Genomic DNA, 54,570 nt, shown 5'->3' with positions numbered 1-54,570 from the left:
GCACGCCCCAGGTCCGGCCCTCGTCGCAGGGACTGCCGGACAGCTGGCGGACCAGGCGGGCATTGCGCCAACCGACCGGGCAGCTGCGTTCGCGGTTGTTCTGGCTCTCGCAGCGGATCGTTTCGCCGGGCCGGCCGTTGTTGCCGCCCCAGCCACCGCCGTTGCCGCCACCCCAGCCGCCGCGGGCCTCGACGAATTCGGCACGGCAGCCATTGCTGACCCAGATGCTGCCATTGCGGCTGCCCCAGGAGCGGCCTTCCTCGCAGGGGCTGCCGGACAGCTGGCGGACCAGCTGTGCGCCGCGCCATCCGGTGTTGCAGACCCGTTCGCGGTTGCTCTGGCTCTCGCAGCGGATCACCCCGTCCTGCGCATGGGCCGAAGGGAGGGGCAGGGCGAGGGTGCCCAGTGCACCCAGGCTGAGGGTCACGGCCAGGCTGGCCAGGGACAGCGGGTTCATGGCGGCATCCCATACGGTGGCAGGTGCCTGACTATAGGGAAGGGGGCGATCAAGCCGGCGTGACTGGCGGGATTTGCCCCGGCCGGGGCCTCGGCCGCAGAATACGAGGCTTTCCGGCCCCCATCCGGCGCCGGCGTTCTCCAGCGGAGCTTTCCCCCAATGCGTACCCACTTCTGCGGCCTGGTCGACGAGACCCTGATTGGCCAGACTGTCACCCTCGCCGGCTGGACCGACGTGGCCCGTAACCAGGGCGGCGTCTGCTTCATCGATCTCCGGGATCATGAAGGCATCGTGCAGGTGACCGTGGAGGTCGACAACGCCGAAGTGTTCGCCGTGGCCGCTTCGCTGGGCTACGAGGACGTGCTGCAGGTGGAAGGCGTCGTGCGCGCCCGCCACGCGGTGAATGACAAGATGCGCACCGGCAAGGTGGAAGTGATCGCCACCGCCATCACCGTGCTGAACAAGGCCGCGCCGCTGCCGTTCCATGCCCATGAGAACCCGGGCGAGGAAACCCGCCTGAAGTACCGCTACCTGGACCTGCGCCGCCCGGAAATGCAGCGCATGCAGCGCACCCGCATCAAGCTGGTGCAGGCGCTGCGCCGCCACCTGGACGAGAAGGGCTTCCAGGACATCGAAACCCCGATCCTGACCAAGGCCACCCCGGAAGGCGCGCGCGACTTCCTGGTGCCGGCGCGCATGCATCCGGGCGAGTTCTACGCCCTGCCGCAGAGCCCGCAGCTGTTCAAGCAGATCCTGATGGTGGCCGGCTTCGACCGCTACTACCAGATCGCCCGCTGCTTCCGCGACGAGGCCCTGCGTGCCGACCGCCAGCTGGAATTCACCCAGCTGGACATGGAGTTCGCCTTCGTCCGCGAGCGTGACGTGCAGGACTTCGTCGAGGACATGATCCGCGCCATCTTCAAGGAAGTGGTCGAGGTCGAGCTGGATGCCAGCTTCCCGCGCATGACCTGGGCCGAAGCAATGCGCCGCTACGGTTCGGACAAGCCGGACCTGCGCATCGCGCTGGAACTGGTGGACGTGGCCGAACTGGTCAAGGACAGCGAGTTCCCGGTGTTCACCGGCCCGGCCAATGATGCCGATGGCCGCGTCGCCGCACTGCGCATTCCGGGCGGTGCAGCGCTGAGCCGCAAGCAGATCGACGAGTACGCCGCGCACGCCGCCAAGTACGGTGCCAAGGGCCTGGCCTACATCAAGATCGCCGACAACGGCGAGGTCAGCTCGCCGATCCAGAAGTTCTTCAGCGAGCAATCCTTTGCCGCCCTGGTCGCCCATGTCGGCGCCGGCAACGGCGACATCGTGTTCTTCGGTGCCGGTGGCTACAACAAGGTCTCCGACTTCATGGGCGCACTGCGCCTGAAGGCCGGCAAGGACTTCGGCCTGGTCGCCGACGGTTGGGCACCGCTGTGGGTCACCGACTTCCCGATGTTCGAGTGGGACGAGGAAGAACAGCGCTACGTGGCCCTGCATCACCCCTTCACCGCACCGGCCGTGGACGATATCGCCGACCTGCGCGCCAATGCCCGTACCGCGGTCTCGCGCGGCTACGACATGGTGCTCAACGGCAATGAAATCGGCGGCGGTTCGATCCGTATCCACCGTCCGGACATGCAGAGCGCGGTGTTCGAGCTGCTCGGCATCGGTGCCGAAGAGGCGCGTGCCAAGTTCGGCTTCCTGCTCGACGCGCTGAACTACGGCGCGCCGCCGCACGGTGGTATCGCCTTCGGCATCGACCGCATCGCCGCGCTGATGGCCGGCACCGAATCGATCCGCGACGTCATCCCGTTCCCGAAGACCACCGGTGCACAGGACCTGATGACCGACGCGCCGTCGCCGATCATCGACGCGCAGCTGGCCGAAGTGCACATCCAGGTTCGCCCCAAGACCAACTGATCAGGAGATCCAGGCAATGACCGAGTTTGCGTTTTCGCTGGAGTGGGAAAAGCTGGGCAATGAAGGCTCCGAGGCCAACCTGGTCACCGAGCGTGCACGCGTGTTCGGTGGTTGGCTGGTCCGCGTCGGGACCAACCCGGCGGCGATGGCCCTGACCTTCGTCGCTGACGGCGAAGGCCGTTGGGATGGTGAAGACTTCGGCGTCGAGGATTACGAGGACGACGAAGAGGAAGAGTACGACGAGGACGAGGAAGGCGAAGAAGAGGAAGACGGCGAGGAAGAAGAGGACGACGAGGAATACGAAGAGGAAGAGGAAGAAGACGAGAAGGCGCCGGCGGAACGGGCTTGACCCGAACCGTTGTCCTGACGTCAACTCGACCCATGTATTCGATCCGCCGCGCCACCGTGGACGACGCGCCGACCCTGTCGGCGCTGGCCGCTCGCACGTTCACCGAAACCTTCGGCCATCTGTATCCGCCGCAGGACCTGCAGGCCTTCCTCGAGGAGGCCTACACGGTCGAACGCCAGCGCGTGATCCTGGCCCACCCGGAGTACGCGGTGTGGCTGCTGGAACTGGACGGGGAGGCGGTCGGCCATGCCGCCGCCGGCCCCTGTGGCCTGCCGCATCCGGACGTGCAGCCGGGCGACGGCGAACTCAAGCGCCTGTACCTGGTCAAGACGCAGCAGAGCTGCGGCTGGGGCAGCCGCCTGCTGGAAACCGCACTGGCCTGGCTGGAACACGAAGGCCCACGCACGCTGTGGCTGGGCGTATGGTCGGAGAACTTCGGCGCGCAGCGCTTCTATGCCCGCTATGGCTTCGAAAAGGCCGGCGAGTACCTGTTCCCGGTCGGTGATACCCAGGATCTCGAATTCATCCTGCGCCGCGCGCCGCGCGAAGCCTGACGTTCACCGCCGCTTGCCGCGCGCGCGTGTTCAATCACCGTACGTTCCTGCCCCGCTGACCGCCAGGCTGTTTGCATGACTCCCCCCGTATTGCTGCTGCATGGCATCTGGAATGCCCGTGCCTGGGTCGGGCCACTGGCCTGGCGCCTGCGTGCGCGTGGTTTCCAGGTGCATACGTTCGGTTACTCCTCGGTGTTCGGTGGCCCGGAGGTGGCTGTGCCGCAGCTGCTGGAACGCTTGGCCGATGCCGGCCCGTTGTCGCTGGTGGGCCACAGCCTCGGTGGATTGCTGGCGCTGGAAGCATTGCGGCGCAATCCGCAGCTGCCGGTGCAGCGCGTGGTCTGCCTGGGATCGCCGCTGCGCGGCAGCGGCACCGCACGTTCCCTGTCCGAGCATGGCTGGGGGCTGGCGCTGGGCCGCAGCAGCGAATTGCTGCTGGATGGCCTGCCGGACTGGCAGGGCAAGGCCGAGGTCGGCCTGATTGCCGGTTCGGTGCCGCATGGGCTGGGCAGCCTGCTGGGCGCCATCGACGATGCCTCCGACGGCACCGTGGCACTGGCCGAGACCCGCCTGCCGGGCCTTTCCGACCATTGCGTGGTGCGGACCAGCCACAGCGGGCTGGTGGTATCGCCCGACGCCGCGCGGCAGACCGCCTGTTTCCTGCGCCACGGCCAGTTCGACCACAGCCGCGACGCCGCTGCGGCGTGAGCGGCCGCGCCGGGTCGGGTGCAGCTGAGCATGGCTCGGCTCTACAAGGGGTGATCCGCCGGCGTTCGGCCGCCGTTGCGCCGGCTCGTGCATCGCCCGGCAATCCCTAGACACGGTTGCAGCGCCTGATCAGGTAGAATCCGCGCCTTGATCCTGAAGCAGCCAGACGGTAGCACCCATGGGTAGAGGCCCCTCCATCGAAGCCCGCAAGAACGCGTCCGACGCGAAGCGTGGCAAGATTTTCACCAAGATCATCCGCGAGATCGGCGTTGCCGCGCGCGGCGGTGGAGGCGACCCCAACAACAACCCGCGCCTGCGCGTGGCGATGGACAAGGGCCTGGCCGTGAACATGTCCAAGGACGTGATCGAGCGCGCCATCAAGAAGGCCACCGGTGAGCTGGAAGGCGTCGATTACGAGGAAATCCGCTACGAGGGCTACGCCCCGGGTGGCGTGGCCGTGATCGTCGACTGCCTGACCGACAACCGCGTGCGCACCGTGGCCGATGTCCGCCATGCGTTCAGCAAGTGCGGCGGCAACATGGGCACCGAAGGCTCGGTGGCCTTCATGTTCAAGCGCCTGGGCGTGCTCAGCTTCGCCCCGGGTGCCGACGAGGAAGCCATCACCGAAGCCGCCATTGATGCCGGCGCCGACGACATCGTGGTCTATCCGGATGACGGTTCGATCGACGTGGTCACCAGCCCGGACGCATTCAATGCGGTCAAGGACGCGATGGCCGCCGCCGGTCATGTCGCCGACCACGCCGAGATCACCTTCCGCGCGGACAACGACATCAAGGTCGAGGGCGACGTCGCCCTGCAGGTCAAGAAGCTGCTGGACATGCTTGAAGACCTGGACGACGTGCAGGACGTGTATTCCAACGCCGAACTTGGCGCCGACGCCTACGCCTGAGCCGTCTCCGACGGCCTGGGCGCGGGCCGTTGAACGGTCACCGCGGACAGTCATGAGCCCATACGCCTGCCAGCGCATCCCGTTCCGCCCCGCCAGGAGCGCAGCATGACCCGCATCCTCGGCATCGACCCCGGTTCGCAGCGGACCGGGGTCGGCATCATCGATGTCGATGCCGCCGGCCGCGTCAGCCACGTGCACCACCAGCCGCTGGTGCTGCTGGGGGCCGACGATTTCCCGCAGCGGATGAAGCTGCTGGTACTGGGCCTGGCCGATCTGTGCCGCGAGTACCAGCCGCAGGAAGTCGCCATCGAACGCGTGTTCATGGCCCGCAACCCCGATTCGGCACTGAAACTGGGCCAGGCCCGGGGCGCGGCGATCTCCGCCGTGGTGCTGCGTGACCTGCCGGTGCACGAATATGCCGCCAGCGAGATCAAGCTGGCGGTGGTCGGTCGTGGTGGCGCCGAGAAGCAACAGGTTCAACACATGGTCGGGCTCATGCTCAACCTGAAAACCAAGCTGCAGGCCGACGCGGCCGACGCGTTGGCGGTGGCGATCACCCACGCCCACGTAAGGGCAACGGCCAACCGCCTGGGGCTCAGTGCCCGCCAGGCGTGGGGCCGCAAATGAGGAGCTGCACGCAATGATCGGTCGACTGCGCGGCATCGTCGCCTACAAGGCGCCGCCGTGGCTGGTGGTGGACGTGAACGGAGTGGGCTACGAACTGGAGGCGCCGATGAGCACCTTCTACGACCTGCCCGAGCTCGGCCGCGAGGTCACCCTGTACACCCATTACTCGCAGAAGGAAGACAGCGTCTCGCTGTACGGCTTCCTGCGCGAGGGTGAGCGGCGCCTGTTCCGCGACGTGCAGAAGGTCAGTGGCATTGGCGCGAAGATCGCGCTGGCCGTGCTGTCCGGCGTCAGCGTCGAGGAGTTCGCGCGCATGGTCCAGGCCGGCGACATCACCGCGCTGACCCGCATTCCGGGCATCGGCAAGAAGACCGCCGAGCGCATGGTGCTGGAGCTGCGCGACCGTGCCGCCCAGTTCGGGGCCGGCGGTGCGCTGCCGACCGGCAGTGGCCCGGCCCCGGCCGATCCGCTGTCCGATGCCACCGTGGCCCTGCAGCAGCTGGGCTACAAGCCGGCCGAAGCGGCACGCATGGCCCGCGACGCCTTCAATGAAGGTGACGACGTGGCTGTGGTGATCCGCAAGGCGCTGCAGTCGGCGTTGCGCTGAGCCGCGTCCCTTTCCTTCAACGAACCGCCTGAGCTTCGCCAGGAGTCCCATGTCCAGCAGTCAAACCCCGCACGCAGCCGCTCCCGGCGGCCATGGCCACGCCCCCTCCGCTGGAGGACTGGCGCTGGTCATCGGTGCGATCGGCGTGGTCTTCGGCGATATCGGTACCAGCCCGCTGTATACCCTGAAGGAGGCGTTCTCGCCGCACTACGGGCTCAACAGCGACCACGACACCGTGCTGGGCGTGCTGTCGCTGGCGTTCTGGGCGCTGAACCTGGTGGTGACCCTGAAGTACGTCACCATCATCATGCGCGCCGACAACGATGGCGAAGGCGGCATCATGGCGCTGATGGCGCTGACCCAGCGCACGCTGCGCAATGGTTCGCGCTCGGCCTACGTGGTCGGCATCCTCGGCATCTTCGGTGCCTCGCTGTTCTTCGGTGATGGCGTGATCACGCCGGCGATGTCCGTGCTCAGCGCGGTCGAAGGCCTGGAGGTGGCCGCGCCCGGCCTGCATGTCTTCATCGTGCCGGTCACCCTGGTGGTGCTGCTGGCGGTGTTCGCCGCACAGCGCTTCGGTACCGAGAAGATCGGCAAGGCGTTCGGCCCGATCATGGCGATCTGGTTCGTGTCGCTGGCGGCGATCGGCATCTACAACATCGTGGATGCGCCGGAAGTGCTGAAGGCCTTCAACCCGTGGTGGGGCATCCGCTTCTTCATGGAACACGGCTGGCACGGCATCTTCATCCTCGGCGCGGTGGTGCTGGCGGTGACCGGTGGCGAGGCGCTGTATGCGGACATGGGCCACTTCGGCCTGCGCCCGATCCGCCATGCCTGGTACTTCTTCGTGCTGCCGTGCCTGGTGCTGAACTACCTGGGGCAGGGCGCGCTGGTGCTCAACCACCCCGAGGCGCTGAAGAACCCGTTCTTCGAGGCGGTGCCGTCGTGGGCGCTGTACCCGATGATCATCCTGGCCACGATGGCCGCAGTGATCGCCTCGCAGTCGGTCATCACCGGCGCGTTCTCGGTCTCGCGCCAGGCCATGCAGCTGGGCTACATCCCGCGCATGCGGATCAAGCACACTTCGCACGACACCATCGGCCAGATCTACATCCCGGGCATCAACTGGGGCATCGCGGTGATGGTGTTCGGGCTGGTGCTGGCCTTCCGCAGTTCGTCCAACCTGGCCGTGGCCTACGGCATCTCGGTGTCGGCCACCATGCTGATCGATACCCTGCTGCTGGCGGTGGTGGCGCGTTCGCTGTGGCCGAAGTCGCGCGGCTGGCTGCTGCCGCTGTGCGTGGTGTTCTTCATCATCGACCTCGGCTTCGTCATCGCCAACGGCGCCAAGCTGCTGCAGGGCGCCTGGTTCCCGGTGGTGCTGGGCATCTTCCTGTTCACCATGATGCGTACCTGGCGCCGTGGCCGCGAACTGCTGCGCGATGAGATCCGCAAGGACGGCATCCGCCTTGATACCTTCCTGCCGGGCCTGATGCTGGCGCCGCCGGTGCGCGTGCCGGGCACCGCGGTGTTTCTCACCGCCGACCCGACCGTGGCCCCGCATGCGCTGATGCACAACCTCAAGCACAACAAGGTGCTGCACGAGCGCAACGTGTTCCTGCACGTGGAAACCCTGCCGATCCCGTACGCGATGGAAGGGCAGCGGCTGAAGATCGAATCGGTGGGCGACGAGTTCTACCGCGTCTACGTGCGTTTCGGCTTCATGGAGACCCCGGACGTGCCGCTGGCCCTGATGCGCTCCTGCGACCACGGTGGCATCTATTTCGACCCGATGGACACCACCTTCTTCGCCAGCCGCGAGACCATCGTCGCCACCGCCAACCGCGGCATGCCGATCTGGCGCGACAAGCTGTTCGCGCTGATGCACCGCAATGCGGCGCCGGCCACCGGGTTCTTCCGGATTCCGGGCAACCGCCTGGTGGAGCTGGGCGCGCAGGTCGAGATCTGAAGTCTGGTAGCGCCGGCCGCTGGCCGGCATGCCGTAATGCCGCCGGTGTTCATGGGGTTGCCGGCCAGCGGCCGGCACTACCGTGCTTCCAGCCCCGGAATGCACCCATTTACCGCATAATCACCGCATGACCGACGATCGCATCATCGGCGCCGGCGCCACCCGCGAGGATGACGCCGCCGACGCCAGCATCCGCCCCAAGCGCCTTGCCGACTACCTCGGCCAGGCGCCGGTGCGCGAGCAGCTGGAGATCTACATCGAAGCCGCCAAGGCCCGTGGCGATGCGCTCGACCACGTGCTGATCTTCGGGCCGCCGGGCCTGGGCAAGACCACCCTCAGCCACGTCATCGCCAACGAGCTGGGCGTCGCCCTGCGGGTGACGTCCGGCCCGGTGATCGAGAAGGCCGGCGACCTGGCCGCGCTGCTGACCAACCTGCAACCGCACGACGTGCTGTTCGTGGACGAGATCCATCGCCTGTCGCCGGTGGTCGAGGAAGTGCTGTACCCGGCGATGGAAGACTTCCAGATCGACATCATGATCGGCGAGGGCCCCGCCGCGCGCTCGATCAAGATCGACCTGCCGCCGTTCACCCTGATCGGTGCCACCACCCGCGCCGGCCTGTTGACCGCGCCGCTGCGCGACCGCTTCGGCATCGTCCAGCGGCTGGAGTTCTACAGCGTCGAGGAGCTGACCCGGATCGTGCGCCGCTCGGCCACCATCCTCGGCATCGACTGCACCGCCGATGGTGCCGGCGAGATCGCGCGCCGCGCGCGTGGCACCCCGCGCATCGCCAACCGCCTGCTGCGGCGCGTGCGCGACTACGCGCAGGTCAAGGCCGGCGGCCATATCGACGAAGCCGTGGCCCAGGCCGCGATGAAGATGCTCAAGGTCGACCCGGAGGGCTTCGACGAGCTCGACCGGCGCCTGCTGAAAACCATGGTCGACTACTTCGACGGTGGCCCGGTCGGCATCGAATCGCTGGCGGCCGCGCTGTCCGAAGAGCGTGGCACGCTGGAGGACGTGGTCGAGCCGTACCTGATCCAGCAGGGCTTCCTGGTGCGCACCGCGCGCGGCCGCATGGCCACCCACAAGGCCTACCGGCACATGGGCCTGAAGCCGAAGAACCCGCCGCAGGACCTGTTCGCGGAGGTTCCCGATGTCGGTTGAGCCGCGATTCAGTTGGCCGACACGCATTTACTGGGAAGATACCGACGCAGGTGGCGTGGTCTACCACGCCCGCTACGTGGCCTTCATGGAACGGGCCCGGACCGAATGGATGCGTGCGCTGGGCTACGGCCAGGAGCGCATGCGCGCCGAGCACGGGATGATCTTCGCGGTGCGCTCGATGCAGATGGATTTCATCAGGCCGGCACGGCTGGATGACATCCTGCAGGTGAGCGCCCGGCTGGTCCAGCTGAAGAAGGCCAGCATGGTCTTCGAGCAGCAGATCCTGCGCGACGGCGAGCTACTGCTGTCGGCCCTGGTCCGCATCGCCGCACTGGAAGCGGCCAGTTTCCGCCCGCGTGGCATGGACGATGCCGTCCTTGCCGTGCTGCAACCCCACCTCCACCCCGAATCCGAACACTGAGGAACAACGGATGATCGCAACGCTCCTGGCCCTGCAGGCCACGGTCACCGAGGCACTGCCGGCCGATGTCAGCAACGCCGCGACCCAGACCCTTGCCCAGGCCACCACCGGCGGCGGCATCAACTACCTCGAACTGATGGCCAAGGCCAGCCTGCCGGTGAAGATCATCGTGCTGCTGCTGCTGGTCGGCTCGTTCGTCAGCTGGGTGATCATTTTCCGCAAGGCCCGCGTGTTCAAGCAGGCGACCCGCGAAGCCGACGAGTTCGAGAACCGCTTCTGGTCCGGCGCCGACCTGGGCAAGCTGTACAGCTCGGCCACCGACCGCAGCCGCAATGTCGGCGGCCTGGAGGCGATCTTCGAAGCCGGTTTCCGCGAGTACACCCGCCTGCGCGACAAGCGCCGGCTGGATGGCCGCGCGCAGCTGGAAGGCGCGCAGCGTGCCATGCGCACCACCTATACCCGCGAAGTGGACCAGCTGGAGCGCAACCTGGAGCTGCTGGCCAACATCGGCTCGACCGCCCCGTACGTGGGCCTGGTCGGCACCGTGTTCGGCATCATGGTGACCATGCACGACATGATCAGCAGCGGTGCGCAGGCGGGCATCGCCGCCGTTGCGCCGGGTATCTCCGAAGCCCTGTTCGCCACCGCCATCGGCCTGTTCGTGGCGATCCCGGCGGTGTGGGCCTACAACCGCTTCACCACCCGCGTCGAGCGCATGTCGGTGCGGTTCGAGACCTTCGCCGAAGAGTTCAGCTCCATCCTGCAGCGCCAGAGCGCTGGCGACGAGTAAGCGCCTGACCCGGGAGTCCAAGCCATGTCCGCTGCCATCGGTCGCCGCAAGCGCCGCAAGCTGAAATCGGAAATCAACGTCGTTCCCTATATCGACGTCATGCTGGTGCTGCTGATCATCTTCATGGTCACCGCGCCACTGCTCACCCTGAGCTTCGACGTCGACCTGCCGCAGTCCAACGCCAAGGCGCTGGAAAGCAAGCAGGACCCGGTGATCGTCTCGGTGCGCCAGGACGGCCAGCTCAGCCTGAAGCTGCCCGACGCCAAGGAACCGTCCGCCGTGTCGGCCGAGGAACTGGAAGGCCGGCTGGCCGGCATCGCCGCCCAGGACAAGGGCGTACGCGTGATCGTCGCCGCCGACCGCGCCGTGGCCTATGAAAAGGTCATCGCCGCCATGGATGTGATCAAGCGCGCCAAGGTAGACAAGGTAGGCCTGGCCACCGATGCACGCTGACGCCCTGCCACCTCCGCATCAGCGCGAACCCGGCTGGGGCCTGCCCCTGGCGCTGGCGTTGCTGGTGCACCTGCTGGTCGCGCTGGTCTTCATCGTGGCCTGGCTGTGGTCGCCCCAGCGCAACACCGACGCCGCTGCCGGCGATCCGTCGGTCGAGGCCAGCCTGGCGCTGTCCGCGTCCGAGGCCTCTGCCGCGCGCCAGGCCCTGCGCCAGTCGGAAAAGCTGGAAGACCTGCCGACGCCGGTCGCCGAGCCGATCCCGGTGCCGGAAGACACCATTCCGCCGCCGCAGCCGATTCCCGAGCCGCGCCCGCAGGACGCTCCGACGCCGCAGCAGCAACAGGCGCAGGAGCGTGTCGCGCAGCCGGATACCAAGGACCAGGAAGCGGCGAGCGCGCTGGCCATCTCGCAGGAGAAGGCCAAGCAGGAGCAGGAAGCCAAGCGCCGCCAGGAGCAGATCGACCTGACCGAACGCAAGCGCCAGGAAGAAGCGGAGCAGAAGCTGCGCCTGGCCAAGCAGCAGGAAGCGGACCAGAAGAAGAAGCTCGCTGACCAGGAACGGCAGGCGGCCGACAAGGCCGAGGCCGAGAAGCAGAAGAAGATCGCCGAGATCCGGGCCAAGCGCGAGCAGGCCGAAAAGGAAGCCAAGCTGGCCGAGCAGAAGCTGCGCCAGGTTGCCGCCGCGCGCAATGCCGCCGGTAGTGCGCCTGCCGGTGCCAGCGGTGCCTCCCAGCCTGCCGCGGGTGGTGGTGGCAACAGTGACGATCTTTCGGCCAAGTACGCGGCCGCGATCCAGGCCAAGGTGCTGTCGCAGTGGGTGCGCCCGGATACGGTTCCGCTGGGCCAGCGCTGCACCATCACCATCACCCAGATTCCGGGGGGCACGGTGATGCAGGCCAAGGTCAGCCCGAACTGCCCGTATGACGAGGCCGGCAAGCGCTCGATCGAGGCCGCCGTGCTCAATGCGCAGCCGCTGCCGTACCGAGGCTTCGAGTCGGTGTTCGCGCGCACGCTCAACTTCACCTTTACCGCCCAGGATCGCTGAGGCGGGGCAGGGCGGCCGACAGGCCGCCCGCGCCCACCCATCGTGCTTCCCGCGGGCCCGGTTTCTGCCGGGCGGACGCGATCCTAGCCACGAAGTTAACGGTGCGTGAGAGGACGGGCTGGAACTGACCCGGAATTCACGTACCCTTGGTTCATGATTGCGAAGCGGTTCACTTCCGCTTTGCTATCCCTCGTTCCGGTTTCCCCCTATTGAGCGCTCCATGAAAAAGATGCCTCGCTGGCTTGCCGTGTTTGCGGCCCTGTTGCTGCCCTTCGCTGCTGTTGCGCAGCAGAGGGGGCTGGATATCGACATCATCGGCGGCAATGCCTCCGCACTGCCGATCACCATCGTGCCGATGCCCTACCAGGGTTCGGCGGCTGCACCGCAGACCGACGTCGCCGGCGTGGTCCGTGCCGACCTGGAGCGCTCGGGCCAGTTCCGCACCCTGCCGGAAGCGCAGATCGTCGAAAAGCCCGTCCGCGGCGGCGACATCCAGTTCGCCACCTGGCGCGCGCTGAAGCAGAACTACATCGTGGTCGGCCGCGTGCTGGACGCCGGCGCCGGCGCCTACCGCGTCGAATACGAACTGTTCGATGTGCCCAAGGGCGAGCGCCTGCTGGGCCTGGCGATGACCGCCCGTGGCAATGCCATGCGCGATGTCGCCCACCAGATGGCCGACGCCATCTACGAGAAGATCACCGGCATCCGCGGTGCCTTCTGGACCCGTATCGCCTACGTGACCGCCAGCGGCAAGGGCGATGCCATGCGCTATGCGCTGATGGTCGCCGACTCCGATGGCTTCAACCCGCAGACCATCGTGCGTTCGGCCGAGCCGCTGCTGTCGCCGTCGTGGAGCCCGGATGGCGGCAAGCTGGCCTATGTCAGCTTCGAGCGTGGCAATTCGGCGATCTACATCCAGAACATCGCCACCGGTGCACGTGAGCTGGTCACCAGCTTCCGCGGCATCAACAGCGCCCCGGCGTTCTCGCCGGATGGCCGCAAGCTGGCCCTGACCCTGTCGCGTTCCGGCAACCCGGAAATCTACGTGATGGACCTGGGCAGCAAGCAGCTGACCCAGCTCACCAACCACTTCGCCATCGATACCGAGCCGACCTGGGCGCCGGACGGCAGCGCGGTGTACTTCACCTCCGACCGCGGCGGCCGCCCGCAGGTCTACAAGGTCGGTGCGGGCGGCGGCAGTGCCGAGCGCGTGACCTTCCAGGGCAACTACAATGCCAAGCCCACCGTGTCCTACGACGGCAAGAAGATCGCCGTGGCCCAGGGCTCGGGCAACAGCTACAAGATCGCGATGATGGACAGTTCGCTGGGTTCGCCCCGCTGGAGCACGCTGTCCCCGGGTTCGCTGGATGAATCTCCGAGCTTTGCGCCCAACGCAAGCATGGTGTTGTACGCCGCCCGCGAGGGTGGCCGTGGTGTGCTGTACGCCGTTTCCGCCGATGCGCGCGTGCGCCAGCGGTTGGTTCTGGCTGACGGAGATGTGCGCGAACCGGCATGGTCCCCATACCGTACCCAGCGCTAAAAGAGTGTTAATATTTTCGCTGTCTTGAACCCCTCATCGGCCTAGGAGCCACAAAGGTATCGCCATGAACAAGTCCACCCGCGTTCTGCTTGTTTCCCTGCTGTCTGTGGCCGTCCTGGCCGGTTGCTCGAAGAAGGTGAAGGAAGAGCCGGCAGCCCCGGTTGACACCGGCACCTCGACCACCACCCCGACCGGTCCGTCGACCTCCGGCCTGTACGGCCCGGGCGACCTGGACACCGACGCTTGCCTGCGCCAGCGCGTTGTCTACTTCGACCTGGACAAGGAAGACGTGAAGCCGGAATTCCAGGCCATCATGGCTTGCCACGCCAAGTACCTGCGTGACCGTCCGTCCTCGCGCATCACCCTGCAGGGCCACACCGACGAGCGCGGTTCGCGCGCGTACAACCAGGCCCTGGGCGAGCGTCGTGGCAACGGCGTCAACTCGGCCCTGCAGGCCAACGGTGGCTCGGCTTCGCAGCTGACCGTCGTGTCCTACGGTGAAGAGCGTCCGGTCTGCACCGAGTCGAACGAGTCCTGCTGGTCGCAGAACCGTCGCGTCGAAATCGTGTACACCGCGCAGTAATCCATGCGCATTGGCATCACATTGATGCTGGTCGTTGCGGCAGCCCTCGTGGCTGCCGCACCGGCGCATGCACAGCGACAGAGCCTGGCCGACCGTGTCGGCGCGCTCGAGCAGCAGATGTACAACAACAGTGCCAACCAGGACCTGTTGAACCAGATCAATCAGCTGCGGCAGCAGGTGACCAGCCTGCAGGCCTCGATCGAGCAGTTGCAGCACGACAATGCCCAGCTCAAGCAGTCCGCCCAGGACCAGTACCTGGATCTGGACAGCCGCCTGAACCGGTTGGAAGGGGGCAATGCCGCCCCGGCCCTGCCGCCTGTTCCGGCGAGCGCGCCGAAGGCCACCCCGGCCCCGGCAAAACCCGCAGCGGCGGCCACTTCCGAGCGGCCGCCTTCCGTCCATGGTGATGCCGGCAGCCTTGCCGCCACCGGCGACGAGCGCACCTCCTACAACGTCGCCTTCGATTCGCTGAAGGCCGGCAAGTACGATGACTCGGCGCAGCTGTTCCTGAGCTTCCTGCAGCTGTATCCGAACGGCGTCTATGCGCCGAACGCGCTGTACTGGCTCGGCGAAAGCTATTACGCCACCCGCAATTTCCCGATGGCCGAGACCCAGTTCCGCGAACTGCTCTCGCGTTATCCGACCCACGACAAGGCCGCTGGCGGCCTGCTCAAGGTCGGCCTCTCGCAGTATGGCGAGGGCAAGGTCGACCAGGCCCAGCAGACGCTGGAAACCGTTGTGGCGCAGTACCCCGGCTCGGACGCCGCGCGCACCGCGCAGGACCGCCTGCAGTCGATCCGCCTCGGCAAGCAGATCCGTTGATCCGCTGAGCGGGCGTACAATACGGGTCCTGTAGAGCCGAGCCCACGCTCGGCTGCTTTCGTTTCCGGATCGGCAAACCCGACCGGATCCGCTGACGCCGGGCAATGCCCGGCTGCTTTCGTTACCGGCCACGGTAGCCCACCCGCCACGTGTCCCATCAAGAAGTACCCGCCATGACCGCCGTTACCCCGTCCAGCGCCGCCGCCACGCCCAGCGAGATCGTGCAGTCGCCGCTGCCCCGCCTGAAGATCACCGAGATCTTCACCTCGCTGCAGGGCGAAGCCGATACCGCCGGCTGGCCGACCGTGTTCGTGCGCCTGACCGGCTGCCCGCTGCGCTGCCAGTACTGCGACACCGCCTACGCCTTCCACGGCGGCACCTGGTGGGACATCGACGACATCGTGGCCGAGGTGCTGGCCCAGGGCGTGCGCCATGTCTGCGTGACCGGCGGCGAGCCGCTGGCGCAGAAGCGTTGCCTGGTGCTGCTGCAGAAGCTGTGCGATGCCGGCATGGAGGTCTCGCTGGAAACCTCCGGCGCGCTGGATGTCAGCGCGGTGGACCCGCGGGTGTCGCGGGTGGTCGACATCAAGACCCCCGGCTCGGCCGAAGCCGCACGCAACCGCCTGGAAAACCTGCCGCTGCTGACCGCGCGCGACCAGCTCAAGTTCGTCATCTGCAGCCGCGAAGACTACGACTGGGCCAAGGCCATGCTGGCCGAGCACGAACTGGTGAAGCGCTGCACGGTGTTCTTCTCGCCCAGCAAGGGCGAGATCACCGCACGGCAGCTGGCCGACTGGATCGTCGAGGACCGGCTGCCGGTGCGCTTCCAGATGCAGTTGCATAAAATCCTGTGGAACGACGAGCCGGGCCGATGAGCCGGCGCAGCGTTCCCTGATGTAGCTCCGGCGCGGGACAGCGTGCTGGCTTTCCCCTCCCAACCGGATGTTTTTCCCATGAAGAAGGCAGTCGTGCTTCTCTCCGGCGGCATGGATTCAGCCGCCGTCATCGCCATGGCCCAGGAACAGGGCTTCGCCGTGCATGCCCTGAGCGTGCGCTATGGCCAGCGCCACACCTCCGAGCTGGACGCTGCCGCCCGTGTGGCCAAGGCCCAGGGCGTGGTCGCGCACAAGACCGTGGACGTGGACCTGCGCAGCATCGGCGGTTCGGCGCTGACCGACGACATCGATGTGCCCGAGGCCGGTGGTGCCGGCATTCCGGTCACCTACGTGCCGGCGCGCAACACCATCATGCTGTCGCTGGCCCTGGGCTGGGCCGAAGTGCTCGGCGCCAACGACATCTTCTGCGGCGTCAACGCCGTGGACTACTCCGGTTACCCGGACTGCCGCCCCGAATTCGTGGCCGCGTTCCAGGCACTGGCCAACCTGGCCACCAAGTCGGGTGTGGAAGGAGCGGGCATCCAGGTGCATGCCCCCCTGCAGTTCCTCAGCAAGGGCCAGATCGTCAGTGAAGGTGTGCGTCTGGGCGTGGACTTCGGCCTGACCGTGTCCTGCTACAACGCCGATGCCAACGGCGCCGCCTGCGGCCACTGCGACGCCTGCCGTCTGCGCGCGCAGGGCTTTGCCGAGGCCGGCGTGGCCGACCCGACGCTGTACGCCTGACCGCGCGGCCATGGTGGGGGCCCCCCTTGGGTGGGTCCCCCCTCCGGTGGGTGCGAACCGTTGGTTCGCACTCTCCCATCCCGGCAGCTACTGCTGCTGCAACCACCCTGATGCCTGGATGAAGGCCCGCACCACGGCGGGATCGGTGTAGTCCAGCTCGATCATCCGTGCGATCGCCGCCTTCTCGTCCGGCTGCTGGCGCATGTATTCCTGCGCGATGCGATAGCCGGCGTAGTAGCCCACATCACTCACCCCGAAGGCATTGCGCGAACTGTTGTACAGCCAGTCGCCCAGGTCATCGCCGTCCATCCCGGCAATGAAACGCGCGCGGATCTCCGCCTCGTGGCGCGCACCGTAGGCATAGAAGGGCAATGCCGGGCGGCGCCCGCTGATGCGCTCGGCCACGTACTCGGCCACGCCTTCGCGCAGCACGTACTGGGCCAGGCTGCCGGTGGTCTCGTGCTGCTGGGTATGCACGTACTCATGCAGGTTGTTCTGCGCGTTGTTCGCACCTGGCCGGCTGTCGTAGAAGATCCGCAGACGGCTGCGCATCGGCTCAGGCAGCTCGCTGACATCCACGCGTTCGTCGCCCAGTGCCATCTCCGCGCCGATCAGCACCTTGTCGCCCAGCGTGGTGCCGCCGGTGCGCAGTATGCCCACCGCATAGGTGATGGAGGCCGGGCGTAGCGCAGGGTACAGCTGGCGGAACGCGGCCAGATCACGTTCCAGCGTGGCGCTGGCGGTGCGGGCATTGGCGGTCAACGGCCGCACCGAGGTCCAGAAGCGCGGCCACGCGCGCATCGCCTCGGCGTACTCGCTGGCGGTGTAGTTGCGGACCTGCATCAAGGCATGCAGGCCGGCACTGCCCTGATCGATGTAGCGCTGCTGGACCAGGGCCGCCCGCCGCGCAGCATCGGGCTCCGCGCGGACCGCATCGTAGGTGGACCAGAAGCGGTCGATGTCGTCGATGACGACCTGGGGTGGCGCGGCCAGCGCCGCACAGGGCAGCAGCAGGGCGGCAAACAGGCTGAAGGGCAGGCGCATCTACAGTTCCGGGGAAGAATCGCAGATGAGATGCAGCGGTGGCCCGAAAGGTTTAGGCAGACTGCCCAGATCGGGGTAGTGCCGGCCGCTGGCCGGCACCATCCATACGCCGGGGTTTCACCCGGCCCGGCAAAGTAGGGTAGAATGCCCACCCCGCCGAAAGGCCGGGGCAGTGCAATGGGCCGTTAGCTCAGTCGGTAGAGCAGAAGACTTTTAATCTTTTGGTCGTAGGTTCGAATCCTACACGGCCCACCATTGCACTCAATGACTTACGTCATTTCAAAGGCACCGGTATCCGGTGCCTTTTGCGTTTGGTGCCTGCCTCGGTGCCTGGGTGCATGCGGCACGTTCCGCAATTGATCATCCAATCGATACGGTTCTTGCGGCGAGCGCAGCGAGATTCTGATCGCACCCCGTCCTTACATAGTCGCGGAGTTGTGAGGGGTATCATGAGGCCGAGATGGTTCCTGATTCGGCCGGGATACTGAATTCATCTGTAAAGACCATCTGGCGGGCAGCGAAGGACAGACATCCTGCCCGATAAGAAGCGTCGTGCCCTCTGTTGTGACGTTGACTCGGGCATCTGTGACGCATTGGGCTCGTCAGGGTGTCGCTGTCCGCAATGCGCGAGGTGGTGAGGCTTGGGGTGATTTTCTGTGAACCCTGCAATGGCAAGGTATTTCACCGAAGACCTATGGCGTTGGCTTCGATTGCCTCCCGCCGCTGCCGGTATAGTCCTTTGCAGTTCCCAAGCGCTTTCATGGAACGCATGATGCCATTCGTCAACGAGTACATCTCGCCAGATGATGTGGCCAGATACCGTCTGGCTGAGATTGATGAAAAGTTCAGTTGGGGGACTGGGGCGCGTGATTGGACCATTGATCGCGAGCGCGATATCTATCTGCGAAGCATCGGGAGGGACAGTGACGAGGAGTTCCGCTACCGCACCTACTGGACGTTCTTCTGGAAAGGGGAAGAACTGACGCTGCGGCTCGATTTGCTGGATGCTTGGGGTAGACCGGGTGAGCCTGGGGGCTGCCACTGGCGCTTGGCTTACCTCAACGGAAGCAATGGACTCCCGGGAGCCCTGAAGCGGCATCAACAAACAATCGTTGACGACCTCAAGGAAGCCCTGATTGCCTACAAGGATGATGGAGTGTTTTCGGTCAAAACGGATTACGCAGTAGTTCTCGATTTCTCGGAGGAGTGCGTGCTGTGAGCGCGCCATTGACCTCAGCACAGGCAATCGAGCGACTTCATCGGAACCCTGCTGCCCATCAGAGCCGGGAGGCATTGGGAGATCTGGCTCGTCAAGTTGACGCTGATAGCCCGAGGGAGGTGGCGAGGCTTGGGGGATCTTCTGCGTACCCTGTAGTGACAAGGCATTTCACCGAAGATCCATGGCATTGGCTTCGACTGCCTTTCGCCGCTGCCAGCATAGTCCTGTGCAGCTCCCAAGCGCTTTCACGGAGCTCATGATGCCGTTCGTCAACGAGTACATCCCACCGGAAGATGCAGCCAAATATCACTTGGCCGAGCTTGATGCGAAATTCATAGGCGGGAATGAATCTCGAGACTGGACCATTGACCGCGAGCGGGACATTTACCTGCGCAACCTGGGGTACGGGCGGGAAGAGGAGTTTCGCCACGAGAGCTATTGGACGTTTTACTGGAGAGGTACCCCGCTAACGATCCGTTTGGATCTGCTGGATGGGAGGGGGCGGCCAGGAGAACCCGGATGGTCCCATTGGCGCTTGGCCTTCCTTAACGGTAGCTATGGTTTGCCATCGGCGCTTAGGACGAACAAACAGGCGATCCTGGATGATTTGAAAGAGGCGCTGGTGGCTCACAAGGATGGCGGGGTTTTTTCGGGCAGTACCGATTACGCCGTCACCTTGGACGTTGGTGAAGAGTGCGTCCTGTGAGCGCACCGCTGACAGATGCGCGGGCTATTGAATTGCTCCGAAGGCACCCAGCCGCCTATAGCATTCGCGAGAAGCTGGCAGATCCTGCGACCAGTCACGCTGGAATCCATCTGGCTCTGGCAAACAGGTCATCCAGAAAGGCACCGCCACGCGGTGCCTTTCTGGCTTTTCCGCTGCCAGCCTCTACTTCGCCCGCGCGCCTTTCGCGGCGGCGTCGGCGGCTGCCTGCGCAGCGGATGCTGCGGCGTTCGCCGAGCGCTCGATCGCCGCACGTTCCGCGTCGAAGTCGGCCCGGCGTTGCGCGCTCATCCTGCGCTCCAGCTCCACCGATGCGACGAAGCTCTCCGGATACTTCGAGGCGCAGGCCTGCTGCACCAGCTGCACTGCGTGATCGGACAGGCCGGGCTGGAGGTGGTCCAGCAGGCAGTCCGCATACGATGCGGAGGCGGCTTGCCCGGCATGGGCCTGCGGGGCTGCTGCGGCAACAGCAAGGGCAACGAATGCACTCAACATTGGAACCTCCTTGTCAGGTATCGGGTGGGCCGCCATAGGGCGGCCCGACCGAGCATAGCGCTGCGCACGCCCCGCGTCGCCGGTTGGGGCAGGGAAGATCCAGCAGGCAACGGGTGAAATCGAGCATCCGGCAGGGGTGTGCAGCGCCATGACGTGGCCGTGATGCGGTGCGCCCCATCCGGGCGCTGGGGCGTGACGATATGCTCAGCGTTTTCCCAAGATGGGTCGCCCCATGCGTACGGTCGTGCTGTCGTTGTTGTTGTCCGTGGTCTCTGCCGCGCCGTTGATGGCCGCCGAACCGGTGCCGTCCGCACAGACGGCGCCGGCGACGCCGCTGGTGATCGGCGAGACCTTTACCGTACAGTCGAAGGCACTGGGTGAAACCCGTCGCATCAATGTCTACCGCCCGCAGCCCTGGGGCCTGGATCCGAAGGCCCCGTTGCCGGTGCTGTATATGGCCGATGGTGGCATCGGCGAGGATTTCCTGCATGTGGCGGGGTTGGTGCAGGTGTTGACCGGCAATGGCAGCATGCGGCCGTTCCTGCTGGTCGGCATCGAGAACACCGAGCGCCGCCGCGACATGACCGGCCCCAGCAGCGACCCGCAGGACCAGAAGATCGCGCCGCGCATCGGCGGCTCGGCGGCTTACCGCACCTTCCTGCGCGATGAGCTGATGCCGCAGGTGCGCCAGCGTTACCCGACCACCGACGAGCGCGCGCTGATCGGCGAATCGCTGGCAGGCCTGTTCGTGGTCGAAACGCTGCTGCAGGAGCCGACGCTGTTCAACAGCTACATCGCGCTGGACCCGAGCCTGTGGTGGAACCGCGGCACCCTGCTGGCAGGCGCGGCCAAGCAGCTGCCGGCGGTGACGCGCGCGCAGCCGCACGTATTCCTGGCCAGCAGCGGGCAGCCGGAGCTGGCCGAGTCCACGGCGCGCCTCGCTGCGTTGCTGCAGCAGGCAGCGCCGTCACCGCTGGTGAAGTACCTGCCGCTGCCGGAGGAAACCCATGCCACGATCTATCACCCCGCTGCATTGCAGGCGTTGCGCACGCTGTTCCCGGCGCCGCCGCCGGCCACGCCCTGACCGTCGGCGTGGCGCACCGCCGCGCAGCGTGTGAGGATGCGTCAGCGGCCGCCATCCGGGCGCGCCGCCCGCAATGGGAGAGTGTGGATGCTGCGTGTGCGTGGATGGAGTGTGGCGGCCTGCGTGGCCCTGGCCGGGTGCGCGATGTCAGTGGCGCCGCCGGCGACCCAGAGTGAAACCCAACCGGGGGCCGCAACCGCGGCGCCCGGCGTGGTGCTGCCGGATACCGAGGCCCTGCGTGTCCACGACCCTGTCGGCCGCGACTACCCGGTCTGGGTGGCGCTGCCGGCCGACTATGCAGCGCATCCGGAAAAGCACTATCCGGTGCTGTACGTGACCGATGCCCTGTACAGCTTCCCGCTGGTGCGCAGCGTGCGCAACATGGTCGGCCAGAAGGGCGTCAACATCGAGGACTTCATCCTGGTCGGGCTGCCGCCGCAGGAAGGCCTGACCTCGAAGCAGAGCCGCTCGCGTGACTACACGCCCAGCAATCCGGTGCGCAGCGATCCGCGTGACTACAGCGATGACGTCAGCTACGGCGGTGCCGCGCACTACCGCGATTTCCTCGCCGAGCGGGTGCTGCCGATGATCGACACGCGCTACCGCACCGATCCGGCGCGGCGCGCCTATGCCGGGCATTCCTATGGCGGCCTGTTCGGTGCCTACGTGCTGACCACGCGCCCGGACATGTTCCGGACCTACATCCTGTCCAGCCCGTCGCTGTGGTTCGACAACCACCTGGTGCCACGGCTGCAGGCCGAGGCCAAGGCGCCGTCGCAGCCGACAACCGTGCTGCTGTCGGTCGGCAGCTTCGAAACGGTCAAGCCGGAACCGCGCTACTTCACCCGCAATGACATGCTGCGCCACAATGCCGAATTCGCCGAGCAGCTGCGCCGCAGTGGGCATCCGTTGACCGTCGAGACGATGGTGATCGACGACGAGGACCATTTCACGGTGTACCCGGACATGATCACCCGGGCGCTGCTGAAGGTGCTCCCGGGCACCGGCCCGTACAGCAGCGGTTGAGCCTGCTCAGGCCGCGTTGACGGCCGGTGGCGGCATCAACGCGGCATCGGCCGCATGGCGGAAGCACAGGCGGATGGCGTCGAGCAGTTCGCTCATGCTGTAGGGCTTGGGCAGGAAATGGATGCCGGCACGCAGTTGCGGCAGCACGCGGTGCTGGTCCATGCCGGAGGTGACCAGGATCGGCAGCTGTGGCAGGTGTTCGCGTACGCGGTTGGCGGTTTCGATGCCGCTGATGCCGCCCAGGCAGACATCGGTGAACAGCAGGTCGAAGGGCTCGCCGGCATTGAGCAGGCCCAGTGCGGCCTCGGCGCTGCTGACCGCGGTGACCTGGCAGGCTTGGCTTTCCAGTGCGAGGCGACTGAGTTCCTGGGTTTCCTCGGCGTCCTCGATCAGCAGGACGCGCGGTTCCACAAAGCGCTTGGACAGCAACATGACGCGGCAACTCCGGACAACTGGGGGGAGCGGAAGGCGCGCAAGTATGCGCAAGGCAGTAGTGAGCCCGGCGTGCACGCCGGGCTAAGTGGGCGTTACAGCCGGTTGCCGCGCCGGCGGCGGACGTGCCACGCCAGTACCGCGACCGCCAGCAGCGCGGTGCCGATGCGCAGGCCGGTGGCCTGCCAGCCGAGTGCGACCGCGTCGTCGAGGCGGAACGCGTTCCAGGCCAGGTTCATCGAAATGTGCAGGACCAGGCCGCACCACAGCGTATCGCCGTCCAGGTGGTCGAGCCAGGCGAAGATGAAGCCGCCCAGCGCGATCACCGCGCCGACGAACAGGGCGATGCCGCCGCCGTCGAAACCGCCGAAACCGAGCCAATGCACCATGCCGAACAACAGGGCCTGCGGCAGCGCAAGCAGCGGCCATGGGCCGCGCACGATCTTCACCAGCAGCACGAAGCCGAGGCCACGGAACAGCACTTCCTCGGCCAGCGGGAACAGCACGCCCAGCATCGTGGCATCGAGGGCGGTCAGGGCTGTGTTGGGGGTACCGAGCGCGGCCAGGCCCAGCCAGCAGGCCAGGCTGGCCACCAGCACCCACAGCGGGCCGGCCCAGCCGCTGCCACGCAGCCCCAGGCTGGCCAGCAGGCCCACCCCGCGCGGCCGCAGCAGCGACGCCAGCAGCACGGCCACCAGCACGGCCAGCGCGTTGTCGAGCAGGCTGCCACCATAGGGGATGGGCAGGGCAGGAATCGGTGCGCCCGCGGCTGCGGCCAGATCGCGCAGATTCAGGCCGAGGCCGACGCCCAGCAGCACCAGCAACACGCGGACGGGGTTGGGCAGGCGGGACAACAGCGTCATGTTCACACTCCCGGCGGGACGAGCGCGCAGTGTGCTGCGCGGCATGCAGGCGGACACGCGCCGGAAGTCCCTGTGCCATCGGTCATGCGTTGCCGCACAGTCATCGCGGAGCAGGTAGAGTCGTGGCCGGACCGACAGGAGCAATGCCGATGCTGTGCCCCGTGTGCAAGACCCAGACCCTGCAGATGGCCGAACGCCATGGCATCGAGATCGACTACTGCCCGGGCTGTCGGGGCGTGTGGCTGGACCGAGGCGAGCTGGACAAGATCATCGAGCGTGCCGGTTCGGGTACGGCACCGGCGCCGCACGCGCCTGCACCGCCGCCGCCGGCCTCCGCGCCACCGCCGGTGATGCATCGCGATACCCGCCACCTCGGCCAGCGCTACGAGGACAACCGCGGCCAGGGCTACAGGAAAAAGAAGAAGGACAGTTTCCTGTCGGAGCTGTTCGATTTCTGAAGAAGATCAGGGCCGGCGCAGGATGAACTCGCGGTCACGGCTGTCGCCGACGATGAAGTCATACTCGCCGGCCTTCTGGCAGCCGTATCGCGCATAGAAGCGTTGCGCGCCGAAGTTTTCCTCCCACACCCCCACCCACAGGGTACGGCGGCGTGGCTGGTCAAGCCATGCCATGAACGCGTCCATCAGGCGTGCGCCGTACCCGCCGTTCTGGTGGGCGGCCAGGATGTACAGCCGCTTCAGTTCGATGTCGCCCTCCACGGCGTCCGCATGCGGCAGCGTGTTGGCGCCGGCCGCCAGGTAGCCGACCACGTGGTCGCCCTCCATCAGCAACCAGATCGCACTGCGCGGGTCGGACAGCTCGATGCGCTGCGGTTCGCTGCTGTAGTGCGCCTGCAGGAAGTCGTGCAGGTCCTGCGGCGGATACGAGTCGCCCCAGGTCTCGGTGTAGGTGGCGATGGCGATGGCCGACAGCGCTTCAACATCGGCGGGGGTGGCACGGCGGATCTGCAGTGACATGGCGGAGCCTGCAACGGAACGTGGCGCAGTGTAGCCGGCCCCGGTCGCTGCCGGGGCCGGCCAATGCGCAGGTTCCGCTGCTCAGAACCACATGCGCACGCCAGCCACCCAGCGCGTGTCGCGTGCGTGGTCGCCGGCGTAGTCGGCAGCATCGCCGAAGCTGCGTTCGTGGCTGATGCCGATGTACGGCGCGAAGCGGCGACTGAACTCATAGCGCAGGCGCAGCCCGGCCTCGACCTTGTTGAGGCCGCGGCCGATGCCGTACTCCGGCTCGTCCCGGGCTGCCACGGTGGCTTCCAGCAGTGGCTGCAGGATCAGGCGGTTGGTCAGCAGTACGTCGTACTCGACCTCGGCCTTGGCCAGCACCTGGCCGCCGGAGCCCATGTACAGCGTGGCCGAGCTTTCAAACTTGTACGGCGCCAGGCCCTGGATGCCGATGGCGGCCCAGGTACGCGAGTCGGCGGGCCGGAAATCCTGGCGCACGCCGACCAGCACGTCCCACCACGGTGACACGCTGCGGCCATACAGCGCTTCCAGCGACGACGACTGGGTGCGGCCACGGCTGCGTTCGCCATCGGTGCGCAACCACAGGCGGTTGATGTTGCCGCCGATCCAGCCGGTTGCCTCCCAGGCCTGGCCATTGCTGCTCTTGCCGTCCCAGTGCTCGAGGCGATCGATCAGCAGCAGGCTGTTGATCTCCGGCGCGTGTTCCATCGCGCCGTGGGCGATCGGTGGGAACGCGGCGGCGCGGTCGGCATCGGTGGGGACCGGGATCGGCTCACGTGGTTCGGTCGGGGGCGGCATTGCATGGCCCATTGCGGCGTGGTCCATCGCGGCCGGTTCGGCTGCGCCATGATCCATCGTCGAGTGATCCATCTTTGAATGGTCCATCGTCGAGTGATCCATCTTCGAATGGTCCATCTTCGAATGATCGACCGGCGCCTGCGCCGGTTGGACCGGGGAGTGCGGGGTGTCCATGCCGTGGCCCGCGTGCGTTTGCGCGAAGGCCGGCAACGCGGCGGCAAGGCCCAGTGCCAGCAGACCCGGGGAAAGAAGGGAGCGGCTCATTCTTCGATCCTCACTTCGCGCATCATGCCTGCTTCCATGTGGTACAGCAGATGGCAGTGGTAGGCCCAGCGGCCAAGTGCGTCGGCACGCACGCGGTAGCTGCGGCGGGTGCCCGGCGGCATGTCGATGGTGTGCTTGCGCAGCTGGAATTGGCCTTGTGCGTTTTCCAGATCGCTCCACACGCCGTGCAGGTGGATCGGGTGCTGCATCATGGTGTCGTTGACCAGCACGATGCGCATGCGCTCGCCATAGTTCAGCCGCAGCGGTTCGGCGCTGGCGAATGGAACACCGTCGAACGACCAGGAGAACTTCTCCATGTGGCCGGTCAGGTGCAGCTCGATCTCGCGGCTCGGCTCGCGCCCATCCGGATCCTCGAACAGGCTGTGCATGGCGCCGTAGGTCAGTACCTGGCGGCCATTGTCCCGCAGGCCGATACCGGGGTCGTCCAGTTTCGGTTCGGTGGCCGAACTCTGCATGTCGACCAGCGGGTTGTTGCGCTCGCTGGCGGGGTGCTTCGGTGCCTTGCTGGCGGTGCCGCCAGCATGCCCTGCGTGGTCCATGCTGGCGCCGCAGCCACCTTCCATGCTCTTCATCGCGGCCATGTCGTGGCCCGCATGGCCACCGCCCATGTCATGGCCCATGTCGCTCATGGTCAGCAGCGGACGCGGATCGCGGGCCGGAAGGGGAGCCTGCAGGCCATGACGTACCGCCAGCGTGCCGGCCGCGTAGCCGGTGCGGCCCATGTCCTGGCAGAACACCGTGTAGGCATCCTGTCCGCTGGGCTCTACCAGCACGTCGTAGGTCTCGGCCGGGGCGATGCGGAATTCATCGATGCTGACCGGGTGGATGTACTGGCCGTCGGCCGCGACCACGGTCATCTTCAGGCCGGGAATGCGCACGTCGAAATAGGTCATCGACGCGCCATTGATGAAACGCAGCAGCACCTTTTCGCCACTGCGGAACAGGCCGGTCCAGTTGCCGGCCGGCGCGGTACCGTTGATCAGGTAGGTGTAGGTGTGTGCGTTGATGTCGGAGATGTCGGTCGGGGTCATCCGCATCCGCCCCCACATGCCACGGTCGGACAGCGCTTCCGACCAGCCATCGCGCTTCACGTCCCGCAGGAAGTCCGGCAGGGTGCGCTTGTAGTAGTTGTCGTGCTCGGCGAGCTTCTTCATGCGCCGGAACAGCGCGCCCGGGTCCATGTCGGTCCAGTCCGACAGCAGGATCACGTGCTCGCGGTCGTGCCGGTACGGTGCCGGCTCGGCCGGGTCGATGATCAGCGCGCCGTACAGGCCGGCCTGCTCCTGGAACATCGAGTGGCTGTGGTACCAGTACGTGCCTGACTGCTTGAGCTGGAAGTGGTAGTGGTAGGTCTCGCCGGGGCCGATGCCGTTGAAGCTGAGGCCGGGCACGCCGTCCATGTTGGCGGGCAGCAAGATGCCGTGCCAATGGATCGAGGTCGGGTGGCGCTGCAGCGTGTTGCGCACGAACAGGTCCACGGTCTGGCCTTCGCGCCAGCGCAGGATCGGCGCCGGCAGCGAGCCGTTGACGGTGATCGCCGGGCGGGTGCGGCCGGTGAAATTGGCCAGCGATTCGCCGATGGCCAGTTCGACGCGGGTATCGCTGAGCACGGCCGGCGCGCCGGCCAGGCGGGGGCCGGCGGCGGCCAGCGCACGCTGTGGCAGGCCGGCGGCGGCGATGCCGGCGACCACGCCACCGGCGGCCAGGCCTTGCACGAACAGGCGGCGCGACGGCATGGGCAGGGCGCCCGGGCCGGGGGAGATACGGGTATTCATGAGGGTGACTCCAGACACGGAAGTACGCCGGCCGGTGGCCGGCTACGGTGCGCAGGGCGCACGGTGCGTATGGAATCAGCCGATGGGAGGGCGTGAGATCGGCGGCAGCGGCGGTGCCGGGCGCCCGTTGGCCGGCATCGGCTGCGGTGCCAGCGACAGCGCCGGCCCGGTCATGACCGGCAGCGGCTGCACGCCCAGCAACGGGTGCTGCGCGCAGCTGCGGACGCAGTCCTTGATCTGGCAGTGGGCGTCGTGCGCGGGGGCCTTGGCCTGCGGGGCCGCGTCGGCCTGCGGGCCGGCGTGGTGGTGGCAGTCGGCCGTGCCGCTGTCCATCGCGGTGGTCATGGCATGGGTCATCCGGCCCATCTCTTCATGGCCGCTGGCCATGGCCGCGTTCAGCCCGTTGAGCAACAGGCTGAGCATGAGCACGACGCGGAGCAGGGTCGAGGCCAGGGACATGGCGTCAATCTAGCCGCAAGCGGGGCCGGATGCACTTCCGGCTGAATGGCGCGTTCAAGATTGGAGCAGCACCAGGGGGGAGCCGGGCCCATGGCCGGCGGCGTGTGCGTGGACGGCAGCCGAGCGTGGGCTCGGCGCTACAGGGCCGTTTCAGCCTTCCTCGCGCACGATCTCGACCAGGCGCGGGCCGTAGCGACTCAACTTGGTGCCGCCGATACCGCCGACCCGGGCGAGCTCGTCCAGGCTGGTCGGTCGCTGCTCGGCGATGTTGCGCAGGGTGCTGTCGTGGAAGATCACGAAGGCCGGTACGTTCTGCTCGCGGGCCAGTTCGGCGCGCAGGCCGCGCAGGGCGTTGAACAGGGCCAGGTCCTGCGGCAGCACCGACAGGCCGGTGCGCTGTGCGCTGCGCTCGCGGCCGCTACCGCCGCTGGCGGGGTCGCGGCGCATGCTGATCTGGCGTCGGCCGGTCAGCACATCGCGGCTGGCATCGGTCAGGCGCAGGCCGCCGTGGCCCTCGCTGTCCACTTGCAGCAGGCTGGCCGCCACCAGCTGGCGGAACACGCTACGCCAGGTCCGCGCATCCAGGTCGCGACCGATCGCATAGGTGCTGAGCTTGTCGTGGCCCTGCTGCTTCACCTTCTCGTTCTCGCTGCCACGCAGGATGTCGATCAGGTGGCCGACGCCGAAACGCTGGCCGCTGCGGTACACGCAGCTCAGGGCCTTCTGCGCGGGAATGGTGGCGTCCCACGATGCCGGCGGCGTCAGGCAGTTGTCGCAGTTGCCGCAGGGCCGGGGATAGGTTTCACCGAAGCCGGCCAGCAGCACCTGGCGGCGGCACTGCATGGATTCGCAGTAGCCCAGCAGGTGGTCAAGCTTGGCCCGTTCCAGCTGCTTGCGTTCCTCGCCGGCTTCGGACTGCTCGATCATCTGCTTGAGCAGCACCACGTCGCCCAGGCCGTAGCACAGCCAGGCCTCGGCGGCTTCGCCATCGCGGCCGGCACGCCCGGTTTCCTGGTAGTAGCCTTCCATCGACTTGGGCAGGTCGGTATGCGCGACGAAACGCACGTCCGGCTTGTCGATGCCCATGCCGAAGGCGATGGTGGCGCACATCACGATGCCGTCCTCGCGCAGGAAGCGGCGCTGGTTGCCGGCGCGTACTTCCGGCGGCAGGCCGGCGTGGTAGGGCAGGGCGTTGAAGCCCTGGCCGCAGAGGAATTCGGCGGTCTCCTCGACCTTGCGCCGGGACATGCAGTAGACGATGCCGGCCTCGCCACGGTGACCGCGCAGGAAGTCGGTCAGCTGCTTGCGGGCGTTGTCCTTCTGCACCACGGTGTAGCGGATGTTGGGGCGGTCGAAGGAGCTGACGAAGTGGCGCGCCTGCTCCAGGTCGAGGCGCTCGGCGATCTCGCGCTGGGTCGGCGGGTCGGCGGTGGCGGTCAGCGCGATCCGCGGAATCTGCGGCCAGCGCTCATGCAGCACGGTCAGCTGACGGTATTCGGGGCGGAAGTCGTGGCCCCACTGCGACACGCAATGCGCCTCGTCGATCGCGAACAGGGCGATCCGGCTGCGCGACAGCAGCGATAGGAAGCGCCCGGTCAGCAGCCGCTCCGGAGCCACATAGAGCATGTCCAGCTCACCGGCGAGCAGTTCGCGCTCGACGCGGCCGGCGGTTTCGGCATCCAGGGTCGAATTCAGGTACTCGGCCCGAACGCCGAGCTGGCGCAGTGCTTCAACCTGGTCCTGCATCAGCGCGATCAGTGGCGAGATGACGATGCCACATCCGTCACGCAGCAGTGCCGGCACCTGGTAGCACAGCGACTTGCCACCGCCGGTGGGCATCAGCACCAGGGCATCGTGACCGGCAGCCACATGCTCCACGATGTCCTGCTGGGGACCACGGAAATCGTCGTAACCAAAGACGCGGCGGAGCAGGTCGTGCGCGGGACGGGAAGCCATCCGGCTAGTTTACCCCGGCGGGGGAGTCTCGGCAGGGCTGCGCCCTGGGAACGCGCCATCGCATGCGCGCTGCCGCTCCCACGCTTCGCTGCGCGAAACGCGGGCCCCACTTACCAGCTCCCAGCCCCCGCCGCTTCGCGGCCGCCCCCTGACTCAGGGGGCTCTTCCCCAGACTTCAAACAGAATGGGGTCAGAGCCGTTCTCCTCCGGAAAACGGCTCTGACCCCAAGGCATGTCCTGACAGATCGCGGAAAACTGTCGAAGGCGGGGTGGGTCCGGTTGCGGGAGCGTCAGCCGCATGGATGCGGCTGACGCTCCCGCAACCGGACCCATCCCGCCACCCCACAGGAAACCCGCTTCTGCTCCGGTCGTTGCCGTTGCGGTTGCCCCTGCGGGTGCAGGGTGCAGCCCTGCCGAGCCCCCAACCCTTACTGGAGCAGCGAACGCAGCATCCAGGCGTACTTCTCGTGGGTCTGCAGGCGCTGGGTCATCAGATCCTCGGTCGGGGCATCGTCGCCCTTGGCGGCCACATCCAGCACTTCACGCGCCGTTCGGCAGACCGCTTCGTTGGCGACCACCAACTGGCGTACCATTTCACGCCAGTCCGCACTGTCGGTCAGGCCCGGTTCCTCGGCGATCGAGGTCAACGCAGCGAATTCCCGGTAGGAGCCCGGGGCATTGAAGCCCAGTGCGCGGATGCGCTCGGCCACGTCGTCCAGTGCCGCCCACTGCTCGGTGTACTGCGTCTCGAACATGGTGTGCAGCGAGTTGAACATCGACCCGGTCACATTCCAGTGGAAGTTGTGCGTCTTCAGGTAGAGCGTGAACGCATCCGCCTGGAAGCGCGACAGGCCGTCGGCAATCTTCTTGCGGTCGCCCTGGGTGATCCCGATATCGATGTTGGGCGCCGACGGTGCCGCCGCTGCAAGCTTCTGCTTGCCGGTCTTGGCCTTGGTCGTGCTCTTGGTCTTCGCCATGGGGTTCCTCCTTGTGGAATCGTTGGCCTTCACAATAAATCAGTCTTGAAGACTGGTCGCTTTCAAAGTTTTGAACGAAACGATTGATGAACTCTATCGACAAAATGCCGCAGACCCGCCTGCGCCAACAGCGCGCCGCCATTGACGGCGCGATGAGCCGTGACCGGGGCCGTTTGCTGGGGATGCTCTCGCGTTGCCAGGCCAAGCCACAGGATGCGGCGCTGGCCGCCACCTTCGAGCAGGCCTTGCAGGCGTCGATGCAGCGCCGGCAGGTCCGGGCGCAGCAGCAGCCGTCCATTACTCTGGACCCCCAGCTGCCGATTGCGCGTGAAGCCGACGCCATCATCGAGCTGATCCGCGACCACCAGGTCGTGGTGATCGCCGGTGAAACCGGCTCGGGCAAGACCACCCAGCTGCCGAAACTGTGCCTGGCAGCAGGCCGCGGCCAGGCCGGCATGATCGGCTGCACCCAGCCGCGACGGATCGCCGCACGTGCGGTGGCCAGCCGTGTCGCGCAGGAGCTGCACAGCGAGCTGGGCCAGCTGGTCGGCTACCAGGTGCGCTTCAACGACAAGGTCAGCGACGAGAGCCGCATCAAGTTCATGACCGACGGCATCCTGCTGGCGGAAATCGCCAGCGACCGCTGGTTGTCGAACTACGACACGATCATCGTCGACGAGGCGCATGAGCGCAGCCTCAACATCGACTTCCTGCTCGGCTACCTCAAGCAGCTGCTGCGCAAGCGCCCGGACCTGAAGCTGATCGTCACGTCGGCCACCATCGATACGGAGCGCTTCGCGCAGCATTTCGACAATGCGCCGGTGATCAGTGTCGAAGGCCGTACCTATCCGGTGGAAGTGCGCTACCGCGCGCTGGAAGGCGAGGGCGAGCAGGAAGGCGAGCGCACCGTCAACGATGCCATCGTGTCGGCGATCGATGAGATTACCCGCCTGGATTCGCGGGGCGACGTGCTGATCTTCCTGCCCGGCGAACGCGAGATCCGCGATGCGCATCAGTCGCTGGAACGGCGCAAGTACCGCAACACCGACGTGCTGCCGCTGTATGCGCGCCTGTCCAACCAGGACCAGGACCGGGTATTCAATCCGGGGCCGAACCGGCGCATCGTGCTGGCCACCAACGTGGCGGAAACCTCGCTGACCGTGCCGCGCATCCGCTACGTGGTCGACCCCGGCTTTGCCCGCGTCAAGCGCTACAGCCCGCGCAACAAGCTCGACCGGCTGCATATCGAGCCGATCTCGCAGGCCAGCGCCAACCAGCGCAAGGGCCGCTGTGGTCGTATCGCCGAGGGTATCTGCTATCGCCTTTATGCCGAGGCCGACTTCCAGGCGCGGCCGGAATTCACCGATCCGGAGATCCGCCGCTCCAGCCTGGCCGGGGTGATCCTGCGCATGCTGCAGCTGGGCCTGGGCCGCATCGAGGACTTCCCGTTCCTGGAAGCGCCGGACGAGCGCGCGGTGGCCGATGGCTGGCAGCAGCTGACCGAGCTGGGCGCGATCGATGCCGAGCGGCGCATGACCGCGATCGGCAAGCAGATGGCGCGACTGCCGGTGGACGTGAAGCTGGCACGCATGCTGGTGGCCGCGCAGGCGGCCGGCTGCCTGCGGCCAATGCTGGTGATCGCCTCGTTCCTGGGCATCCAGGACCCGCGCGAACGCCCGGCCGAGGCACGCGGCGCGGCCGACAGCGCACATGCGCAGTTCGCCGATGGCCGTTCCGAGTTCGTCGGCGTGCTGCGCCTGTGGGATGCCTATCGGCAGGCCCATGAGGACCTGACCCAGTCCAAGCTGCGCGACTGGTGTGGCCGTCATTTCCTCGGCTTCCTGCGCATGCGCGAATGGCGCGAGCTGCACCGCCAGCTGCGCCTGCTGTGCGAGGAACTGGGCTGGAAGGAAGAAGCCAACGAGGCCTCGATGGCGCCGTTGCTGGCCGGCAGCAGTGCGCCGGCGGTGGCGCGTGATGATGCAGCGGCGGTGAAGGCGACCCGTGGCCAGCTGCACCGTGCCGCACGCCTGGCCCGCGAAGGCAAGTCCGAGGCGGCCCCCGCACCGGTTGCCGTGCGCGAGCAGAAGGAGCAGGCGCCGGCCGCAGGCGGTTTCAGCGAACGCGTGCGCGCCGCGGCTTACCAGACCCTGCATCGGGCGCTGGTGGCCGGCCTGCCCACGCAGATCGGCCACCGCACCGAGAAGGGGGATTTCCAGGCGCCACGGCAACGCCGCTTCCTGCCATTCCCGGGTTCGGCGCTGTCCAAGCGGCCGCCACCGTGGCTGCTGGTGGCCAACCTGCTGGACACGCAGAAGGTGTGGGGCATGACCCTGGCGGCGATCGAGCCGGACTGGGTGATCGCCGAACTGCCGCACCTGCTGCTGCGCAGGCATTTCGATCCGCACTGGTCGCGCGCGCAGGGCCAGGTGCTGGCCTCCGAGCAGATCAGCCTGTTCGGCCTGGTGCTGGCACCGAAGAAGCCGGTGCACTACGGTCGCATCGCGCCGGGCGAGGCGCATGACATCTTCGTGCGCCAGGCGCTGGTAACCGGTGAGATCACGACCCGTGCCGGTTTCGTGGCCGACAACCAGAAGGTGCTGGAGGTTGCACGCGAGGAAGAAGCCAAGCTGCGCCGCGCCGGCATCGTTGCCGACGAGGACTGGCAGGCGCGCTGGTACCTGGACCGGGTGCCGCCGCAGATCCATTCGGCGGCGGGCCTGGACAGCTGGTGGAAGGCACTGCCGCCGGAGCAGCGCAAGACCCTGCACTGGAGCCTGGCCGATCTGCTGCCCGGTGAGGGCAGCGAGCAGGAGCGGTATCCGAAGTACCTGGCACTGGGCCAGGCGCGGTTGCCGCTGCACTACCGCTTCGAGCCGGGCGCCGACGATGACGGCGTGACCCTGGAGGTGCCGCTGCACCTGCTCAACGCACTCGACCCGGCCCGGCTGGGCTGGCTGGCGCCGGGCTTCGTTGCCGACAAGGCCTCGGCGCTGATCCGCAGCCTGCCCAAGGCGATGCGCCGCAACTACGTGCCGGCGCCGGACTTCGGCCGTGCCTTCTTCGAGGCGTTCCCGCAGCCCAGTGCCGATGCGATCAGCGGCGAGCTGGCGCGCTTCCTGTCACGTGCGACCGGCGCGACGGTGAGCGCGCTCGATTTCGAACCGGGTTCGATCGAGCCGCATCTGCACATGAACCTGCGCCTGCGCGACGAGCAGGGCAAGGTGCTGGCGACGTCGCGCGACCTGGACGCACTTCGCGCGAAGTTCGGTGGCCGTGCCGGTGATGCGTTTGCTGCACGCGCCGGGCGCGAGATGGCAGCCGATGGCCTGCGCACGTTCCCGGCCACGCCCATTCCGCTGCAGGTACCCGGCGAAGCCGGCGTGCCGGCTTATCCGGCGTTGCTGGACGAGGGTGACAGCGTGGCGCTGCGGATCTTCGCCGATCGCCAGCAGGCACAGGAGGCCCATCCGCTGGGCGTGCGCCGGTTGCTGGAGATTGCCCTGGCCGAGAAGGTCAAGCAGGCGCGCAAGCAGCTGCCGGTGGGTGCCAAGACCGGGTTGCTGTACGCCGCGATCGAATCGCAGGAGCGCCTGCGTGGCGACCTGGTCGACGCGGCGATGAACGCGGTGCTGGCCGAGGGCCTGCAGGAGATCCGCGATGCAGCGGCGTTCGAGCAGCGCCGCGAGCATGCGGCCAAGGCGCTGTTCGGCGAAGCCATGCAGCGGTTGAAGCTGGCCGAGTCCATCCTGGCGTTGGTGGCCGAGCTCAAGCCGATGCTGGAAGCGCCGTTGATGGGCTGGGCGCGCGGTAACCTGGACGACATGGAAGCGCAGCTGGCCGGACTGATCCATCCCGGTTTCCTGCGCGACACGCCGGCCGACGCGCTGGCGCAGTACCCGCGCTACCTGAAGGCGATGATCCTGCGCACCGAGCGTGCCAAGCGTGACCCGCCACGCGACCAGGCGCGCATGCTGGAACTGCATCCGTTCCTGGAGGCACTGGAGGTGGGTGAACAGCAGGGTCTGCGTGATCGTCCGCAATGGCAGGCGCTGCGCTGGGACCTGGAGGAACTGCGGGTTTCGCTGTTCGCCCAGGAACTGGGCGCACGCACCGGCATCTCGGCGAAGAAGCTGGCCCAGCGGGTGGCCGCGCTGCGCCAGGCATGACGTCGCTGCTGTAGAGCCGAGCCCATGCTCGGCTCTACAGGAAGGCCGCGACCTTATTTGGAGCGGCGCACCTTCGGCTGGCTGTTCACGCCTTCCACCTTCATGTACCACACGCCCATCACGCCCGGCTTGATGCTGACCTTGGGCGACTGCTTGCGCACGCCGACCACGCTGGTGGTGTCGGTCTGTTCCCATTCCTGGCCATTGTCGAGCACGTAGACGCGGCCCTTGCCGAAGCCGCGGAATTCGCCCTGCAGCGTGCCGGTGATCGGCTCGCTGCTGCCGAAGTCGAAGAAGCCGCGGTTCTTCACGATCACTTCCTGGCGACCCTGCTCGCGGGCTTCTTCGCGCACCGCTGCCACGGCCTGGGTGGTGGCCGCTTCGACCTTGCCCTGCAGCCAGCGGTTGAGCGTGGCCAGTTCCTGCGCGCTGAGCTTGTCCAGCCCGGCGGCCTTGAACTCGGCCGGCGACATCTGCTGCTGCAGGTCGCCGTCAACCACGCGCTGGGCCAGCGCAGGCGCCGAAAGGGACAGCAGCAGCGCGGCGCAGGCCAGCAGCCGTGGGCGGAAACGCGGAACGATCGAGGGCATGGCGGAACTCTCCTGGGTTTGCCCGCGAGTGTAGCGGCATGTCTTGATGCCCGGCGATGGCGGCGCGGGTGATTGTCCCTGAACGGCGCCGGCGCTAGTGTAGGGCCCTCTGTCTTGCCTGCTCGATGCTGTGAACCGCGCTTCCGTCCCCGGCCTGGATGCCTTGTTGAACCGTCCCTCGGCAGCGGTGCTGCCTGCTCCGCTGCGCCAGGCCCTGCGCGAGCACTGGGAAGTCCCCGGATGCGACCAGCAGATGCGCGCCAGCTGGTCGGTGCTGGGCGACACCCTGGATGCACTGGCAATGCTCTCGGCCGACGAGGGCGCGGTGGTCGCGGCGCTGCTGTTCGACCTGCCGGGCCTGCGCGCCAGCCTGGAGCAGTTGCCGCTCGGCAACCACAAGGCGGCGGTGGTGGGCCTGCTCGACGGCCAGGATGCGGCCGATCCGGTTTGGGCCCTGCATGCCGGGCGTGAGGCGGGGCGCAACAGCGAAGGCCTGCGCCGCCTGCTGCTGGCGATCATCCGTGACCTGCGCGTGGTGCCGATCCTGCTGGCCCGGCAGCTGGCGCGGATGCGCGCGGCCGACAAGCTGGATGACGAGCAGCGCCGCGCGCTGGCCCAGTTGACCCGCGACATCCATGCGCCGCTGGCCAACCGGTTGGGCATCTGGCAGCTGAAGTGGGAGCTGGAGGATCTGGCCTTCCGCCACCTGGAACCGGAAACCTACCGGCGCATTGCCCGCGAGGTGGACGAGACCCGCATCGCCCGCGAGCGCTACGTCGAGAACGTGAAGAAGGTGCTGTCGCGCGAGCTGGTTGCGCAGGGCATCAGGGCCGAGGTCAGTGGCCGCCCGAAGCACATCTACAGCATCTGGCGGAAGATGCAGAAGAAGCGGCTGGCGTTCGACCAGTTGTACGACATCCGCGCGGTGCGGGTGATGGTCGATGACGTGGCGGCCTGCTACGCCGCGCTCGGCGTGGTGCACGCGCTGTGGGCGCCGGTGCCGAGCGAGTTCGACGATTACATCGCCCGCCCCAAGGCCAACGACTACCGCTCGCTGCATACCGCCGTGGTGGGGCCGGAAGGGCGCACCATCGAAGTGCAGATCCGCACCCACGAGATGCACTCGCAGGCCGAGCTGGGCGTGGCCGCGCACTGGAAGTACAAGGAAGGCGGCAAGGGCGCGGAAAAATCCTTCGACCGCAAGATCACCTGGATGCGCCAGCTGCTGGAGCAGGCGCAGGACGGCCAGGGCAACGAGCTGGCCGGTGCGCTCGATGCCGAGCTGACCGAGGACCGGGTCTACGCACTGAGCCCGAAGGACGAGGTGCTGGACCTGCCGCAGGGCGCCACGCCACTGGATTTCGCCTACCAGGTGCACACCATGGTCGGGCATCGCTGCCGTGGCGCCAAGGTCAATGGCCGCATCGTGCCGCTGACCTACCGCCTGCGCAGCGGTGACCGGGTCGAGATCCTGACCGGCAAGGAGGCCGACCCGCGTCGCGACTGGCTGATGCCGGCCAACGGCTTCCTGGCCAGCAACCGCTCCCGCGAGAAGGTGCGCAGCTGGTTCCACAAGCTGGACCGCGCGCGCAACGTGCAGGCCGGGCGCGAACTGCTCGAGCGCGAGCTGAAGCGCTTGGGCCTGCAGCACTCGGATCTGTCGGTGGCGGCGAAGAAATTCCATGCCGACAGCATCGACGACCTCTACATCCAGGTCGCGCTGGGCGATACCGGCCCGAACCAGGTCAGCCGCACCCTGCTGGAAGCGGAGCGTGCGGCCAGCCAGCCGGCGCCTGCGCCGAGCCTGCCGCGCCCGACCGCGCGCCGCGAGAACCTGGGCAAGTCCAAGTTCACCGTGCAGGGCGTGGGCAACCTGCTGGTGCAGCTGGCGCGCTGCTGCCAGCCGGTGGCGGGCGAACCGATCGTCGGCTACCTGACCCGTAGCCGCGGTGTCACCGTGCACCGTGCAGACTGTGCGGCGCTGGCCCGGCTGGCGGCCGCCAGCCCGCAGCGCATCCTGCCGGTGGAGTGGGGCCAGGCCGGAGGGGGCTACGAAGTGGACGTGGTGGTCGAGGCGGTCGACCGCCGCTGGCTGCTGAAGGACATCACCAACCTGATCGCCCAGGAAGACGCCTACGTGCTCGATATCCATAGTGACAACGTGCGCAACAGTGGCCGTGCCCACCTGCGCCTGCGCCTGAAGGTCAGCGATTACGGCCAGCTGTCGAACCTGCTGGGCAAGCTGGACGCGCTGCCGGGCGTGAGCGAGGCGCGTCGCCTCGGCTGAGCTTCACGCTGCCCCGGCTACCCTTGCACGCATGGAACGCGAGCCCCCGCATCGCCCGCATGGCGCTGAACATCCTGCGCTGGACCGCGTCCGTCGCGAAGGCCGCTGGTGGTGGGTGCAGGCGCGGCATGCGCGTCGCGTCTGGCGCTGGGCGCTGGTGGCGGCGCTGGCGGTGTTCGTGCTGCTGGTGCTGTTGCGCAAGCCACTGGCGGACTGGTTCTGGGACGAGCCGCAGATCGAGCAGCTGCTGGCCGAAGGCGACCGTGCCCTTGCCGCGGGTCGGCTGAGCGCGGCCGACGGCAGCGGTGCGCGCGAACGCTACCAGGCGGTTCTGGCCTTGGACGGTGACCGTCCACAGGCCCGTGACGGCCTGGCACGCACCGCAGCGGCGGCGCTGCAGCAGGCGCGCGACACGCTGCAGAACGGCGACCTGGACGCCAGTGCGCAGGCGCTGGCATTGGCCCGTGAACTGCAGGTGCCACAGGGCGAAGCGGATGCCGTGGCGCGCCAGCTGCAGGCGCGGCGCAACGCGGGCGCCGGCATCGGTGCACTGCTGGCACAGGCCCGCAACGCTTTTGCTGCGGCCCGGCTTGATGATGGCGACAGCAGCGCGCTGCCGTTGTTCCAGCGCATCCTGGCATTGCAACCGGACAATCTGCCGGCCCTGGAAGGGCGTGAGGATGCACTGAGCGACCTGCTGCAGCACGCACGCGTGCTGGCGGAACGAGGCGAGCTGGCCGAGTCCGCCGCGATACTGCAGCGCGCTCGCCAGTTCGATGCGGGCCATGCCGATCTGCCGGCCAGCCAGGAAGCGCTCGCACGGGCCGTTGATGAACGTTTGCGGCGGGCGCGGCGCGCGCTGCAGCGGCAGCAGCTGGAACAGGCCGCCGAAGGCTTCCTGGCCGTGCTGGCGGTGGCGCCGGACGATGCCAATGCCCAGCGTGGCCGTGAGCAGGTGTTGCAGGCGGTGCTGGCGCGCAGCCAGGCCCTGGCCGATGACTTCAAGTTCGAGGCCGCGCAGCGCGATGCGCGGTTGGCGGAGCAGCTGGGTGCCTCGCCGGCGGCGCGGCAGCAACTGGCCCAGCGCCTGCAACGCGCGCAACAGGCCGGCAAGGCGCTGCAGCAGCCGGCGCTGGGCAACGCGCAGCGCGAACGGCAGCTGCGCGACCTGCTGCGCCGGATCGAGCGTGCCGAACGCGCCGGGCAGTGGATCAGCCCGCCAGGGCACAGCGCGTTCGATGCGCTGCGCGAAGCGCAGGCGCTGGCCCCTCGCGATGCGCGGGTGAAAGCCGCTGCCGCCCGCCTGCTGCCGGCCAGCCGGCAATGCTTCGACGACAACCTCAGGCAGAACCGGGTACAGGCAGCGGGTGCCTGCCTGCAGGCCTGGCAGACCTTGTCACCCACCGCCAATGGCCTGCCGGCGGCACGCCAGCGCCTGGCACAGCGCTGGCTGGCGATCGGCAGCGAACGCCTCGGCAATGGCGATGTCGCCTTCGCCGAACGCGCCCTGCAGCAGGCGGGCGAACTCGGTATCGGTGCCGCCAGCAGCGATTACCAGCAACTGCGGCAGCGCCTGCGCGACATCGGCGTGCCGTCGCCCTGAGTCCGCCAGCGGCGGAGGGGGTCGTTATAGTAGCCAGCCCCGTTTGACCCGCATGGAGTGCCGATGACCGTTCTTGTTTCCGGAGCCACCAGCCAGATCGGCCGGTTCCTGCTGCCGCGCCTGGTGCAGGCGCATGCACCTGTGCAGGCAGTCAGCCGGCGGCCGCAACCGGCGCAGGACGGGGTGCAATGGCTGTGTGGTGATCTGGCGGAGGCCCTGGACAGCGTGCCGTCGCCGGCCTGGCAGGCCATCGCCAGCTTCGGGCCGCTGGAAGGATTGATGCACTGGTTGTCGCGGCAGTCCGAGGCGCCGGCGCGGCGGGTCATCGCCACCAGCTCGATGAGCGTGCTGAGCAAGCAGGATTCGGAGCAGGCCGACGAGCAGGACGTGGTGGCGATGCTGCAGCGGGGCGAAGCGGGGCTGATCGCGCAGGCCGAACGCCTGGGCATGGAGTGGACGATCCTGCGGCCGACGCTGATCTATGGCGCCGGCATCGACCGCAGCATCACGCCGATCGTGCAGCGCGCACTGCGCCTGCGCCTGTTTCCGATCCCGCTGGCCGGTGGCCTGCGCCAACCGGTGCATGCCGACGACATCGCCCGTGCTGTGGTGGCCTGCATCAGCACCGGTGCGGCATCGGCGCAGGTGCTGGAGATCGGTGGCGGCGAACGCCTGCCGTACCACGCGATGTTCCGCCGCGTGCATGCCAGCCTGGCGCAACCGACCCTGGCGCTGCCGTTGCCGGGCAGTGCGCTGCGGGGACTGGCTGCGGTGCTGCCGCGTGCGCGTGGGCCGGTGTCGCGCCTGCAGCAGGACCTGATCGCCGACAACGGGCCGTTGCAGGCGCTGCTGGGTGTGGCCCCACGGCCGTTCCGGCCGGATGCGGGCACATGGCAGCCGATGAGTGCCGCGCAGGCCCTGCAGCGGATCGCCGCGCATCCCGGGAACGGCTAGTCAGGACCGGTATCCATCCGTCCGCGGGGGCTCTGCTACCATCCCCCGGCCTTGTTATCCGTGAGTACGTTCGATGCCTGACGCGCCATCCCGATCGGCCCCTGCCGAACGCATTGGCGTTGCGCTGTGCACCTACAACGGTGCGCGCTACCTGCAGGCGCAGCTGGACAGCATCCTGGAGCAGGATCTGCCGGTGCACGAAGTGGTGATCGGCGACGACGGCTCCAGCGACCAGACCCTGCAGCTGCTGCAGGCCTTCGTGCCACGCGCGCAGGCGCAGGGCATCCGGGTCGAGATCGTCCAGCACGCGCGCAATCTCGGCTATGTGCGCAATTTCGCCGATGCGCTGCAGCGCTGCCAGGCCGATATCCTGTTCCTGTGTGACCAGGATGATGTCTGGCATGCGGGGCGTGTGCGCAGCTACGTGCAGCGCTTCCAGGCCGATCCGGCGCTGTTGTTGCTGCACAGCGACGCGCGGCTGGTGGATGCGCAGGGCGCACCGATGGGCTCGCGCCTGCTGGAAGTACTGGTGGTGCACCCGGCCGAGGTGGAGCTGGAACGCTCGGGCCTTGCGATCGACGCGATCCTGCTGCGCAACTTCATCACCGGCGCCACCTGCGCGCTGCGTCGCAGCCTGCTGGAGGGATCGCTGCCGGTGCCGCCGGGCTGGAGCCACGACGAATGGCTGGCGGTACACGCATCGCTGCGCGGCGGCCTGGACATGCTGGCCGAGCCGACCATCGACTACCGCCAGCATGGCAACAACCAGATCGGGGCCAGCCGCCGTAGTTTCATGCAGCGCCTGCGCCATCTGGACCTGTTCGACGCACAGGCGCGGCAACGCACGGCCGGGCGCCTGCTGGCGCTCGATGCGCTGCTGCGCCAGCGCGGCGTGGTGGTGGCGCCGGAGCGCTTCCAGGGGCTGCAGGCGCTGGCCTGGCGCATGGCCTGGTCGCGGCTGCAGCTGTACCGCCGCGTGGATGTGCGGGCACGCTGGATCGCCCATGACGCCCCGCGGTTGATCGCGCGGCTGGCCAATGTCTGCCTGGCCGGGGCCGGCTGGAAGGGCATCCGGGCCGCGCTGGCCGGGGCCGCCGCAGGCCGGCGGGCGCCGCGCCCTGCTTGAACTGCAGTGAAACCGCAGGCCATCGCCTGCCAGCCGCCACGGCGCCTGCGTTAGACTCGCCAGACCCTACCTGCCTGCATCCCCAGTGCCCCGACGCTACGATTCCGACGACATCGACGATTTCGACGACGACGACCAGCAGGACGACAGCCCGCTGTGGCGGCGTCGCCTGATCACCTGGAGCATGGCTGCGGTCGCGTTGGGATTGGGTTTCCTGATTCCCTATACGCTGTACCTGAACCAGCAGGTGACCCAGCGCTTCGGTGAGCTGCGCTGGCAGATCCCGACCCGTGTGTATGCCCGCCCGCTGGTGCTCACGCCCGGCAAGGCGATGGACGCGGCGACCCTGAAGACCGAGCTGGCCGCGTCCGCCTACCGTGATGACGGGCAGGGCAAGGAGCCGGCAACCTATGCGGTGAACGGCGGCCGTTTCGTCATCTCCAGCCGCGGCTACAGCGATGTCGATGGCCGGGTGGCTGCGCGCCGGCTTGAGCTGTCGCTGGCCGACGGTGCGGTCGCTTCGCTGCGCGATGCCGACAACCGCAAGGCGCTGAAGGCCGCGCGGCTGGATCCCGCACGCATCGCCACGCTGTACGGGCAGAAGCAGGAAGAACGCCGCCTGATCCGCATGGATGAGGCGCCGGACCTGCTGGTGACCGGCCTGCAGGCGGTCGAGGACAAGGACTTCAACCGCCACCACGGCATCGATCTGTCCGGCATCGCGCGTGCGGTGTGGGTGACCCTCCGCTCCGGCGGCCAGAGCCGCCAGGGCGCCTCCACGCTGACCCAGCAGCTGGCCCGCAGCGGCCTGCTCGGCATCGGCAAGGAACAGACCGTCACCCGCAAGTTCAACGAAGTGCTGTACGCGCTGATCATGGAGGCGCGCTACGACAAGCGCACCATCTTCGAGGCGTACCTCAACCAGGTGTACCTGGGCCAGCGTGGCAGCCAGGCCATCCACGGCATGTCGTCCGGCGCCGAGTTCTGGTTCGGCCGCGACCTGTCGTCGCTGGAAACCGAGCAGATCGCGCTGCTGATCGGGCTGGTCAAGGGCCCGTCCTTCTACGACCCGCGGCGCAACCCGGAACGCGCGCTGGATCGCCGCAACTTCGTGCTTGGCAAGCTGCATGAGGCCACGCTGATCGATGACGCCGAGTACCAGCGTGCGCTGAAGGCCCCGCTGGGCGTGCCCAAGGCCCCGGGCCTGGTGGCCGCCAATCGTTTCCCGGCCTACGTCGACCTGGTCCGCCGCCAGCTCGGCCATGACTATCCGGAATCGGCACTGCAGGGCGCCGGCCTGAGCGTGATGACCGGCATGTCGCCGTCCGCGCAGGCGTATGCCGAGGGTGCGGTGACCCGCACCATCAAGTCGCTGGAGAGCAAGCGTCGCCCCGAGCTGCAGGCCGGCATGGTGCTGACCGATGTGCACAACGGTGATGTGCTGGCGGTGATCGGCAGCCGTGAAGTCTCCGAAGTGGGCTTCAACCGCGCGATCGAGGCACAGCGTCCGGTCGGTTCGCTGCTGAAGCCGTTCGTGTACCTGTTGGCACTGGCACAGCCGGATCGCTACTCGCTGGCCAGCTGGGTCGATGATTCACCGGTGACCGTGCAGCTTGGCCGTGGCCGCAACTGGAATCCGGGCAACGCCGACAACCGCAGCCATGGCACGGTGCGCCTGATCGATGCGTTGGCCCATTCCTACAACCAGGCCACGGTGCGCGTGGGCATGCAGGTCGGGCCGGAGCGCGTGACCCAGCTGATCCACGTCCTGGCCGGCATCAAGGCCGAAGCGAATCCGGCGGTGATCCTCGGCTCGACCGACCAGAGCCCGTACGCGATGGCGCAGCTGTACCAGTTCCTGGCGTCCGGCGGCGAGATCCAGCCGTTGCACGCGGTGCGTGGCGTGCTTGATCCGCAGGGCAAGCTGCTCAAGCGCTATGACAAGACCCCGGCACCGGCGCAGGAGGGCGATTCGATCGCCGCCAACCTGATCAGCGTCGGCCTGCAGCAGGTGGTGGCCAGCGGCACCGCGCAGCGCCTGAACGCCGATGGCCTGGGCCGCCTGCAGCCGGCAGGCAAGACCGGCACCACCAACGATGGCCGCGACAGCTGGTACGCCGGCTACACCGGCGATCACCTGGCGGTGATCTGGATCGGCAACGACCAGAACGAGCAGGCCGGCCTGTATGGCGCCACCGGCGCGATGCGGGTGTGGTCGGGTATCTTCCAGCGCCTGCCGAGCGCGCCGCTGCGAGTCAGCAACAAGGGCCTGGACTGGCAGTCGGTGGCGCCCACCGGCCTCAACACCACCGATGACGGCTGCCCGGGGGCGCGTCGCTTCCCGTTCGTGGTGGGCTATGCGCCGGCCTATGCGCCGTGTGCGCCGGCGGCGGCGCCGGACGGGCAGGGCGGTAGCGAAGGCGAAGGCGGTGGCTGGCGCAGCTGGTTCGGCCTGGACCGCAAGCCGGAAGCCCCTGCTGAACCTGCTGCGGCCCCCGCCGCGGCCACTCCTCCACCAAGCCGATGATGCCGATGAACATGCGATCCCTGCTGCAGCCCCTGGCCTTGACCGGCCTCAGCCTGGCCCTGGTCGCCTGCGTGAGCAGTGCACCGCCGGTGGTCAAGCCGGTCGATACCACTACGCCGGCGCAGCGCCTGGCCGCGGTGGACGCCGCCGCCGGTCCGGACGACAAGGAGCTGTCGGTACAGCCGTTGCGTGATTCGCAGGTGGAAGACCTGCGGCTGACCGCACAGGCGCAGCGCCAGGCGCAGGATCTGGCTGGCGCCGCCAGCAGCCTTGACCATGCGCTGGAGATCGTGGCCGGTGATCCGGCGGTGCTGCAGGAGCGTGCCGAGCTGGCCCTGCTGCAGGGCCAGTGGGCGCAGGCGGAAACGTTCGCACGCAAGGCGATCGATCTGGGCTCGAAGACCGGGCCGCTGTGCCGCCGGCACTGGGCGACGATCGAACAGTCGCGCCTGGCACGTGGCGAGAAGGAAAATGCGGTGTCGGCGCACGCACAGCTGGAAGGCTGCACGGTGCCGGGAATCAAGCGGTACTGAGGTGTTCCCCTCCATCGGGCGCTGCCCCCTCTGCGGCGCGCGCGCGCTGATGGATGCGGGTGATGGGCCGGGTGGGTGGGGCGTGCAGGACACGCCGTAAACCCGCAGTCCCCCGCCAGTCTCCAGTACAGCCCAGAGCCAAGAACGCCGTTGCCGTTGCTGTGGCTCTGGCTTGAAACGGGTGCCGGGCAGCGCCCGGCCGGGTATCCTTCCTGCCTGATGTCCGACCTTGTTCATGCCAGCCGCGAAGCCCTCAGCGACGGCGGCGCGCTCGCCTCGCACCTGGACGCGTTCGTGCCGCGCCCGGCCCAACTGCGCCTGACCGAAGCCATCGCCGATTCGCTGCAGCAGCGCGATCTGCTGCTGGCCGAGGCCGGCACGGGAACCGGCAAGACCTTCGCCTATCTGGTGCCGGTGCTGCTGTCCGGGCTGCGGACCATCATCTCCACCGGCACCCGCGCGCTGCAGGACCAGCTCTACCACCGCGATCTGCCGCGCGTGCGCCAGGCACTGGGTGTTGGCCTGCGCAGCGCATTGCTGAAGGGACGCGCGAATTACCTGTGCCGCTACCGCCTGCAGCAGGCGCGCGGCGAGCCCCGGTTCTCCAGCCCCGAACAGGCGGCGCAGTTCCAGCGCATCCTGGCCTGGTCCGGGCGCTCGGAGTTCGGTGACATCGCCGAGCTGGAGGGGCTGGCCGATGACTCTCCGTTGCTGCCGATGGTCACCTCCACCGTCGACAACTGCCTGGGCACCGACTGCCCGTTCTGGGATGACTGCTTCGTGGTGCGTGCGCGGCAACGCGCGCAGGCCGCAGACGTGGTGGTGGTCAACCATCACCTGCTGTTGGCCGACCTGGCACTGAAGCAGGACGGGTTCGGCGAGCTGCTGCCAGGCGCGCAGGCCTTCGTCATCGACGAGGCGCACCAGTTGCCTGAGCTGGCCGCGCAGTTCTTCGGCGAGGGCTTCGGCATGCGCCCGTGGCAGGAGCTGGGCCGCGACTGCCTGGCTGAAGCGCGCGGCGTGGGGGGCGCGCAATCGGCCCTGCAGGAACCGGTCGATCAGCTGCAGCAGGCCTTGCTGGCGTTGCGCTTGGCAATGGACGGGCTGCCGTCGCGCGGCACGCACTGGCGTGCGCTGGCGATGCCCCAGGTGCGTGACGGCTTCGATACGGTGATGGCCGGCCTGATGACGCTGGAGCAGGCGCTGCAGCCCTTGCGCGAAGCGGCGGCTGGCCTGGACGCCTGCCATGCGCGGGCGCGCGAAGCGGTCTCGCGGCTTGGCCGCTGGCTGGGCGATGATGAGCCGGCCCTGGATTTCGACAGCGACCCGGCGCAGGTCAGCGCCGCTGCCGATGTGCTGTGGTACGAGCTCACCCCGCGCGGTTTCCGCTGCCAGCGCACCCCGATGGATGTGTCCGGGCCGTTGCGCGAGCACCGCGAGCGCAGTCGTGCAGCCTGGGTGTTCACCTCGGCCACGTTGACCGTCGGGGGTGGCTTTGACCACATTGCCACGCGCCTGGGCCTGGACGATCCCCACACGCTGGTCCAGCCGAGCCCCTTCAACTGGCCGGAGCAGGCGCTGTGTTATCTGCCCGAGGGCCTGCCCGATCCGGCCGCGCGCGGTTTTGGAACCGCGCTGATCCAGGTCCTGCGGCCGGTCCTGCAGGCGTCGCAGGGCAGGGCGTTCCTGCTGTTTGCCTCGCACCGCGCCCTGCGCGAGGCGGCCGAGGCATTGCGCGACGGGCCATGGCCGTTGTTCGTGCAGGGCGAGGCCCCGCGCGCGACGCTGCTGCAGCGATTCCGCGACTCCGGCAATGGTGTGCTGCTCGGCTCGGCCAGTTTCCGCGAAGGCGTGGACGTGGTCGGCGAAGCGCTGAGCGTGGTGGTGATCGACAAGCTGCCGTTCGCGGCCCCTGACGACCCGGTCTACGAGGCGCGGCTGGAGGCGATCCGGGGCCAGGGCGGCAACCCGTTCCGCGACGAGCAGTTGCCGCAGGCGGTGATCGCCCTGAAGCAGGGCGTTGGCCGGCTGATCCGCAGCGAGAGCGATCGCGGCGTGCTGGTGCTGTGCGACCCGCGCCTGCTCAACCGCGGCTACGGCCGGGTCTTCCTCGATTCGCTGCCGCCCTTCCGGCGTACCCGCCAGCTGGCCGATGTGCAGGCCTTCTTTACGCCACAATGGGCTCCCGTGGCCGATGATGCCGTTGCGGCCACCGCTGCGCCGGGTCCGCAACCGGCACCCGGCGCCACGTTCCCCCTGTTCTGACCTGATCCGATGAAACTGCTTGCCTTTGAAACCGCCACCGAAGCCTGTTCCGTTGCCCTGCATGTCGATGGGCAGGTCCTGGAACGTTTCGAGATCGCCCCGCGCCGGCATGCCGAGCTGAGCCTGCCGTGGGCCGAGGCGCTGCTGGCCGAGGCCGGCATCGGCCGCCGTCAGCTCGACGGCATCGCACTCAGTCGTGGCCCCGGTGCGTTCACCGGCGTACGCCTGGCGATTGCCATTGCCCAGGGCATCGCGTTGGCGCTGGACCGCCCGCTGCTGCCGGTGTCGACGCTGCAGGTGCTGGCGCTGCGCGCGCCGGCGGACGAAACGCAGATCCTCTCGGCGATCGATGCCCGCATGGGTGAACTGTACGTCGCACGCTTCGAGCGCGTGGATGGCCTGCCGGTCGCACGCGATGCCGAGCGCGTGTGTGCGCCGGCGGCGGTGGCGCTGCCGGATGGCCTGCAGGCCTATGGTGTCGGCACCGGTTTCGCTGCGGCGGAAGGTGCTTTGGTTTCGCAGCTGGGCGCCGGCCTGCGTGGCTTCGATGGCGCGGCGCTGCCGCGGGCGTCGGACGTGCTGGCGCTGGCGGTGCCGGCGTTCGCGCGAGGCGAGGCGATCGCCCCGGAGAAGGTCGAGCCGGCCTACCTGCGCGACAACGTGGCACTGACCCTGGTCGAGCAGCAGGCCGCGCGCGAGGCGAAGGCGAAGGCCAACGGCTGAGCCTCTCGGCGGGGTTGGTCGCTGAAGGCAAGAGCAGAAGCCGCGCTTGGCCGGGCGAGGTGGGTTCATGGCGGCCCCGCAAACCCACAGTGTCCCGCCATCCCTCAGGAAGCCCGCGGTTGCTGTTGCTCCGGCTGTGGCCGTTGCCTCCAGCGGGTTCCGGGCCGCAGGCCCGGGCAACACCCCCTAGCGGTCGTCGTGCAGCGAGCCGCCCGGCAGGAACACCCAGGTGCGCGTGACCTGCAGGATATCGATCGCATCCTCGGTCTTCGGCAGTGGCGGGAACGGCTGCGCCAGCTGCACCACCCGCAGCGCCGCCTCATCCAGCAAGGGCGTCCCGCTCGAGCGCAGGATCCGGCTGCTCTCCACGCTGCCATCGCGGCGCACGCCCACGCTGATCACCACCTGGCCGCCGAGCCGGCGCTGCCGGGCTTCGTCCGGGTAGTTCAGGTTGCCGACCTGCTCGGCGCGGTCGACCCAGGCCCGCAGGTAATTGGCATACGCATATTCACGCGTGCTGGCGGAGACGAACTTGCGGTTCGGGCGCTTGGCGTACTGCGCCGAGCGCAGGTGCACTTCGGCGGCCAGTCGCGCCATCTCCACGTCGCGCTGCTCGCGCGCGCTCAGCGGTGCATCCGGTTCGGGCTGTTCCGGCAGCGGCCGCGACTGCGCCTGCGCCACCACCTCCTGTCCGTTGCGGCTGCTGACCACCCGCGCCTGCGGCGGCGGTGCCGGCGCGGCCGATTGCCGCTGCTGCGGAACCGGGCTGAGTCCGGACTGCGCCTGCGGCACGATGCCGGCCTGGTTGTCGCGCGGGCGTTGCGCCCGGTCGTGCTCGCCGCCGCCTTCCTGGTTGGCCGCGGCAAGGAAATCGGCCTGCTTGGGCGTCAGTGCGGTGCGGGTCTGGCTGAAGATCACCTCCAGCGTCGGCACCAGCGGCGCATCGCCCTTCACGGCAAAGCCCACGCCAAGGATGAGCAGGGCGTGGACCAGGACCGACAGCGCGATGGTCGCCCCCAGCCGTTGCGCTTCGCGCGGCGGCGGGGGCAGGACGGCAGGTGCGGGGGGCATCAGCGCAGGCCGGCCTCGAGGGCGTCGAACAGGGTGCCGGCGATGTTCAGCCCATACTGGGCGTCCAGCTCGCGGACGCAGGTCGGGCTGGTCACGTTGACCTCGGTCAGGTAGTCACCGATCACGTCCAGGCCGACGAAGCGCATGCCGCGCCGCTTCATTTCCGGGCCGACCTGGGCGGCGATCCAGCGGTCGCGTTCGCTCAGCGGACGGCCTTCGCCGCGACCGCCGGCGGCCAGGTTGCCGCGGAACTCGTCGCCCTGTGGAATGCGCGCCAGGCAGTAGTCGACCGGCTCGCCATCGACCAGCAGGATGCGCTTGTCGCCGGCGCTGATGTCCGGAATGAACTTCTGCGCCAGCGCCAGCTTGCGGCCGCCGTCGGTCAGGGTTTCCAGGATCACGTTCAGGTTCGGATCGCCCTGGCCACTGCGGAAGATCGAGCGGCCGCCCATGCCGTCCAGCGGCTTCAGCACGGCCTGCCCATGTTCCAGCGCGAACGCCTTCAGCGCCTTGGCATCGCGGCTGACCAGGGTGGGCGGGCAGCACTGCGGGAACAGCAGCGCCGCCAGCTTCTCGTTGTAGTCGCGCAGGCCCTGCGGGTTGTTGACCACGCAGGCACCGGCGGCGGCAGCCACGTCCAGCACCTGGGTGTCGTAGAGGTATTCGGCGTCGACCGGCGGGTCCTTGCGCATCAGCACGATCTGGCCGGGGCCGAACTCGGTGCGGCTGAATGCGCCCAGCTCATACCAGCCGGCGGGGTCGTCGCGGACCTGCAGCGGCGCGGTCTGGGCGACCGCCACGCCGCCCTCCAGAGCCAACCCGCCCGGGCGCACGTAATGCAGGGCATGGCCACGGCGCTGGGCTTCCAGCAGCATGGCGAAGGTGGTGTCCTTGGCGATCTTGATGTGGGCGATGGGGTCCATCACCACGATGACGTTCAACGGCATGGGCGCACCTGTCAGGCAAGACGTTGATGGTAGCGGCAACGCCGCCCGCGCGCCTCCCCGGCGTACTGCAACGCAGCGTCCGCCCGGCGCCCGCGCACGCATTGCGAAACCGGTCACGTTCAGCCGGCCACCGTGCCCCGTGCCACGGGCCGGCCTTGAAGCGGGCGCGGGAAGTGCGATATAGATACGCTTTCGTAGCGGCCCCCGCCAGAGATCGGGCCGTGCGCTTGGGGATAGGCAATGACTGAAAACACGACTGCGGGCGGGGAACTCGCAGGACTCCGGGTGATGGTCATCGATGATTCGAAGACCATCCGCAGGACTGCGGAAACGCTGCTCAAGCGCGAAGGCTGCGAGGTGGTCACCGCCACCGATGGCTTTGAAGCGCTTGCCAAGATCGCAGACCAGCAACCGCAGATCATCTTCGTCGACATCATGATGCCGCGCCTGGACGGGTACCAGACCTGCGCGCTGATCAAGGGCAACCAGCTGTTCAAGGCGACCCCGGTCATCATGCTGTCCTCCAAGGATGGGCTGTTCGACAAGGCGCGGGGACGCATCGTCGGCTCGGAGCAATACCTGACGAAGCCTTTCACGCGTGAAGAACTGCTGGGTGCCATCCGCACATACGTCAACGCCTGACCAGGGGGGAAAGGCACAATGGCTCGTATCGTTCTGATCGAGGATTCACCCACCGACCGCGCGGTGTTCACCCAGTGGCTGCGCCGTGCCGGCCACGAAGTGCTGGAAGCGGACAACGCCGAGGATGGACTGCAGCTGGTCCGCGACCAGGTGCCGCAGCTGGTGCTGATGGACGTGGTGCTGCCCGGCATGAGTGGCTTCCAGGCCACCCGTGCGATGGCCCGTGACGCGGCGATCAAGCACATCCCGGTGATCATCGTCAGCACCAAGGCGATGGAAACCGACAAGGCATGGGGCCTGCGCCAGGGCGCGGCCGATTACATCGTCAAGCCGCCGCGCGAGGATGAACTGATCGCGCGGATCAACGAACTGGTGGCCTGATGCGCTCGCCCTTCGACATCCTCGAAGCCTATGAACGGCGCAGCCTGGCCCATGCGGTGCAGCTGCCCGAGCGGCAGTTCGCCCAGGACCTCTGGCGTGGCGTCGGTTTCCGCGTCGGCCAGCGCCGGCTGGTGTCCGATTTCCGCGAAGTGGTGGAAATCGTGCCGATGCCGCCGGTGACCCCGGTGCCGTGCGCGCAGCCGTGGCTGCTGGGCGTGGGCAACCTGCGTGGCAACCTGTTCCCGGTGGTCGACCTGAAGTACTTCCTGGAGGGCACGCGTACCGTGCAGCAGGAAGGCCAGCGCGTGCTGATCATGCGCCAGGCCGGCGGCGACGTCGCGCTGACCATTGATGAACTGTTCGGCCAGCGCAGCTTCGAACTGGACCAGCAGATCGCGGCCGGCACCCTGGCCGAAGGGCGCTATGGCCACTTCGTCGATCGCGCCTTCCATGCCGACGGCCACGACTGGGGCGTGTTCTCGCTCTCGCTGCTGTCGCGCACCCCTGAATTCCGGCAAGCCGCGGCCTGAGGCCGGGTATCGCCCCCTGCATTGAAGATCGAGGTTGAACGATGAGTACTGCTTCGGACGCCCCCAAGACCGGCAAGCTGCGGCTGGGCGGCAGCAACCTCTGGTTGTTCCTGCTGCTGGCATCGATGATCCTGTTCGGCGTCAACACCGGCGTCGCCACCTGGCAGGGCAGCCGCCTGGCAGATGCCGGTTCCAAGGCCGCCGACCTGCAGGTGCTGTCGCAGCAGCTGGCCAACCAGGGCCGTGATGCGGTCGGCGGCAACGCGCAGGCGTTCACCGCCTTCAAGGCGACCCGCAACGCGATCGAACAGAACGTGTCGACCCTGCAGGGGCGTTACGGCAAGGAACCGGGCGTGTCCGGCGCGATCTCCACCCTGGGTGAAACCTGGGCGCCGCTCGGCAAGCAGGCCGGGCAGCTGGTCGCCAGCGAGCCGGCCGTGCTGGCCCTGGCGGGCAACGCCAACAACTTCACCGGCGCGGTGCCGGGCCTGCAGGCCCAGCTGAACGAGCTGGTGCGGGCGATGTCCGCCTCCGGCGCGCCTTCCGCGCAGGTATACAGCGCGCTGCAGCAGGTGGTGGTGGCCGGCTCGATGGCCCGCCGCGTGACCGAAATGCGTGCCGGTGGCAGCGGTGCGGCCACGGCCGGCGACGCGCTGGCGCGTGACATCACGGTGTTCTCGCAGGTGCTCGACGGCCTGCGCAACGGCAACGAGGAACTGGGCATCACCGCCGTGCGCGGTGCCGCCGCCATCGCTGCGCTGGAACAGTCGCAGCAGAAGTGGGAGGCGATGAAGCAGGACGCCGACGCGATCCTGGCCAGTTCGCGCCAGCTGTTCGCCGCACAGTCGGCGGCGACCGCGCTGGGCCAGGGCTCGGCGCACATGCTGGACGACAGCCGCAAGCTGTTCGAAGCGTTCTCCTCGTTCGGCTCGGTGTCCGATACCCGCCTGTTCCCGAACTTCTGGATCGGCGTGGTCTCCGGTGCACTGTCGCTGATCGCGATCATCGGCTTCGTCTCCACCAACGTGCGCAGCCGCTCGCGCGAGCAGGAACTGCGCTACCAGACCCAGGTGGAGTTCAACAGCCGCAACCAGCAGGCGATCATGCGGCTGCTGGACGAAATCTCCTCGCTCGGTGAGGGCGACCTGACGGTGAAGGCCTCGGTGACCGAGGACATGACCGGCGCGATCGCCGACGCGATCAACTACGCCGTCGACGAGCTGCGCCACCTGGTGACCACCATCAACGACACTTCGGCCAAGGTCGCGCTGTCCACCCAGGAAACCCAGGCCACCGCCATGCAGCTGGCCGAAGCGGCGGGCCACCAGGCCAACCAGATCACCTCGGCCTCGGACCGCATCGGCGAGATCGCGGCCAGCATCGAGCAGGTGTCGCGCAACTCGGCCGAGTCGGCCGACGTGGCACAGCGCTCGGTGGTGATCGCCGCCGAAGGTGCCGGCGTGGTGCGCGAGACCATCCAGGGCATGGACCAGATCCGCGACCAGATCCAGGAAACGTCCAAGCGCATCAAGCGCCTGGGCGAGTCGTCGCAGGAAATCGGTTCGATCGTGGAACTGATCAACGACATTTCCGAGCAGACCAACATCCTGGCGCTGAACGCCGCCGTGCAGGCGGCCTCGGCCGGTGAGGCCGGCCGCGGTTTCGCGGTGGTGGCCGACGAAGTGCAGCGCCTGGCAGAACGCACCTCCGGCGCGACCCGACGCATCGAGAACCTGGTGCAGGCGATTCAGGCCGATACCAACGAGGCGGTCACCTCGATGGAGCAGACCACCGCCGAAGTGGTGTCCGGTGCGCGCCTGGCCGAGGACGCCGGCACCGCGCTGACCGAAATCGAGCGCGTGTCGAATGCGCTGAACACCCTCATCAAGAACATCTCCATCGCCGCCCAGCAGCAGTCGGCCGCGGCCTCGGACATCACCCGCACCATGGGCGTGATCCGGCAGATCACCGGCCAGACCTCGCAGGGTGCCGGGCAGACCGCCGAATCGATCGGCCACCTCGCGCAGCTGGCGGCCGATCTGCGTCGTTCGGTCGCCGACTTCAAGCTGCCGGCGTGACGCGGGCAGGGCGGCGAGCAAGGAACCAGTCGATGAAGCATTTCCATTCCCCACGCCAGAACCCGCGCGGCCCCCGCGCGTCGGCGAACGGAGCGCGTCCATGAGCAGTCTGCGCGATGCGATGAGCCACGCAGCGCTGGGCTGGGTCAAGCCCGAGCTGGACGAGACCCTGCGGCAGGTGCGCAACGAGGTCGAGTACTACGCGGAAGACCCGGTCGACGCCAGCCGCATGCGCATCTGCGCCGGCTACCTGCACCAGGTGCAGGGCACGCTGCGCATGGTCGAGCTGTACGCCCCGGCGATGGTGGCCGAGGAACTCGAACAGCTGGCCAATGCGATCGGTGCCGGTGGCGTGGCGGATCGCGATGAAGCCTGCGCAACCCTGATGCGCGGCAGCGTGCTGCTGCCCGATTACCTGGAGCGCCTACAGAACGGCCATCGCGACATTCCGATCGTGCTGATGCCGCTGCTCAACGAAATCCGCGCAGCGCGTGGCGAGGAAGGCGTGCATGACAGCGTGTTGCTGGCGTTCGCGCCGGACAGCGCCACCGCCACCGAGGCCGAGCTCGATCATGCCCGTGGCAGCCTGAGCGGACGCAACCGCGAACTGCTGGACACCGTCGGCAGCGCGGTGAAGGAAGAGCTGCTGCGCATCAAGGATGCGCTGGACCTGCACCTGCGCACCGGCGGCGCGCCGGAACAGCTGCAGACCCAGGCCAACGAACTGGGTGCCGTGGCCGATACGCTGGGCATGATGGGCCTGGGCGTGGCCCGTGGCGTGGTCGTGCAGCAGCGTGACGCGCTGCGCGGCGTGGTCGAGGGCCGCCAGCAGATCGACGAGAACCTGTTGCTGGATATCGCGGGGGCCCTGCTGTACGTGGATGCCTCGCTGGACGACCAGGTCGCGCATCTGGGCGCCGGCGGCAGTGGCGAGGACGATCCGAGCGCGGTCGAGAACCGGCGCACGGTGGAGGTTCTGGCACACGAGGCCATTGCCAACTTCGCCGCGGCGCGCGAGCACTTCGTCGCCTTCATCGAAACCAGCTGGAACCACGCCGAACTGCAGGACGTGCCACGCCTGCTGGGCGATGTCTCCGGTGCACTGCGCATGCTCGATCTGGGCACCGCGGCCGATTACCTGCGCGGGGTCCAGCAGTACATCGAGGCCGAGCTGATCGGCCGCCAGCGCGTGCCGAGTGGCCGCCAGCTGGACACGCTGGCCGATGCCATGGCCAGCCTGGAGTACTACCTGGAAGCCCTGCGCGACCGTCGCCCCGGGCGCGAGGACATTCTCGAGATCACCCGCAGCAGCCTCGAGGCGCTGCGTTACTGGCCGCTGCCGGAGCGCGACGTGGTCGCCCTGGAGCCATTCGCTGCGCAGCCGGTCGAGCGCGAGCCGGTGGAAGTGCAGGCCGCGTCCGTGCAACCCGCGCCGATCGAGATTGCGGTGCAGCCCGCCGCGCCCGCAGCGGGCACGGTGTCGCTGCCGCT

General features: G+C 68.0%; 51 protein-coding genes and 1 tRNA gene (1 of these 52 cut by a window edge). 38 read left to right on the top strand and 14 right to left on the bottom strand.

From position 1 onward, the window contains the following. Positions 1 to 457, bottom strand: a 457-nt coding sequence (locus tag Q0P60_RS06495; RefSeq protein WP_294989918.1) for a DUF3011 domain-containing protein, incomplete at its 3' end; no start/stop codon positions are given. A 159-nt stretch (positions 458 to 616) separates the two neighbouring features. Here Q0P60_RS06495 and aspS point away from each other — a divergent pair. The 18 genes from aspS (at position 617) to queC (ending at position 16,533) form a co-directional block, all read left to right on the top strand. Further along, positions 617 to 2,368: an aspartate--tRNA ligase gene (aspS, locus tag Q0P60_RS06490; RefSeq protein WP_294989915.1), complete on the top strand. Its 1,752-nt coding sequence runs from the start codon at positions 617 to 619 to the stop codon at positions 2,366 to 2,368. Between the two features lie 16 nt (positions 2,369 to 2,384). Further along, positions 2,385 to 2,717: a DNA primase gene (locus Q0P60_RS06485; protein ID WP_294989912.1), complete on the top strand. Its 333-nt coding sequence runs from the start codon at positions 2,385 to 2,387 to the stop codon at positions 2,715 to 2,717. A gap of 32 nt (positions 2,718 to 2,749) precedes the next feature. Continuing rightward, on the top strand, positions 2,750 to 3,271 hold the full coding sequence (locus Q0P60_RS06480) for a GNAT family N-acetyltransferase (RefSeq protein WP_294989909.1): 522 nt from the start codon (positions 2,750 to 2,752) through the stop codon (positions 3,269 to 3,271). A 75-nt stretch (positions 3,272 to 3,346) separates the two neighbouring features. Next, positions 3,347 to 3,979, top strand: coding sequence for an alpha/beta fold hydrolase (locus Q0P60_RS06475; protein ID WP_294989906.1), 633 nt, complete (start codon positions 3,347 to 3,349; stop codon positions 3,977 to 3,979). A 178-nt stretch (positions 3,980 to 4,157) separates the two neighbouring features. Next, the gene (locus Q0P60_RS06470; RefSeq protein WP_294989903.1) at positions 4,158 to 4,889 is read left to right on the top strand and encodes a YebC/PmpR family DNA-binding transcriptional regulator; all 732 of its coding nucleotides are present in this window, start codon (positions 4,158 to 4,160) and stop codon (positions 4,887 to 4,889) included. A 105-nt stretch (positions 4,890 to 4,994) separates the two neighbouring features. Continuing rightward, a complete protein-coding gene (gene ruvC, locus Q0P60_RS06465; RefSeq protein WP_294989900.1) occupies positions 4,995 to 5,516 on the top strand; it encodes a crossover junction endodeoxyribonuclease RuvC in 522 nt (173 codons plus the stop codon). Between the two features lie 13 nt (positions 5,517 to 5,529). Next, positions 5,530 to 6,123 (top strand): Holliday junction branch migration protein RuvA, encoded by a 594-nt coding sequence (ruvA, locus tag Q0P60_RS06460; protein WP_294989897.1) that lies wholly within the window; start codon positions 5,530 to 5,532, stop codon positions 6,121 to 6,123. Positions 6,124 to 6,172: 49 nt separating this feature from the next. Continuing rightward, on the top strand, positions 6,173 to 8,092 hold the full coding sequence (locus Q0P60_RS06455) for a potassium transporter Kup (protein ID WP_005410755.1): 1,920 nt from the start codon (positions 6,173 to 6,175) through the stop codon (positions 8,090 to 8,092). Positions 8,093 to 8,219: 127 nt separating this feature from the next. Continuing rightward, a complete protein-coding gene (ruvB, locus tag Q0P60_RS06450) occupies positions 8,220 to 9,260 on the top strand; it encodes a Holliday junction branch migration DNA helicase RuvB (RefSeq protein ID WP_014038223.1) in 1,041 nt (346 codons plus the stop codon). Further along, the gene (ybgC, locus tag Q0P60_RS06445; protein ID WP_294989894.1) at positions 9,250 to 9,681 is read left to right on the top strand and encodes a tol-pal system-associated acyl-CoA thioesterase; all 432 of its coding nucleotides are present in this window, start codon (positions 9,250 to 9,252) and stop codon (positions 9,679 to 9,681) included. The genes ruvB and ybgC overlap by 11 nt, the downstream gene beginning before the upstream one ends. 10 nt (positions 9,682 to 9,691) lie before the next feature. Next, positions 9,692 to 10,471 carry a protein TolQ gene (gene tolQ / locus Q0P60_RS06440; RefSeq protein ID WP_006438802.1) on the top strand — a complete coding sequence of 260 codons (780 nt, stop codon included), beginning with the start codon at positions 9,692 to 9,694 and terminating at the stop codon, positions 10,469 to 10,471. A gap of 24 nt (positions 10,472 to 10,495) precedes the next feature. Continuing rightward, positions 10,496 to 10,924 carry a protein TolR gene (gene tolR, locus Q0P60_RS06435; RefSeq protein WP_099479207.1) on the top strand — a complete coding sequence of 143 codons (429 nt, stop codon included), beginning with the start codon at positions 10,496 to 10,498 and terminating at the stop codon, positions 10,922 to 10,924. Next, complete coding sequence (tolA, locus tag Q0P60_RS06430; protein ID WP_294989890.1) at positions 10,914 to 11,969, top strand: cell envelope integrity protein TolA; 1,056 nt, start codon at positions 10,914 to 10,916, stop codon at positions 11,967 to 11,969. Before tolR ends, tolA begins: the two co-directional genes overlap by 11 nt. A gap of 220 nt (positions 11,970 to 12,189) precedes the next feature. Further along, positions 12,190 to 13,509 carry a Tol-Pal system beta propeller repeat protein TolB gene (gene tolB, locus Q0P60_RS06425; protein ID WP_294989888.1) on the top strand — a complete coding sequence of 440 codons (1,320 nt, stop codon included), beginning with the start codon at positions 12,190 to 12,192 and terminating at the stop codon, positions 13,507 to 13,509. 64 nt (positions 13,510 to 13,573) lie between these two features. Beyond that, complete coding sequence (pal, locus tag Q0P60_RS06420; protein WP_005410748.1) at positions 13,574 to 14,092, top strand: peptidoglycan-associated lipoprotein Pal; 519 nt, start codon at positions 13,574 to 13,576, stop codon at positions 14,090 to 14,092. Between the two features lie 3 nt (positions 14,093 to 14,095). Continuing rightward, complete coding sequence (ybgF, locus tag Q0P60_RS06415; RefSeq protein ID WP_294989885.1) at positions 14,096 to 14,914, top strand: tol-pal system protein YbgF; 819 nt, start codon at positions 14,096 to 14,098, stop codon at positions 14,912 to 14,914. A 173-nt stretch (positions 14,915 to 15,087) separates the two neighbouring features. After that, entirely contained in the window at positions 15,088 to 15,789 is a 702-nt protein-coding gene (gene queE / locus Q0P60_RS06410; protein ID WP_294989883.1) for a 7-carboxy-7-deazaguanine synthase QueE, read from the top strand. Between the two features lie 78 nt (positions 15,790 to 15,867). After that, a complete protein-coding gene (gene queC, locus Q0P60_RS06405) occupies positions 15,868 to 16,533 on the top strand; it encodes a 7-cyano-7-deazaguanine synthase QueC (protein WP_197606199.1) in 666 nt (221 codons plus the stop codon). Between the two features lie 87 nt (positions 16,534 to 16,620). On the opposite strand, the gene Q0P60_RS06400 is transcribed toward queC, so the two are convergent. Next, positions 16,621 to 17,577, bottom strand: coding sequence for a DUF2268 domain-containing putative Zn-dependent protease (locus tag Q0P60_RS06400; protein ID WP_294989880.1), 957 nt, complete (start codon positions 17,575 to 17,577; stop codon positions 16,621 to 16,623). A 179-nt stretch (positions 17,578 to 17,756) separates the two neighbouring features. Here Q0P60_RS06400 and Q0P60_RS06395 point away from each other — a divergent pair. The 3 genes from Q0P60_RS06395 (at position 17,757) to Q0P60_RS06385 (ending at position 19,502) form a co-directional block, all read left to right on the top strand. Continuing rightward, positions 17,757 to 17,832 (top strand) — tRNA-Lys (locus Q0P60_RS06395). A 517-nt stretch (positions 17,833 to 18,349) separates the two neighbouring features. Further along, complete coding sequence (locus tag Q0P60_RS06390) at positions 18,350 to 18,796, top strand: hypothetical protein (RefSeq protein ID WP_294989878.1); 447 nt, start codon at positions 18,350 to 18,352, stop codon at positions 18,794 to 18,796. Between the two features lie 259 nt (positions 18,797 to 19,055). Continuing rightward, on the top strand, positions 19,056 to 19,502 hold the full coding sequence (locus Q0P60_RS06385) for a hypothetical protein (RefSeq protein WP_294989876.1): 447 nt from the start codon (positions 19,056 to 19,058) through the stop codon (positions 19,500 to 19,502). Between the two features lie 183 nt (positions 19,503 to 19,685). Here Q0P60_RS06385 and Q0P60_RS06380 read toward each other — a convergent pair whose 3' ends face one another. Beyond that, positions 19,686 to 20,015, bottom strand: a complete 330-nt coding sequence (locus tag Q0P60_RS06380; protein ID WP_294989874.1) for a hypothetical protein — start codon at positions 20,013 to 20,015, stop codon at positions 19,686 to 19,688. A 232-nt stretch (positions 20,016 to 20,247) separates the two neighbouring features. Between Q0P60_RS06380 and Q0P60_RS06375 the strand changes: the two genes are divergently transcribed. Both Q0P60_RS06375 and Q0P60_RS06370 read left to right on the top strand, forming a co-directional pair. Continuing rightward, the gene (locus tag Q0P60_RS06375) at positions 20,248 to 21,099 is read left to right on the top strand and encodes an alpha/beta hydrolase-fold protein (protein WP_294989872.1); all 852 of its coding nucleotides are present in this window, start codon (positions 20,248 to 20,250) and stop codon (positions 21,097 to 21,099) included. Between the two features lie 87 nt (positions 21,100 to 21,186). After that, entirely contained in the window at positions 21,187 to 22,125 is a 939-nt protein-coding gene (locus Q0P60_RS06370; protein ID WP_294989870.1) for an alpha/beta hydrolase-fold protein, read from the top strand. Between the two features lie 6 nt (positions 22,126 to 22,131). Here Q0P60_RS06370 and Q0P60_RS06365 read toward each other — a convergent pair whose 3' ends face one another. Further along, a complete protein-coding gene (locus Q0P60_RS06365) occupies positions 22,132 to 22,557 on the bottom strand; it encodes a response regulator (protein ID WP_294989867.1) in 426 nt (141 codons plus the stop codon). A 95-nt stretch (positions 22,558 to 22,652) separates the two neighbouring features. After that, complete coding sequence (locus tag Q0P60_RS06360) at positions 22,653 to 23,420, bottom strand: CPBP family glutamic-type intramembrane protease (protein WP_294989864.1); 768 nt, start codon at positions 23,418 to 23,420, stop codon at positions 22,653 to 22,655. A 149-nt stretch (positions 23,421 to 23,569) separates the two neighbouring features. Here Q0P60_RS06360 and Q0P60_RS06355 point away from each other — a divergent pair, with 149 nt between their 5' ends. Beyond that, positions 23,570 to 23,878, top strand: a complete 309-nt coding sequence (locus Q0P60_RS06355; protein ID WP_294989861.1) for a zf-TFIIB domain-containing protein — start codon at positions 23,570 to 23,572, stop codon at positions 23,876 to 23,878. A 6-nt stretch (positions 23,879 to 23,884) separates the two neighbouring features. Here Q0P60_RS06355 and Q0P60_RS06350 read toward each other — a convergent pair whose 3' ends face one another. The 6 genes from Q0P60_RS06350 to Q0P60_RS06325 all read right to left on the bottom strand — a co-directional run bounded on the left by Q0P60_RS06350 (position 23,885) and on the right by Q0P60_RS06325 (position 30,653). After that, positions 23,885 to 24,397, bottom strand: a complete 513-nt coding sequence (locus Q0P60_RS06350) for a GNAT family N-acetyltransferase (protein WP_294989860.1) — start codon at positions 24,395 to 24,397, stop codon at positions 23,885 to 23,887. A gap of 81 nt (positions 24,398 to 24,478) precedes the next feature. Next, positions 24,479 to 25,465, bottom strand: a complete 987-nt coding sequence (locus Q0P60_RS06345; protein ID WP_294989857.1) for a copper resistance protein B — start codon at positions 25,463 to 25,465, stop codon at positions 24,479 to 24,481. Continuing rightward, positions 25,462 to 27,261, bottom strand: a complete 1,800-nt coding sequence (locus Q0P60_RS06340) for a copper resistance system multicopper oxidase (protein ID WP_294989855.1) — start codon at positions 27,259 to 27,261, stop codon at positions 25,462 to 25,464. Before Q0P60_RS06340 ends, Q0P60_RS06345 begins: the two co-directional genes overlap by 4 nt. 75 nt (positions 27,262 to 27,336) lie before the next feature. After that, on the bottom strand, positions 27,337 to 27,720 hold the full coding sequence (locus Q0P60_RS06335) for a CopL family metal-binding regulatory protein (protein ID WP_294989852.1): 384 nt from the start codon (positions 27,718 to 27,720) through the stop codon (positions 27,337 to 27,339). Positions 27,721 to 27,870: 150 nt separating this feature from the next. Continuing rightward, positions 27,871 to 29,676 (bottom strand): DNA helicase RecQ, encoded by a 1,806-nt coding sequence (recQ, locus tag Q0P60_RS06330; protein ID WP_294989849.1) that lies wholly within the window; start codon positions 29,674 to 29,676, stop codon positions 27,871 to 27,873. Between the two features lie 428 nt (positions 29,677 to 30,104). Next, positions 30,105 to 30,653 (bottom strand): Dps family protein, encoded by a 549-nt coding sequence (locus Q0P60_RS06325; RefSeq protein ID WP_006439098.1) that lies wholly within the window; start codon positions 30,651 to 30,653, stop codon positions 30,105 to 30,107. A gap of 86 nt (positions 30,654 to 30,739) precedes the next feature. Between Q0P60_RS06325 and hrpA the strand changes: the two genes are divergently transcribed. Next, a complete protein-coding gene (gene hrpA / locus Q0P60_RS06320) occupies positions 30,740 to 34,822 on the top strand; it encodes an ATP-dependent RNA helicase HrpA (protein WP_294989844.1) in 4,083 nt (1,360 codons plus the stop codon). Between the two features lie 53 nt (positions 34,823 to 34,875). Here the strand turns inward: hrpA and Q0P60_RS06315 are convergent, their stop codons facing one another. Next, positions 34,876 to 35,412, bottom strand: coding sequence for a hypothetical protein (locus tag Q0P60_RS06315; RefSeq protein ID WP_294989841.1), 537 nt, complete (start codon positions 35,410 to 35,412; stop codon positions 34,876 to 34,878). 130 nt (positions 35,413 to 35,542) lie between these two features. Here Q0P60_RS06315 and Q0P60_RS06310 point away from each other — a divergent pair, with 130 nt between their 5' ends. The 8 genes from Q0P60_RS06310 to tsaB all read left to right on the top strand — a co-directional run bounded on the left by Q0P60_RS06310 (position 35,543) and on the right by tsaB (position 47,430). Then, on the top strand, positions 35,543 to 37,699 hold the full coding sequence (locus Q0P60_RS06310) for a bifunctional (p)ppGpp synthetase/guanosine-3',5'-bis(diphosphate) 3'-pyrophosphohydrolase (protein ID WP_294989838.1): 2,157 nt from the start codon (positions 35,543 to 35,545) through the stop codon (positions 37,697 to 37,699). 31 nt (positions 37,700 to 37,730) lie between these two features. Next, on the top strand, positions 37,731 to 39,302 hold the full coding sequence (locus Q0P60_RS06305; RefSeq protein ID WP_294989835.1) for a hypothetical protein: 1,572 nt from the start codon (positions 37,731 to 37,733) through the stop codon (positions 39,300 to 39,302). Positions 39,303 to 39,365: 63 nt separating this feature from the next. Then, entirely contained in the window at positions 39,366 to 40,256 is an 891-nt protein-coding gene (locus Q0P60_RS06300; protein WP_294989832.1) for an NAD-dependent epimerase/dehydratase family protein, read from the top strand. Positions 40,257 to 40,329: 73 nt separating this feature from the next. Next, a complete protein-coding gene (locus Q0P60_RS06295; RefSeq protein ID WP_294989829.1) occupies positions 40,330 to 41,382 on the top strand; it encodes a glycosyltransferase family 2 protein in 1,053 nt (350 codons plus the stop codon). A gap of 85 nt (positions 41,383 to 41,467) precedes the next feature. After that, positions 41,468 to 43,909 carry a penicillin-binding protein 1B gene (gene mrcB / locus Q0P60_RS06290; RefSeq protein WP_294989826.1) on the top strand — a complete coding sequence of 814 codons (2,442 nt, stop codon included), beginning with the start codon at positions 41,468 to 41,470 and terminating at the stop codon, positions 43,907 to 43,909. A gap of 11 nt (positions 43,910 to 43,920) precedes the next feature. Continuing rightward, complete coding sequence (locus Q0P60_RS06285) at positions 43,921 to 44,442, top strand: hypothetical protein (protein ID WP_294989936.1); 522 nt, start codon at positions 43,921 to 43,923, stop codon at positions 44,440 to 44,442. A 219-nt stretch (positions 44,443 to 44,661) separates the two neighbouring features. After that, positions 44,662 to 46,707 (top strand): ATP-dependent DNA helicase, encoded by a 2,046-nt coding sequence (locus Q0P60_RS06280; protein ID WP_294989823.1) that lies wholly within the window; start codon positions 44,662 to 44,664, stop codon positions 46,705 to 46,707. Positions 46,708 to 46,716: 9 nt separating this feature from the next. Continuing rightward, positions 46,717 to 47,430: a tRNA (adenosine(37)-N6)-threonylcarbamoyltransferase complex dimerization subunit type 1 TsaB gene (gene tsaB, locus Q0P60_RS06275; protein ID WP_294989820.1), complete on the top strand. Its 714-nt coding sequence runs from the start codon at positions 46,717 to 46,719 to the stop codon at positions 47,428 to 47,430. A gap of 186 nt (positions 47,431 to 47,616) precedes the next feature. Here the strand turns inward: tsaB and Q0P60_RS06270 are convergent, their stop codons facing one another. Together Q0P60_RS06270 and gshB are read right to left on the bottom strand one after the other, a co-directional pair. Beyond that, positions 47,617 to 48,501: an energy transducer TonB gene (locus Q0P60_RS06270; protein WP_294989817.1), complete on the bottom strand. Its 885-nt coding sequence runs from the start codon at positions 48,499 to 48,501 to the stop codon at positions 47,617 to 47,619. After that, the gene (gene gshB, locus Q0P60_RS06265) at positions 48,501 to 49,448 is read right to left on the bottom strand and encodes a glutathione synthase (RefSeq protein ID WP_294989814.1); all 948 of its coding nucleotides are present in this window, start codon (positions 49,446 to 49,448) and stop codon (positions 48,501 to 48,503) included. The genes Q0P60_RS06270 and gshB overlap by 1 nt, the downstream gene beginning before the upstream one ends. A gap of 240 nt (positions 49,449 to 49,688) precedes the next feature. Here gshB and pilG point away from each other — a divergent pair, with 240 nt between their 5' ends. The 5 genes from pilG to Q0P60_RS06240 form a co-directional block, all read left to right on the top strand. Further along, complete coding sequence (gene pilG, locus Q0P60_RS06260; protein WP_005418455.1) at positions 49,689 to 50,090, top strand: twitching motility response regulator PilG; 402 nt, start codon at positions 49,689 to 49,691, stop codon at positions 50,088 to 50,090. An 18-nt stretch (positions 50,091 to 50,108) separates the two neighbouring features. Next, a complete protein-coding gene (locus Q0P60_RS06255; RefSeq protein ID WP_005410717.1) occupies positions 50,109 to 50,471 on the top strand; it encodes a response regulator in 363 nt (120 codons plus the stop codon). After that, positions 50,471 to 51,001, top strand: coding sequence for a chemotaxis protein CheW (locus Q0P60_RS06250; protein WP_294989809.1), 531 nt, complete (start codon positions 50,471 to 50,473; stop codon positions 50,999 to 51,001). The genes Q0P60_RS06255 and Q0P60_RS06250 overlap by 1 nt, the downstream gene beginning before the upstream one ends. Positions 51,002 to 51,042: 41 nt before the next feature. Beyond that, positions 51,043 to 53,079, top strand: coding sequence for a methyl-accepting chemotaxis protein (locus Q0P60_RS06245; protein WP_294989806.1), 2,037 nt, complete (start codon positions 51,043 to 51,045; stop codon positions 53,077 to 53,079). A 100-nt stretch (positions 53,080 to 53,179) separates the two neighbouring features. Further along, a protein-coding gene (locus Q0P60_RS06240) for an Hpt domain-containing protein (RefSeq protein ID WP_294989803.1) crosses the window boundary here: on the top strand, positions 53,180 to 54,570 show its beginning. Its footprint extends 5,218 nt past the window's final position; only the first 1,391 of its 6,609 coding nucleotides appear in the window; it begins with the start codon at positions 53,180 to 53,182; its stop codon lies off the right edge, out of view.

The organism is uncultured Stenotrophomonas sp. (assembly GCF_945952405.1).
Taxonomy (GTDB): domain Bacteria; phylum Pseudomonadota; class Gammaproteobacteria; order Xanthomonadales; family Xanthomonadaceae; genus Stenotrophomonas.
The sequence above is the reverse complement of the archived record's forward strand: the minus strand, read 5'-3'. Positions and strand labels throughout refer to the sequence as shown.

Bases quoted from the DNA above. Each gene is read 5' to 3' on its own strand.
- Q0P60_RS06370 (WP_294989870.1), top strand. From the start codon at position 21,187: ATGCTGCGTGTGCGTGGATGGAGTGTGGCGGCCTGCGTGGCCCTGGCC.
- Q0P60_RS06470 (WP_294989903.1), top strand. From the start codon at position 4,158: ATGGGTAGAGGCCCCTCCATCGAAGCCCGCAAGAACGCGTCCGACGCG.
- tolR (WP_099479207.1), top strand. From the start codon at position 10,496: ATGTCCGCTGCCATCGGTCGCCGCAAGCGCCGCAAGCTGAAATCGGAA.
- Q0P60_RS06400 (WP_294989880.1), bottom strand. From the start codon at position 17,577: ATGCGCCTGCCCTTCAGCCTGTTTGCCGCCCTGCTGCTGCCCTGTGCG.
- Q0P60_RS06375 (WP_294989872.1), top strand. From the start codon at position 20,248: ATGCGTACGGTCGTGCTGTCGTTGTTGTTGTCCGTGGTCTCTGCCGCG.
- Q0P60_RS06360 (WP_294989864.1), bottom strand. From the start codon at position 23,420: ATGACGCTGTTGTCCCGCCTGCCCAACCCCGTCCGCGTGTTGCTGGTG.
- aspS (WP_294989915.1), top strand. From the start codon at position 617: ATGCGTACCCACTTCTGCGGCCTGGTCGACGAGACCCTGATTGGCCAG.
- Q0P60_RS06480 (WP_294989909.1), top strand. From the start codon at position 2,750: ATGTATTCGATCCGCCGCGCCACCGTGGACGACGCGCCGACCCTGTCG.
- tolA (WP_294989890.1), top strand. From the start codon at position 10,914: ATGCACGCTGACGCCCTGCCACCTCCGCATCAGCGCGAACCCGGCTGG.
- Q0P60_RS06485 (WP_294989912.1), top strand. From the start codon at position 2,385: ATGACCGAGTTTGCGTTTTCGCTGGAGTGGGAAAAGCTGGGCAATGAA.
- queC (WP_197606199.1), top strand. From the start codon at position 15,868: ATGAAGAAGGCAGTCGTGCTTCTCTCCGGCGGCATGGATTCAGCCGCC.
- Q0P60_RS06345 (WP_294989857.1), bottom strand. From the start codon at position 25,465: ATGAGCCGCTCCCTTCTTTCCCCGGGTCTGCTGGCACTGGGCCTTGCC.
- Q0P60_RS06280 (WP_294989823.1), top strand. From the start codon at position 44,662: ATGTCCGACCTTGTTCATGCCAGCCGCGAAGCCCTCAGCGACGGCGGC.
- tolB (WP_294989888.1), top strand. From the start codon at position 12,190: ATGAAAAAGATGCCTCGCTGGCTTGCCGTGTTTGCGGCCCTGTTGCTG.
- tolQ (WP_006438802.1), top strand. From the start codon at position 9,692: ATGATCGCAACGCTCCTGGCCCTGCAGGCCACGGTCACCGAGGCACTG.
- ruvA (WP_294989897.1), top strand. From the start codon at position 5,530: ATGATCGGTCGACTGCGCGGCATCGTCGCCTACAAGGCGCCGCCGTGG.
- tsaB (WP_294989820.1), top strand. From the start codon at position 46,717: ATGAAACTGCTTGCCTTTGAAACCGCCACCGAAGCCTGTTCCGTTGCC.
- Q0P60_RS06300 (WP_294989832.1), top strand. From the start codon at position 39,366: ATGACCGTTCTTGTTTCCGGAGCCACCAGCCAGATCGGCCGGTTCCTG.
- Q0P60_RS06340 (WP_294989855.1), bottom strand. From the start codon at position 27,261: ATGAATACCCGTATCTCCCCCGGCCCGGGCGCCCTGCCCATGCCGTCG.
- pilG (WP_005418455.1), top strand. From the start codon at position 49,689: ATGACTGAAAACACGACTGCGGGCGGGGAACTCGCAGGACTCCGGGTG.
- Q0P60_RS06385 (WP_294989876.1), top strand. From the start codon at position 19,056: ATGCCGTTCGTCAACGAGTACATCCCACCGGAAGATGCAGCCAAATAT.
- Q0P60_RS06365 (WP_294989867.1), bottom strand. From the start codon at position 22,557: ATGTTGCTGTCCAAGCGCTTTGTGGAACCGCGCGTCCTGCTGATCGAG.
- Q0P60_RS06315 (WP_294989841.1), bottom strand. From the start codon at position 35,412: ATGCCCTCGATCGTTCCGCGTTTCCGCCCACGGCTGCTGGCCTGCGCC.
- Q0P60_RS06325 (WP_006439098.1), bottom strand. From the start codon at position 30,653: ATGGCGAAGACCAAGAGCACGACCAAGGCCAAGACCGGCAAGCAGAAG.
- gshB (WP_294989814.1), bottom strand. From the start codon at position 49,448: ATGCCGTTGAACGTCATCGTGGTGATGGACCCCATCGCCCACATCAAG.
- queE (WP_294989883.1), top strand. From the start codon at position 15,088: ATGACCGCCGTTACCCCGTCCAGCGCCGCCGCCACGCCCAGCGAGATC.
- recQ (WP_294989849.1), bottom strand. From the start codon at position 29,676: ATGGCTTCCCGTCCCGCGCACGACCTGCTCCGCCGCGTCTTTGGTTAC.
- Q0P60_RS06285 (WP_294989936.1), top strand. From the start codon at position 43,921: ATGCGATCCCTGCTGCAGCCCCTGGCCTTGACCGGCCTCAGCCTGGCC.
- Q0P60_RS06380 (WP_294989874.1), bottom strand. From the start codon at position 20,015: ATGTTGAGTGCATTCGTTGCCCTTGCTGTTGCCGCAGCAGCCCCGCAG.
- Q0P60_RS06255 (WP_005410717.1), top strand. From the start codon at position 50,109: ATGGCTCGTATCGTTCTGATCGAGGATTCACCCACCGACCGCGCGGTG.
- Q0P60_RS06270 (WP_294989817.1), bottom strand. From the start codon at position 48,501: ATGCCCCCCGCACCTGCCGTCCTGCCCCCGCCGCCGCGCGAAGCGCAA.
- Q0P60_RS06335 (WP_294989852.1), bottom strand. From the start codon at position 27,720: ATGTCCCTGGCCTCGACCCTGCTCCGCGTCGTGCTCATGCTCAGCCTG.
- hrpA (WP_294989844.1), top strand. From the start codon at position 30,740: ATGAACTCTATCGACAAAATGCCGCAGACCCGCCTGCGCCAACAGCGC.
- ruvC (WP_294989900.1), top strand. From the start codon at position 4,995: ATGACCCGCATCCTCGGCATCGACCCCGGTTCGCAGCGGACCGGGGTC.
- Q0P60_RS06295 (WP_294989829.1), top strand. From the start codon at position 40,330: ATGCCTGACGCGCCATCCCGATCGGCCCCTGCCGAACGCATTGGCGTT.
- Q0P60_RS06455 (WP_005410755.1), top strand. From the start codon at position 6,173: ATGTCCAGCAGTCAAACCCCGCACGCAGCCGCTCCCGGCGGCCATGGC.
- Q0P60_RS06245 (WP_294989806.1), top strand. From the start codon at position 51,043: ATGAGTACTGCTTCGGACGCCCCCAAGACCGGCAAGCTGCGGCTGGGC.
- Q0P60_RS06390 (WP_294989878.1), top strand. From the start codon at position 18,350: ATGCCATTCGTCAACGAGTACATCTCGCCAGATGATGTGGCCAGATAC.
- pal (WP_005410748.1), top strand. From the start codon at position 13,574: ATGAACAAGTCCACCCGCGTTCTGCTTGTTTCCCTGCTGTCTGTGGCC.
- ybgF (WP_294989885.1), top strand. From the start codon at position 14,096: ATGCGCATTGGCATCACATTGATGCTGGTCGTTGCGGCAGCCCTCGTG.
- Q0P60_RS06475 (WP_294989906.1), top strand. From the start codon at position 3,347: ATGACTCCCCCCGTATTGCTGCTGCATGGCATCTGGAATGCCCGTGCC.
- Q0P60_RS06305 (WP_294989835.1), top strand. From the start codon at position 37,731: ATGGAACGCGAGCCCCCGCATCGCCCGCATGGCGCTGAACATCCTGCG.
- Q0P60_RS06350 (WP_294989860.1), bottom strand. From the start codon at position 24,397: ATGTCACTGCAGATCCGCCGTGCCACCCCCGCCGATGTTGAAGCGCTG.
- Q0P60_RS06250 (WP_294989809.1), top strand. From the start codon at position 50,471: ATGCGCTCGCCCTTCGACATCCTCGAAGCCTATGAACGGCGCAGCCTG.
- Q0P60_RS06355 (WP_294989861.1), top strand. From the start codon at position 23,570: ATGCTGTGCCCCGTGTGCAAGACCCAGACCCTGCAGATGGCCGAACGC.
- ybgC (WP_294989894.1), top strand. From the start codon at position 9,250: ATGTCGGTTGAGCCGCGATTCAGTTGGCCGACACGCATTTACTGGGAA.
- ruvB (WP_014038223.1), top strand. From the start codon at position 8,220: ATGACCGACGATCGCATCATCGGCGCCGGCGCCACCCGCGAGGATGAC.